The following is a 54,278-nucleotide window of genomic DNA, read 5'->3' on the forward strand; positions in this document are numbered from 1 at the left end:
GCCAGCGTGACCTGGATTGCACGGAATTTGAGTCAGACCCCCTTTTGCACGCCGGTCCACACCATAACCACCACCGGCCCCATTCCGCCCTTGCCGGTAGCACCCCGGCAGAGGCATATGGGCACATCGGCGCATCAGGTCATGGGGGGCATGCCCCCCATGACCTGATGCCCAAACTCGCGGCATGACGACATCGGCTTGAGCTTAACTTCGCCGCAAATCTGTCCAGGAAGGCGGGGCCACCTCACAGCACCATGGCGATGTGCCAATCGTGCTTGCGCGCAAAGGCCAGGATCCGCTCGGCCGAGCGCGTGCCGGCCACGCCGCTTGCCATATCGAAATCGAGCGCGGGGTCGATCACGGCGGCAGTCTGTGCAGGTTGCCGATACGCTCAAGGCGATCGGCAATGCGCGCCGGCTCATGCTGCCGTGCAAGCTGGTCGAGCATGGCGAGATGACGGTCGGCGATCTCGCCCGCGAGGTTGGGCTGTCGCAATCGGCCTCCTCGAAGCACTTCGCCCGCATCCGGGCGAAGGCCTCGTGACCTACCGGCGCGAGAGCCAGGCGTTGTGGTACGCGCTGGCCGATGCGCTGCGGTCGATGCCGGCGCCCACTTGGTCGACGTTCGCGGCGCTGACGAGCACGCGCGCGAGCGCATTCCCGGCGCGCTGGACATTCCCCTCGACCGCATCGGCGATATGCCGTGCGATGGTCGCCCGGTCGTTTTCCACTGCAAGTCGGGGATGCGCACCGCCGCCCATGCGGTGCAGCTCGGGGCGGCCACAGGCGGGAGCCCGGCCTATATCCTTGCCGGCGTCCTGCTCGGCATGTTCGTTGCGCCCGGATTCCTGGGCCTGGCGGCATTCGTCGGCGCCGGCCTGCTATTTTCGGGGATCACGGGATGGTGCGGCATGGCCAGCCTGCTGCGCATCATGCCGTGGAACCGGCAAGCGGCTGGCCGGGGGTGATCGATGGATAGCGCCACGATCCTGGAAGCCTTGTGTCGGGGGGCATGATCGGCGCGATCCTCGGCTTGGTCGGGGGTGGCGGGTCGATCCTTGCCGTTCCGCTGTTGATCTATGTCGTGGGGGTGGGATCGCCGCACGCCGCGATCGGCACGGCGGCCGTGGCCGTTATGGTCAATGCCCTGGCCAGCCTGATCGGCCATGCCCGTGCAGGCCGGGTGAAATGGCGGTGCGCCAGCGTCTTTGCTCTGTTGGGCATGATCCTGCGTTGCGGGCCTGAGACCAGCGCCGCCCGGATCAGCTTTCCAGTTCCACGTCCCAATAGAGCCAGTCGCGCCAGCTTTCGTGCAGGTGATTGGGCGGGAAAGCGCGGCCCTTTTCCTGCAATTGCCAGGTGGTGGGGCGGATCGGCTCTTCCATCAAGCGCATGTGCGCCTGGGCCGGGGTGCGGCCGCCCTTGGCCATGTTGCACGGGGCGCAGGCCGTGGTGACGTTTTCCCAGGTGGTGCGTCCGCCCAGACGGCGCGGCACCACGTGGTCGAACGTCAGGTGCTCGCCGCTGCCGCAATACTGGCAGACGAAGCGATCGCGCAGGAACAGGTTGAAGCGGGTGAAGGCGGGAAACTCGCTGGGCTTCACATATTGCCGCAGCGCGATCACCGAAGGGATCTTCATGTCCAGCGACGGGCTGTGCACCGCGCGGTCATAAGTGGCGATGATGTCCACCCGTTCGAGGAACACCGCCTTGATCGCGGTCTGCCAAGGCCACAGACTGAGCGGATAATAGCTGAGCGGGGTGTAGTCGGCATTCAGCACCAGCGCCGGGCAATTGTCGAGATGGCGGTTGGATGCCAGCAAACGCGGTGTGGCGGCGCTATCGCCGCTATGGGGCCTGGCCGCAGCCGCCCGTTCGATCAGCGCCTGGTGAAGCATGCTCCGCTCGCGCTCCTGTGCCACATCGGCTTCCGCCTCGCTCGGGGCGAGGCATGAAGGACAGGCATGACCGCTTCATGACGCATGCACACAACGAACACCTTTGCGCGCTTCCGGTCAAGGCCCGACTGCCGCAGGGGAGGGGCAGCCGGGCTTTATCCACAGCTTGGCGTTACCGCGCGAAGGCGGTGACCAGATCATAGAGATAGGCGCGACCGGTCAGCAGCGACTTGACCTCGATGCGCTCGTTCAGGCCGTGCACGCCGTTGCCGTCCGGGTTGCCCCACAGGCCGGGCACGCCGTAGGTCGGGATACCCACCGCTTCAAGGAAGATGCCGTCGGTTGCCCCGGTGGACATGTCGGGCACCACCGGCACGCCGGGGAAGTACTGTGCCGAAAGCTTTTCCATCGGGCCGATGATCCTGGGATCGAGCGCGGGCGCCTTGGCCAGCGGGCGCTGCGGCGGCACCAGGCTGACAGTCACGCCGGGGTCGGCCACGACCTTTTGCAGCGCGGCCTGGATTTCCTCCACCGAATGGCCGGGGAAGATGCGGCAGTTGACATTGGCCCCGGCGCGCTGCGGCAGGGCGTTGTTGGCATGGCCGCCATCGAGCAGCGTGGCAACGCAGGTGGTGCGCAGCTTGGAGTGATAGGTGCGATCGGTGTTGACCAGCTTTTCCGCCTCGGCAAAGGCCGGGCTGCCGATCGGGTTGGCGGCCAGCGCCTGCATGGCCTGGCCCATGGCGCCGCCACGCGCGGCACCTGCCTTGGCGAAATAGGTGCGCGTGGTGTCGCTCAGTTCGGCAGGGAAATCGTAATCGCGCAAGCGGCCCAGCGCATCGGCCAGCTCGTAGATCGCGTTGTCGCGCACGGGAATGGAGCTGTGGCCGCCGGGGTTGCGGGTTTCGAAGCGATAGTTCTGTACTGCCTTTTCACCCACCTGGATCGACTGGTTGACGAGGTGGCCGCCTTCGGACAGCCCCTTGCCGTCGGTCTTGCCGCCGCCGCCTTCGTTGAGGGCGAATTCCGCGTCGATCAACGCGCGTTTGTTCTGGGCCAGCCATTGCGCGCCGTTGAAGGCCCAGGTGGTTTCCTCGCCGCAGGTCAGCGCTAGCTTGACCGTGCGCTTGAGCGGCTTGGCGGCCTTGAGGCGCACCATGGTGTCCACCCAGATCGCCGCCATCGCCTTGTCGTCGGCGGTGCCGCGCCCATAGAAATAGCCGCCTTCCTCGATCAGCGTGAAGGGATCGCGCTCCCAGTCGGCCCGCTTGGCTTCCACCACGTCGAGATGGGCGAGCAGCAGGATCGGCTTGGCGGTCTTCGAGGTGCCGGGCAGAACGGTGACAAGGCCGCCGTCCTTGGGGTGCTCGGGCGTGGAAAACAGCGTGATCTGGCTATCGGGATAGCCCGCAGCCTTGAGATGCGCGGCCATGCGTTCGGCCGCCAGGGTGCACGAACCGGTGCTGACTGTGGTGTTGGTTTCCACCAGTTCCTTGTAGATCGCGCGGAACTGGGTTTCGCCGGTATCGGGTGCGGCGAGGGCCGGCGTGGCCAGCAGGGCCAGCGTCAGGGAGGTGGCCGTCAAAAGAGAGGATCGCATCATCAAAAGCCCCACTGTTTTCTGGGTGCAAACTGCGATGAAGCGTGTGGGCGCGCAAGTGTCGTCTTCCGTCTCGCCCCCTGTGCAAAACCTGGCCAATCCGCTTGGGTTTTGCCGGCAAAGTGCCTATGTGCAAAACTATGGCCAGCACCAACGAAAATACCCCGAACACCAATTCCTATGGCGCCGACTCGATCAAGGTCTTGAAGGGCCTTGATGCGGTGCGCAAGCGCCCCGGCATGTACATCGGCGACACCGACGATGGCTCGGGCCTGCACCACATGGTGTTTGAAGTGTCGGACAACGCGATCGACGAGGCGTTGGCTGGTCATTGCGACCTGGTGCTGATCGAACTCAATCCCGATGGCTCGGTCTCGGTCGAGGATAACGGGCGCGGCATTCCCACCGATATCCATGCCGAGGAAGGCGTCTCGGCCGCCGAAGTGATCATGACCCAGCTCCACGCGGGCGGGAAGTTCGAGAACACGTCCGACGACAACGCCTACAAGGTTTCGGGCGGCCTGCACGGCGTGGGCGTGTCGGTGGTCAACGCGCTGTCGGAATGGCTGGAACTGACCATCTGGCGCGAGGGCAAGGAACACTGGATGAAGTTTGCCCACGGCGATGCCGTGGCGCCGCTGAAAGTGACCGGGGACGCGCCACTTGCTCCCAATGGGCAGCCCAAGAAGGGCACGCGCGTGACCTTCTCGGCCAGCCACGACACGTTCAAGAACGTGACCGAGTTCGATTTCGACAAGCTGGAACACCGCTACCGCGAACTCGCCTTCCTCAATTCGGGTGTGCGCATCCTGTTGCGTGACAAGCGCCATGAAGAGGTCAAGGAGCACGATCTCTATTACGAAGGTGGCATTGCCGCTTTCGTGAAGTACCTCGATCGCAACAAGCAGGCGCTGATCCCCGAGCCCATCGCGATTTCGGCGATGCGCGACGGCATCGGCATCGATGTCGCGCTGGAATGGAACGACAGCTACTACGAAAACGTGCTGTGTTTCACCAACAACATCCCGCAGCGCGATGGCGGCACGCACCTGGCCGCATTCCGCGCCGCGCTGACCCGTACGCTCAACGGCTATGCCGATCGGTCCGGCCTGCTCAAGAAGGAAAAGGTCTCCCTTTCGGGCGACGACATGCGCGAAGGGCTGACCGCGATCGTTTCGGTCAAGCTGCCCGATCCGAAGTTTTCCAGCCAGACAAAGGACAAGCTGGTTTCTTCCGAAGTGCGCCAGCCGCTCGAAAGCCTGATGGCCGACAAGATGAGCGAATGGCTGGAGGAAAACCCGGCCCATGCCAAGGCGGTGATCGCCAAGGTGATCGACGCCGCCGCCGCGCGCGAAGCAGCCCGCCGCGCCCGCGAACTGACCCGCCGCAAAGGCGCGATGGATATTGCCAGCCTGCCCGGCAAGCTGGCCGACTGCCAGGAACGTGACGCCAGCAAGTGCGAACTGTTCCTGGTCGAAGGCGATTCGGCCGGTGGCAGCGCCAAGCAGGGCCGCGACCGCAAGACCCAGGCGATCCTGCCCCTGCGTGGCAAGATCCTCAACGTGGAGCGAGCGCGGTTCGACCGCATCATTTCCTCGCGCGAAGTGGGCACCCTGATCCAGGCCATGGGCACGGGCATCCGCGACGAATTCAACCTGGAAAAGCTGCGCTATCACAAGATCGTGATCATGACCGACGCCGACGTCGACGGCGCGCATATCCGCACCCTGCTGCTCACGTTCTTCCACCGCCAGATGCCCGACATCATCCGCGCGGGGCACCTGTTCATCGCCCAGCCGCCGCTCTACAAGGTCGCCAAGGGCCGCAGCGAGGTCTACCTCAAGGACAACGCCGCGCTCGATCGCTATCTGGTCGAGGCGGGCCTTGCCGGCCGCGTGCTGGAAACGCCGGGCGGCGCGCGTGGCAGCCAGGAATTGACCGAACTGGTCGAACACGCCCTGCGCCTGCGCAACCTGATGGGCTTCGTGCCGCGCCGCTACAACCCGGATATCGTGGAAGCGCTGGCGCTGGCCGGGGCGCTCGATCCCGACCTTTCGGCCGAGGCGCGCACGGCTGCGCTCGCCCGCGCCGCCGCGTGGCTCGATCGCGGCGATCCCGAAGCGCAGTGGAATGCGCAGATCAGCGAGGATGGCGGCTATCACATCCAGCGCGCCTGGCGTGGCGTGACCGATCATCACATGATCGAGGCCGGCTTCCTGACCAGCGCCGAAGCGCGCAAGCTGGCCCGCCTCGCGGCTGAACATGCCGAAGTCTATACCGGCGTGGCCCGCTTGGTGCGCGCCAGCGCCGCCGCGCCGGAAGCCGAGACCCAGCCGACCGCCGATGGCGAAGACGCGCCCGCCGCCCGGGCTGAAAGCAAGGACGGCGGCATCACCCGCCCGTCGCAATTGCTCGAAGCGGTCATGGCCAATGGCCGCAAGGGAATGTCGATCCAGCGCTACAAGGGGCTGGGCGAGATGAACGCGGAACAGCTCTGGGAAACCACGCTCGATCCCGAAGTCCGCTCGCTGCTCCAGGTCAAGGTGGAAGACGCCGACGTGACCGACGAGATATTCACCCGCCTGATGGGCGACGTGGTCGAACCGCGCCGCGACTTCATCCAGGAAAACGCCCTCAACGTGGCCAACCTGGACGTCTGAGGCGATGAGCACGCAGACCATCCCCTGGGACCAGGCCGCCACGATGATCGATCTGGAAGGCCGCACGCCGATCATCGGCACGATCCGCGACTGTGCGCTGCACTTCTCGCTCTACAAGCCACACGCCCGCGAAAACGCGCGCGTGCTGCTGACCGTGCCGATCCACCGCGAGGGCCGCAAGACCCGCACCTGGCTGCTCGATCCGCCCGAAATCGCCGAACTGGCGGACCGCCTGGCGCGCGAGACGCAGTAAGACCAGCGCTGCGCCTGGTCCCGGATCAAGTCCAGGGCCAGGCACAAGTCCTACCGGCTCACGCCGCCGGCATCTGCTGGCTGGCGCAGTGGAAGCCGCCGCCGCCCACCAGCACGGCATCGCCCATCACGCCCACGGTGGCGCGACCGGGGAACAGGGCGCCGATCGCTTCCACCCCGGCTTGGTCGTGAACCGAGCCGAAGATCGGCACGACCACCAGATGGCTGGTGATCACGAAATTCATGTAGCTGGCCGGCTGGATCGTGCCGCCCCATGTGATGCGGCCGGGCGAAGGGACTTCGACCACCTCCACGCCGAAGTCGCGGGCGCGGGCGGCCGCGTCGGCATAGATCGCCGCGTTGGGATCGTCCGGCCCGGTGGCGCGGGGCAGGGCGAGGCGGTTGGGGCCAACGAAGCGGGCGAGGTTGTCGACGTGGCCATCGGTGTGGTCGTTGATCAGCCCGTCGCCCAGCCACAGCACGCGATCATAGCCGAGGTCTCGCTTCAGGCGCAGCTCCAGGTCGGCGCGCGAGAGGTGCGGATTGCGGTTGGGATTGAGCAGGCACTGCTCGGTCGTGGCGACCAGGCCGGTGCCATCGCCATCGAGCGCGCCGCCTTCCAGCACCCAGTCGGCCTTGCTGGCAGCCAGGCCCGCACTGGCGGCCAGATCGGCGCCGATCTCCTGGTCTCCGGGCATCAGGTACTTGCCGCCCCAGCCGTTGAAGCCGAACAGTTGCGCGCGGCGCCCGCCCGCCCCATCGGACACCACGAGCGGGCCAGTATCGCGCAGCCACACGTCGCCATAGACGCGCTCCTCGATCGTGACGGCGGCGCTGGCCAGCCGCTCGGCGCGCATGCGGTTGGCCGCATCGCGCACCACCAGGCGCACGGGCTGGCCGGTCTCGGCCACAGCGCTGGCAAACTGGGCGATCTGCTCCTGGGCGCGGTCGATCACGCCCGACCATTCGTCGGCCAGATGGGGAAAGCCCACCCACAGCCAGTCCTGCGGGGCGAATTCGGGCGGCATCAGGCCGCCCGTGAACGTGGTGTCGGTCATGCGTTGTGCTTACTTGCTCTTGGTGACGGTGGCGCGGCTGGCATCGCGGATGGCGCGGAATTCGTCGCCCTGATGCCAGTTGGGCCAGGTCGTGCCGGTCGCCAGCGCGCGGCCGAGGCGGTAGTACAGCTCCACTTCCTGGGCCATGCCGGTCATGTCCCAGCTATCGGAATATTCGTCCGAAGGCTGGTGATAGTGATGCTCGACATAGTCTTCGGTGGCCGCTTCGCCGGCCTTGGTGCCGCCATTGACCAGATCGGTGCCCCGGCCCACGGCGAACATCGGCACGCCGCGCTTGGCCAGGCTGAAGTGGTCGGAGCGGTAATAGTGGCCGCGCTCGGGATGGTCTTCGGGCGTTTCGGTCAGGTGCATCTGCGTTTCCACGCGGCGCAGGATCGCGGTGAGGTCGGACTTGTCGCCACCGGTCACCTGCACGTCGCGCGTCGGGCCGATCAGCGAGAGCGCGTCCATGTTCACTCCGCCCACGGTGCGGGCCAGCGGATAGACCGGATGCTGGGCATAGAATTCCGAACCCAGCAGGCCCGATTCCTCCAGCGTCCAGGCGGCAAAGACCTGGGTGCGCGGCGTGGGGCCGGCGCGGCGGTTCATGTCGGCCAGCGCCACCAGCGCGCCCACACCGCTGGCATTGTCGATCGCGCCGTTGCAGATGTCGTCACCGGTGGCATCGGGCTTGCAGTGGCCCAAGTGATCCCAGTGGCCCGAATAGAGCACATATTCGTTGGCTCGGCTGGTGCCGGGGATCACCCCGATGACGTTGTGCGAGGTGCTGTGCGTCACCGTGTTGTCGAACGACAGGCTGGCCTTGGCGCCCAGCGGCACGGCGTGGAAGCCCTTCTGCTTGGCCGCGGCGGACAGTGCGGCAAAATCCTTGCCGGCGGCCTGGAAGATCGCCTCGGCCACCGGGCGGCGGATCCAGCCGTTGGCTTCGGTCTGGTCGAAGCCCTTGTTGGCGCTGGCCACGAAATTGCCGGTGCCGCCGCTCGATTCCAGCACGTTCCAGCCATAGGCGGCCGGGAAGGTGTCGTGCACGATCAGCGCTGCCTTGGCGCCATGGCGTGCGGCTTCGGCATACTTGTAGGGCCAGCGGCCATACCAGGTCATGCGGCGGCCCTTGAACAGGCCCTGCTCGTCGGCGTTCTCGTAATCCGGGTCGTTGACCAGGATCACCGCGATCTTGCCCTTCATGTCGACGCCGGCATAATCGTCCCAGCCCAGTTCGGGCGCAGTGATGCCATAGCCGACGAATACCAGCTCGCTGGCATCGATCGCGGTGTGCTGCGCCTCGCGATAGGAGCCGACCACGAAATCGGCGCCGGGCTTGAACGACAGGCTGCCCACGGTCAGCGGGCTGATGTTCTTGGCCGCGATGGTCACCATCGGCACGGGTTGCAGCCATTGCCCCTTGTTGCCGGGCTTGAGGCCGGCCGCCTTGAAGCGGGTGATGATCGCATCGAGCACGGCCTGCTCCTTCGGCCCGCTCGGCGCGCGGCCTTCCAGTTCATCCGATGCCAGGGTCTTGATCGCTTCGCGCATCAGCGGCACCGGCACTGCGGGAACGGGTGCTGCAAGGACAGGGGCAGCCACGGCAGTGGCCAGCAGGGCGGCAGCCGCGCGGGCGGCAAAGGAAACACGCATGGGGGCAAATCCCTTTTTGCAAACATCCCGCGCCATGGGGGGGCGCGCGGGCCTCATGCCGGCTACTTGGCAGAGGCGGCCCGCTGCGGCAAGACGGCCAGCCCCAAGGATGAGAGGAACTGGCGTGCGGCATGGAATCGACTGGGCAGAAGGGCTTGCCCTGGCGCGGCACCACACCACGTTCCTGGCCCGCGCGCTTGATCGCCAACCCGATCTGGCTGCCTTGCTGGCGCAGGGCAGGATGGATGAGGCGCTGGCCTGGGCCCGCCAGGCCGGCAGCGGCGTGAGCGATGTCGGCGTGGCCTTGCGGCGCGAACGCCTGGCGCTCGCCCTCGCGCTGGCGGTGGGCGATCTGGCCGGCGCGCTGCCTCTGATGCGGGTGGTGCAGGAACTGTCCGGCTTTGCCGATCGCGCGCTCGATGCCGCGATTGCTGCCGCGATGGCCCGCCGCGCGCCCGATGCCGAGCCGGTGGGCTTTTCCGCCATCGCGCTCGGCAAGCACGGCGCGCAGGAACTCAACTATTCGTCCGACATCGATCCCATCCTGCTCTACGATCCCGAGGTGCTGCCCCGCCGCGCGCGCGACGAGCCGGGCGAAGCGGCGCAGCGCGTGGCGCGGGGCGTGGTGGAACTGCTCTCCACGATCACCGACGAAGGCTATGTCTTCCGCATCGACCTGCGCCTGCGCCCGGCCTCGGAAGTCAGCCCGCTGGCGATCCCCTTCGAAGGGGCGATCACCCATTATGAATCGAGCGCCCTGGCGTGGGAGCGGGCAGCCTATATCCGCGCCCGCGCCGCGTCTGGCGATGTGGCGCGCGGGCAGGCCTTCCTCGATACGATCCGCCCGTTCGTGTGGCGGCGCAGCCTGGATTTCGGCGCGATTGCCGAGATCGGGCGGCTGACGGCGCGCATCCGCGATCACTATGCCGCCGGACAGCAGGTGGGGCCGGGCTATGATCTCAAGCGCGGGCGCGGCGGCATTCGCGAAGTGGAATTCTTTGCCCAGACGCACCAGTTGATCCACGGCGGGCGCAACCCGGCGCTGCGCCTGCGCGGTACCCGCGCCGCGCTCGATGCCCTGGCCGAGGCCGGGATCATCGCCGAGGACGATGCGCTGGTGATGGGGCAGAGCTATGACCGGCTGCGCGTGCTGGAACACCGCTTGCAGATGGTGGCGGATCAGCAGACCCATGCCCTGCCGGTGCAGGAAGCCGCGCTCGCCGGTGTCGCGCGGCTGTGCGGCCATGCCGATGGCGCTGCGCTGATCAAGGAAGTGCAGGGCATTTCGCAGGCCGTGGCCCAGCGCTTCGATGCGCTGCTGGCGATCATCTCGCCCACCGGCGCGGTGGCGGTGGACAACCGCAGCCTGGCCGACGACCTTGCCGCGCTGGGCTTTGCCGATGCGCCAGCCGTGGCGCGCCGGGTGGAAGCGTGGGACAGCGGCGCCTTTCGCGCCCTGCGCAGCGACGAGGCGCGGGCTGCCTTTGCCCGCGTGCGGCCGCACCTGCTCCAGGCCCTGGCCGAGGCGCCCGATCCCGATCATGCCCTGGCGCGCTGGGAACGGCTGCTGGCCGCCCTGCCTTCGGCGATCAACGTGTTCCGCCTGCTGGAGGCGCGTCCGGGCCTGATGGCGGTGGTCATGCGCGTGCTCGCCCATGCGCCGACGCTTGCCGAAGACCTGGCGCGCCGGGCCGATCTCCTCGACACGCTGATCGATCATTCCGCCTTTGCCCTGCCCGGCACGGTGGACGAAATCCGGGCCGAACTGGCGCGTGGCGAAGTGGGCGACGATTACCAGCGCCTGCTCGATGCGGTGCGGCGCAAGGTGGGCGAACTGCGCTTTGCCCTGGGCGTGCAACTGGTCGAAGGGCTGCATCCCCCGCTCGCTGTCGCCGCCGCGCTCAGCCGCGTGGCCGAAGCGGCGATTGCCGTGCTGGGCAGCGCGACCGAGGCGGAATTCGCCCGCGTTCATGGTCATGTGCCCGATGCCCGTCTGGTCGTGCTCGGCCTGGGGCGGCTGGGCGGCGGGGCGCTGACCCATGCTTCGGATCTCGACCTGGTGTTCCTGTTCGGCGGGCCGGAGGATGCCTATGCCCGCGAATCCGATGGCGGGCGGCCGATCGGCGGCACGCTCTATTTCAATCGCCTGGCCCAGCGCGTGATCGCCGCGCTGTCGGTGCCGACAGCCGCTGGCGCGCTTTACGAGGTCGATACCCGCCTGCGCCCTTCCGGCGCGCAAGGGCCGATCGCGGTCAGCCTCGACAGCTTCGAGCGCTATCAGCGCGAGGATGCCTGGACGTGGGAGCACATGGCCCTGTGCCGCGCCCGTCCGCTGTTCGGCCGCGCAGATGATCGCGCCGCGCTGGCGGCGATCGTGGCGCGCGTGCTGCACCACCCGCGCGAGGCCGGCGCGCTGCGCACCGACGTCCTGGCGATGCGCGAGGAAATGGCGCGGCACAAGCCCGCGAAAGGCCCGCTCGATGTCAAGCTGGCGCGCGGTGGCCTGGTCGACCTCGAATTCCTCGCGCATTTCCTGCAACTGCGCGATCATGTGGCGCTGGAGCCCGATCTGGGCGCGGCGGTGCTTGCGCTTGAGGCGGCCGGGCTCCTGCCGCCCGGCCTGCGCGCGGCGCACGATCTGCTTGCCGGTCTGCTCGTGGTGGTGCGGCTGGTTGCCCCTGATGGCATGTTTCCGCCGCCCGCTAGCCGTGCCATCGTGGCGCGCGCCTGTGGCCAGGCAAGCTGGGACGCCCTGCTTGACGCCGTGGCCGGGGCGCGCCACCGCATCGCCGCAGCCTGGCAACAGGTTTTCGGCCAATCCCTGGAGACGTAACGCATGAGCACTTTCCCCGGCGTGGGCGATCCCTTGCCCGACCTGCCGCTCACCGCGCCCGATGGCAGCGTGGTCAAGCCGTCCGACTTTGCCGGCCGCAAGCTGGTGCTGTTCTTCTATCCCAAGGATGACACGCCGGGCTGCACCACCGAGAACAAGGACTTTTCGGCACTCGCTGACGAGTTTGCCGCGGCCGGCACGGCGCTGCTGGGCGTGAGCAAGGACCCGCCCAAGAAGCATGAGAAGTTCATCGCCAAGCATGGCCTTGCCGCGCCGCTTGCCAGCGATGCCGAGGAAGGCGGCCTGTCCGACGCGCTGGGGATCTGGACGGAAAAGTCGATGTATGGCCGCACCTACATGGGCATGGAGCGCACCACGTATCTGGTCGGCACCGATGGCCGCATCGCCCAGGTGTGGAACAAGGTGAAGGTCAAGGAGCACGCCGCGCAGGTTCTCGCCGCCGTCCAGGCGCTGTAACGCGCCGCGCATGACTGCATCCCTTCCCTCCGTGGCGGCCGCGATTCGCGCCGCCATGTTGACTGCCGATCCGCAGGACAAGGCCATGGCCACCCGCGCGGTGGTGCGTGACTGGCGCGCCGGGCGCCTGGCCTTCGCTTTCGACGTGGTCATGCCCGATGTGCCGGCGCGCCCCGCTCTGCCCGAACTGCTGCCGCCCAACCGCATGCCCAAGCGCGGGCGCGGCGGGTCGGAGCGGGGGCGGATCGCGCTGATCCATGCCTTGTGCCACATTGAATTCGTGGCGATCGACCTCGCGCTCGATGCCGCTGGCCGCTTCGGGGCAGAGCGCGGGGCAGATTTCGTTACCGACTGGCTGGGCGTGGCGGCGGACGAGGCGATGCATTTCGGCCTTCTCGCCCGGCGGCTGCGCAGCCTGGGCAGCCACTATGGCGCCATGCCCGCGCACGACGGCCTGTGGGATGCCGCGCGCGAAACAGCGCACGATGTCGCCGCGCGGCTGGCAGTGGTGCCGATGGTGCTGGAAGCGCGTGGCCTCGACGTGACGCCGCAGACCATTGCCCGGTTCGTGGCGGCGGAAGACCACACCACGGCGCGAATCCTGCAACGAATCGTTGACGATGAAGTGCGCCACGTCCGCTTTGGCACAACCCATTTCGCCCAGGTCTGTGCAGAGCGTGGTAAACAGGCCCCGCAGTTTTGGAATATGCTGGTTACGCAACACTTCCGAGGCAGCGTTAAGCCGCCGTTCAACGACTCGGCGCGTCGTTCTGCCGGTCTGTCGTGTGAGATGATGGCGGCTCTTGCGTGAAGGGCGCACCCGCCGCTACCCCACGGCCACGAGATCGGCGGGGGGTATCCACCAATCTCTGAACAACGCCCGGCCGGCGCAGCGGTTCCTAACCGACAGGCTGGCAGGGCAGGGTTCGCTGGGGGTCAGCATCGAATGGATGCCGCAGACGCCATGGCCAGTCAGGCCAGACGTTGGCGAGCATCTGCCGAAAAGAGGTTGTACGGGTCGCAATGAAAAACACCTTTTCTACCGGTCTGGCTGCCCTGGGCACCATTCTTGCTCTGGGCATCGCCTCTCCGGCTCTCGCCAACAGCGCCGCCTCGGCCGATATCGCAGCCCCGCTGCGCAACGCCGAAGCTGCCAAGGCCGGCATGACCGCGCCGGCCGGTGACGAGGAATTCTCCAAGCTCTTTGCAAGCTGGGAAGCGCTCGATGGCGGCAAGGGCACCTCGTCCCAAGCGCCGCTGGTGCGCCCCGCCAGCGTTTCGATCCCCACTCTGATGCCGGTCACCAGCAGCCGCCCGATGAGCAGCGGCTTTGGCCTGCGCACCCATCCGATCTACGGCGGCCTGCGCGCCCACAAGGGCGTCGATCTGCCCGCGCCCACCGGCACGCCGATCCGCGCCAGCGCCGATGGCGTGGTCGGCAAGGCAGAGCGCTTTGGCGGCTATGGCCTCTATGTGCAGCTCGAACACGGCGGCAACCTGGAAACCCGCTATGGCCACATGTCGCGCATCGCGGTTGCCGAAGGGCAGCACGTGCACAAGGGCGACGTGATCGGCTATGTCGGCTCGACCGGGCACTCGACCGGCCCGCACCTCCATTATGAAGTCCGCGTTGCCGGCGAAGCGGTCAATCCGCTGCCCTACATGCAGCGCGATGCCAACCTGGCCCAGCTCGCCAGCGCGGCCGATGCCTCGCAGATCCGCGCCTACAACGCGCCGGACGCAGAAGGCGACGGCGACGAATAAGCGTCTGTTTCAGCGATAACGCATCGGAGAGGATGCGGAAGAAGGCGGCCCGCAACGGCCGCCTTTTTCTGTGCGCGGCTTCTTCCCCGCAACAAAAAAGGGCCGCGCGGGCGGCCCCTTTCCGTTTGTATGGCTGTGAAGTGACGCTCAGCCTAAAAGCTTCTTGATCGCGGCGCGCACGTCGTCGGCCAGGTCCGGGCGTTCCAGCGCCAGGGCGATCGTCGCCTCGACGAAGCCGGCCTTGCTGCCGCAGTCAAAGCGACGGCCGGCAAAGGTCACCGCGTGGAACGGCTGGGTGCCGATCATGCGGGCCATGGCGTCGGTGAGCTGGATTTCGCCGCCGGCCCCCTTTTCCTGGTTTTCCAGCGTGCGCATCACTTCGGGTTGCAGGATGTAGCGGCCCGAGATGATCAGGTTCGACGGTGCTTCCTCGCGCTTGGGCTTTTCCACCAGGCCGGTCACTTCGGTCAGGCTGCCCGAAATCTTGGCGCCCGGCGCGATCACGCCATAGCTCGACACTTCTTCTTCCGGCACTTCCAGCACCGAGATCAGGTTGCCGCCCACTTCGTTGTAGGCTTCGACCATCTGCTTCATGCAGCCCGGCGCACCGACCATCAGTTCATCGGGCAGGAAGATCGCAAAGGGTTCATCCCCCACCACTTCGCGGGCGCACCACACGGCGTGGCCCAGGCCCATTGCCACCTGCTGGCGCACGGTGACCAGGTTGCCCGGCTTGATGCGGGTATCGTCCAGCACCGACAGATCCTTGCCACGGCTGGCCATGGTGGTTTCCAGCTCGAACGCGGTGTCGAAATGCTCGACGATCGAGGTCTTGCCGCGCCCTGTCACGAAGATCAGTTCCTCGATGCCGGCTTCGCGCGCTTCGTCCACGGCATACTGGATCAGCGGGCGATCGACGATCGGCAGCATTTCCTTGGGCACGGCCTTGGTCGCGGGCAGGAAGCGGGTGCCGAGACCGGCAACGGGAAAGACGGCCTTGCGGATCGGCTTGGGGCGGCTGGTGGTTGGATCGCTCATCTCGGTATCTTTCCCATTGTCCTGTTACAGCGAAGTTAAGCAGCCTGCCTTGGCGATGACAAGTTCCACGCACGGTGCGGCGTGCAAAAAATGCTGCAACGCAATATCCACTGGGCAATATCCGCGGGGCAATATTCACCGCGTTGCGCCTCTTGCCGCCGCTGGCCCCTTGCCCTGCATCGCAAACCGGCTAAACCGCCGCGATGGACAAGATCATCATTCGCGGCGGCAAGCGTCTTTCCGGTACGGTCCCGGTTTCGGGGGCCAAGAACGCGGCGCTTACCCTGCTGCCCTGCGCGCTGCTTACCGATGAAGCGGTCACGTTGCGCAATCTGCCGCGCCTGGCCGATATCGACGGTTTCCAGCATCTGATGAACCAGTTCGGCGTATCGACCGCGATCGCCGGCGCCCGGCCCGAGGATTTCGGCCGGGTGATGACGCTCCAGGCCACGCGACTCACCTCCACGGTCGCGCCCTATGACCTGGTGCGCAAGATGCGCGCCTCGATCCTCGTGCTCGGCCCGCTGCTGGCCCGGGCGGGAGAGGCCACCGTGTCGCTCCCCGGCGGCTGCGCGATCGGCAACCGCCCGATCGACCTGCATCTCAAGGCACTGGAAGCCTTTGGCGCGCATATCGAACTGGCCGCCGGCTATGTCCGCGCGATTGCGCCTGATGGCGGCCTGCCCGGCGGGCGCTACAGCTTCCCGGTCGTTTCGGTCGGCGCCACGGAAAACGCGCTGATGGCGGCCGTGTTGGCCAAAGGCAAGTCCACGCTGCACAACGCCGCGCGCGAGCCGGAAATCGTCGACTTGTGCAACCTGCTCGTGGCGATGGGTGCCGAGATCGAAGGCATCGGCACGTCGGACATCACCATTCACGGCGTGGAGCGCCTGCATGGCGCCACCTACATGGTCATGCCCGATCGCATCGAGGCTGGCTCCTATGCCTGTGCCGCCGCGATCACCGGCGGTGAAGTGACGCTACAGGGCGCGCGGATCGAGGACATGGAAACCACTGTCCAGGCGCTGCGCGATGCCGGTGTCTCGGTAGAGCCCGTGCGTGGTGGCCTGCACATTGCCGCCGATGGCGATCTGCGGCCGGTGACGATTTCCACCGCGCCCTATCCCGGCTTTGCCACCGATATGCAGGCCCAGCTCATGGCGATGCTCTGCCTGGCCAAGGGCTCGAGCATGCTCACCGAAACCATTTTCGAGAACCGCTACATGCACGTGCCCGAATTGAACCGCATGGGCGCGCGCATCGAAACCTCGGGCCGCACCGCCGTGGTGCATGGGGTGGACAAGCTTTCGGGCGCCGAAGTCATGGCCACCGACCTGCGCGCCTCGATGAGCCTGGTGATCGCCGGCCTTGCCGCTGAAGGCGAAACCCAGGTCCACCGCCTCTACCACCTCGATCGTGGTTATGAGCGGCTGGAAGAAAAGCTCGCCCTGCTCGGCGCCGATGTGGAGCGCGTCGGCAGCGACTGAGCGCTACACACCGATCGCAACGGAAAAGGGCCGCGTGGGCATATGCCCCGCGGCCCTTTTCTGTGAATCGGCTCGGCGTCTCAGGCTTGGGTCGGTTCGCGGCGCTTGCGACCCAGGATCAGCCCACCCAGGCCCAGCGCGAGCAGGGCCAGCGTGCCCGGCTCGGGCACATCGGTGCCGCCCGTGCTGCTGCTCGAGGTGGAGGAGGACGGCACCTGCGGATCGCTCGGCACGACATAGCTGCCGCTATAGGTGCCGATGTGCATTTCGCCGTCCTGGACCAGGCTGCCGAACACGGCCGAGCCCTGGATATAGTTGTAGGTGTGCGCGGCGGCCTTGGGCGCCAACACCGAACCGCCCCAGGCAGTGGTCAGCGTCAGGTCGGTGGCGTCGGTAAAGTTCCAGATCACATGCTGGCCCAGGTTGGCCGTGCCGCCCAGGAAATTGTCGTTCAGGTTGATCGTGCTGCCGCTGACATTGACGATCACCGTATCGGCGCCGTTGGTGTTGAACTGAATCTCGCCGATCTTGTCGAGGTCTGCCGCCGTGATCGAGAACACCGCCACGCCGCTGCTGTTGGGCTGGGCATTGAATGTGCCCCGGTTGCCGCTGATCGACAGCGTGCTGTTCGCGGTCTGCTGCGAAAGCTGGTAGGAAAGGCCGGTCATGCTGGTCGACATCAGGCTGCCGTCCTGCTTCAGGTTGCTCACGAACGCCGGATCGCTCGTCCCCAGGTTGGACTGCACGATGTTGGAATTGACGTTGGTGTTGGCAATCGTGCCGCCCACCTGCACCGTCTGCGTGGCGCCGTTGAGATTGAACCCGCTCGACACGCTGCCGCCCACGATCGCGCCCGAACCATTGTTGAGGTTCTTGATCCCGCCGGTCACGTCACCGACCACGACCAGCCCGGCGCCGGTGTAACTCGACGCCGGCAGCGTGGCGATCTGGTAGTTCGACGAATTGCCGGTGAGGTTGCCGCCCACGAAGGTGCGCCCTTCCACTTCCGAAGACGAGGTCAGGTCACCCAGCACGATGAGGTTGTAGACCTTGAGCGCGTCGATCCCCACGGGCGTGGTCGCGGCCATGGCGTTCCATGGCAAGGCCAGGGCGGCCAGAACGGCAGTGGCAGTGGTCATCCGGGAGCGGGCGGACATGATCGGCTGGTTTCCTGTCGCGGGCACGCCGGCATGGCGGACGCGCGCCTCTCCTGCGCGCGCAACGCACCGTAATGCAACCGGCAATTGCTGATCGTGCCTGGTTGGGACAGGTTTTTGACAATCCTTAACGATGCCGGCCTTAACGATGCCGGCCTTAACGATGCCGGTGGCGGCAGTGGGGGCAGTGCCCGCTTTCTGCCGCCATGGCGGGTTAACCGCCGGCGCGCGCGCTCAGGATATCGACCTGGGCGCGGATCGGCGTGATGTCATAGCCGCCGGCCGCCGCCTTGGCCGCGATCTCGAACGGATTGGCGCCATTGGCAGCCTGGGCCAGCGCCCACAGCAGCGTCGATCGCGTGCCGGAACGGCAATAGGCCAGCACCGGCGCATCGCCGACCTGGGCCAGCGCCTGTTGCAGGGCTTCCACCTGCGGCATCGAAAAGCCGGCATGGGTTACGGGAATGGCGACATAGGCGATCCCGGCGGCCTGCGCCGCAGCGGCGATCTCGGCGCCCGGAGTCTGGTCGTCGGACTCGTCCTCCGGACGGTTGTTGACGATCAGCGCCACGCCCAGGGCCTTGGCCGTGGCCACGTCGGCAACGGTGATCTGCGGGCTGGCCAGGAACTGGCTGTCGATCTGGCGGAACTGGGACATGGCAAGACCTTGTTGTGGGAAGGATGGGGGTAAAGGGCGGGCAACCGGACGATCAGGGCGCGGAGCGCTTGCGCCGGCCGGCGATGTTGAGCAGTTCGACGAACACCGAAAAGCCCATCGCGGCATAGATATAGCCCTTGGGAATGTGCACGCCAAAGCCATCGGCGAGCAGCACCAGGCCGATCATCACCAGGAATGCCAGTGCCAGCATCACCAGCGAGGGATTGCGCTCGATGAAGCGCGCCAGCGGGTCGGCCGCGAGCATCATCAGCGAGACGGTGGTGATCACCGCCGCGATCATGATCGGGATCTGGTCGGTCATGCCCACCGCCGTCAGGATCGAGTCGATCGAGAACACCAGGTCCAGCGCGATGATCTGCGCGATCGTGGTGCCGAAGTTGGCCACGACTGCCTTGCCCGCGCCGGCATGGCCTTTTTGATCGAGCTGTTCGCCACTCGGTTCGGGGTCGAGGGTGTGGTGGATTTCCTTGGTCGCCTTCCACAGCAGGAACAGCCCGCCGGCCACCAGAATCAGGTCACGGCCCGAGAACGCGGTCTCGAACGTGGGTTCGCCATGGGCGCCCGGCGCGCCGGTGAGGCCAAGGTCGAACAGCGGCGCCTGCAAAGTCACGATCCAGCCGATCAGCGACAGCAGCCCCAGCCGCAGCACGAGCGCCAGCGCCAGTCCGATGCGCCGGGCGCGCGCCTGCTGGTGCTCGGGCAGCTTGTTGGAAAGGATCGCGATGAACACCAGGTTGTCGATGCCGAGCACGATTTCCAGCAGCACCAGGGTGATGAAGGCTGCCCAAGTCTGCGGGTCGGAGAGAAGAGCGACAAGGTCCATGTGCGCGCTTGTGCCGGATCGTTCAGGCCCCGGCAAGGCGATTGCCGGCACAAAGCGCGGCACTTATGTCACGAATTGTGGCTGCAACCGATATTTTGCGATTGAATCGCGTATGCCCGTCGATTCCGTTCGCGCATCGCCTTTTTTTTCGTTATAGTCTTTCGCGCAATGGAGAGGGCCGGCCCTAAAGCCCGGCACGTTGTCCTTGTCGTGCCTCTGGTCTCCGCGTCCGGCCAGTGGCGCCAGGAAATTTGGGGCGGATTGTAAGGTTAATTGGGTTTTATGGGTTTTGACAGAGGGCGGCGTGGTCGCGGACGCGACAAGCGCGACGGTTTCGGCGACGACGGCGGTTTCGATCCCTACGGCGGTGGCGGCGGTTTTGGCGGCGGCTACGATCGCGGTGGCTTCGGCGGTGGTGACCGCGGTGGCTTCGGCGGTGGCAATCGCGGCGGCTTCGGCGGCGGCGACCGCGGTGGTTTTGGCGGCGGTGATCGCGGCGGCTTCGGCGGCGGCAATCGCGGCGGTGGCGGCGGCTTCGGCGGCCCGCGCGGCGGTGGCATGCCTGCCCAGGTGGTTGGCACCGGCAAGGGCGTCGTCAAGTTCTTCAACGGCCAGAAGGGCTTCGGCTTCATTCAGCGTGAAGACGGCGGTGAAGACGTGTTCGTCCACATCAGCGCCGTGGAACGCGCCGGCCTCGAAGGCCTGGCCGAAGGCCAGACGCTCGAGTTCAACCTGGTCGATCGCGGTGGCAAGATCTCTGCCGCCGACCTCCAGGTCGTTGGCGACGTGATCCCCGTGGCGGCCAAGCCGGCTGCCCCGCAGCGCCAGCTCACCGGTGAGAAGGCCACCGGCACGGTCAAGTTCTTCAACAGCATGAAGGGCTTTGGCTTCATCACCCGCGACGACGGCCAGCCCGACGCTTTCGTGCACATCAGCGCGGTGGAGCGTTCCGGCCTGCGCGAGCTGAACGAAGGCGACAAGCTGGAGTTCGATCTCGAAGTTGATCGACGAGGCAAGCACTCGGCGGTCAACCTGGTGCCGCGCCAGGATTGATCCCGGCCGCATAGCCCCTTGGGTCTGCTTGACCCCAGGGGCCTTGCATCACCACATACGCGTGCAAATGGCGGTCCGCTGGGCCGCCATTTGTCGTTTTGCAGCCTTTCCCGTTCCGAACACCTTTTCCTTGGAATCCACAGGAGCACTGCCCATGTCCATCACCCCGCTCATGCCCGTCTATCCCCGGTGTGGCGTGCGTCCGGTGCGCGGCGAACACTGCCACCTGATTTCCGAAGACGGCACCCGCTATCTCGATTTCGCCAGCGGCATCGCGGTCAACCTGCTGGGCCACTCGCACCCGCACCTGATCGGCGCGATCCAGCGCCAGGCCGAAACGCTGATGCACGTGTCCAACCTCTATGGCAGCCCGCAGGGCGAAGCCCTGGCGCAGCGCCTGGTGGACCTGACTTTCGCCGACACGGTGTTCTTCACCAATTCCGGCGCGGAAGCGGTGGAATGCGCGATCAAGACGGCGCGTGCCTATCACCAGTATCACGGCCAGGCGCCCGAACGCTTCGAGATCATCACCTATCGCAATGCCTTCCACGGCCGCACGATGGGCACGATCAGCGCATCGGACCAGGAAAAGATGCACAAGGGCTTCCTGCCGATCCTGCCCGGCTTCCACTATGTCGATTTCGACGATCTGGAAGCGACCAGGGCGCTGATCGGCCCGCACACCGCCGGCATCCTGGTCGAACCGATCCAGGGCGAAGGCGGCATTCGCGAAGGCAGCGAGGCTTTCATCAAGGGCCTGCGCGCGCTGTGCGACGAGCACGGCCTGATGCTGATCTTCGACGAAGTGCAGTGCGGCGTTGCCCGCAGCGGCACGATGTTCGCCTATGAGCAGTATGGCGTGGCGCCGGATATCATGGCGATCGCCAAGGGCATCGGCGGCGGCTTCCCGCTGGGCGCCTGCCTGGCCACCGAACAGGCGGCGCGCGGTATGGTGTTCGGCACCCACGGCAGCACGTATGGCGGCAACCCGCTGGCCATGGCCGCCGGCAATGCCGTGCTCGACGTGGTCGCCACGCCCGAATTCCTGGCCCAGGTGCGCGCCACGGGCGATCGCCTCAAGGCGCGGCTCGAACAGTTCATCGGCAACTATCCCGATCTGTTCGAACTGGTGCGCGGCAAGGGCCTGATGCTGGGCGTGAAGTGCAAGATGGAACCGCGTCCGTTCGTGGCCCACATGCGCGACAATCACCAGTTGCTCGCGGTTTCGGCCGGCGACATGACGTTCCGCGTCCTGCCGCCGCTGGTGATCGACGACAGCCACATCGATGAATTCATGGACAAGCTTTCGGCCGCCGCGGCCAGCTATGTTCCTCCGGCTCCTGCGGCGTGAGACGACCGGCGATGACCAGGCATTTCCTCAATCTTTCCGATGCCGGCGGCGATGCCGTCGCCGCGATGCTCAACGACGCGCTCGATCGCAAGGCGGCCCGCGCCGCCTGGCCCAAGGGCAAGGCCGATGCCGACGCCCCGCTGGCCGGGCACGTGCTGGCGATGGTGTTCGAGAAGAATTCCACCCGCACCCGCGTCTCGTTCGACGTGGCGATGCGCCAGCTTGGCGGCTCGGCGCTGATTCTCGATGCCGGCACCACGCAGTTGGGCCGGGGCGAGACGATTGCCGACACTGCGCGCGTGCTCAGCCGCATGGCCGACGCGATCATGCTGCGCACCGACGATCACGCCAAGGTCGAGGAACTGGCCCACTATGCCAGCGTTCCTGTCATCAATGGCCTTACCGACCTGTCTCATCCCTGCCAGATCATGGCCGATCTCCTGACCGTGATCGAGCATGGCAAGGCCCTGCCTGGGCTGGAAGTGGCCTGGCTGGGCGATGGCAACAACGTGCTGCATTCGATCGTGGAAGCCGCCGGCCTGATGAAGTTCAACGTCCGCATCGGCGTGCCCGAAGGCTATGACTGCGATGCGGGCTTCGTCGCCCGCGCGCAGGCGCAAGGTGCGCGTATCACCATCACGCGCGATGCGGCAGAGGCGGTTGCGGGGGCAGACATCGTCGTCACCGACACTTGGATCTCGATGGGCCAGGCCCATGCCGAGGCCAAGCTGGCCGCCATGGCGCCGTTCCAGGTGAACGAGGCGCTGATGGCCCAGGCCAAGGGCGATGCGCTGTTCCTGCATTGCCTGCCCGCCCACCGCAACGAAGAGGTTACCGATGCGGTGATCGATGGCCCGCGTTCGGTGGTGTGGGACGAGGCCGAAAACCGCATCCATGCGCAGAAATCCGTGCTGCGCTGGGCCTTTGGCCAGATCTGACACTCCCATTTCCGATACCGAAAGAGTCCATGACCGAACAAGCCGAAACCGGATTTGACCAAGTGCTGCAATTCACCGTTCCCGCGCGCGATGCGCGGGGGCGGGTGGTGCGGCTCGGGCCTGTGCTCGACACCGTGCTCTCGGCGCATGCCTATCCCGCGCCGATCCGCAATCTGCTGGCCGAGGCGCTGGCCCTGACCGCGCTGCTCGGCGCCCTGCTCAAGGACGACGACGGCCAGCTCACCATGCAGGCCCAGACCCAGGACGGCGTGGTCGATCTGCTGGTCTGCGACTATCGCGGTGGCGAGCTGCGCGGCTATGTCCGCCACGATCGCGCGCGGCTCGATGAACTGGGGCCGCATCCCTCGCTCCACGCCCTGTTCGGCGACGGCTATCTGGCGATCACGTTTGACCTCGCCAGCAGCGACCAGCGCTACCAGGGTATCGTGCCGCTGGAAGGGGATAGCCTGGCACGCGCCTGCGAGAGTTATTTCTTCCAGTCGGAACAGGTGCCCACCCTGATTCGCGTCGGCGTGCATCACGACAATGGCCGCACGGTTGCCGGTGCCCTGCTCGTGCAGCACCTGCCCGATGGCGAGGAAGGGCGCGAGCGCCTGCACGCCCGGCTCGATCATCCCGAATGGGAGCATGTTGCCGCGCTGGCCGGCTCGCTCAGCGAAGAGGAGCTGACCGATCCGGCGCTTGGGCTGGAAAGCCTGGTCTGGCGGCTGTTCCACGAGGAAACCGAAGTGCGCGTGGCACGCGGCACGAGCCTGTCGCGCGGCTGCCGCTGCACGGCGGAGCACTACCGCGACCTGCTCGCCCGCTTCGGGGCCGCCGAGCGCGCGGAAATGGCCAACGAGGATGGGCTGATCGTGGTCGATTGCGCGTTCTGCTCGAAAGAGTTTCCGCTCCGTTTCGATTGACAACTATTTTCGCGGTGCAAGGCTTCAATCGCGGCAGCGTTGCTCTATATTGCTTCCAGTTGCCGCAGGGCCTGCGGCAGCGATGGAGGGTTGATGATGACGGTCCGTGCTGCACTGCGCCGCGCCAGCGCCGCAGCCATCCTGTTTTCGGCACTGGCCTGGGCCCCCGCCGCCGATGCCGAACGCGGCGGCATGACCCTGGCCATGCTGGACCGCATCGCACCGGGCCAATGGCAGGTCCGCACCCGCGAAACCGGTGGCTTCGACGGCCGTTTGTGCCTGGCGGAAGGACGCCCCCTGCTGCAATTGCGCCATCCCGGCCAGTCCTGTCGCCAGTTCGTCGTGCAGGATGAGCCCGACGCGGTTTCGGTCAGCTATACCTGCGGGCCGGCCGGATCGGGCCTGACCCGCATTCGCTTCGAGAACGAGCAGCTTCTCCAGATCGAGGCGCAGGGCATTGCCCGTGGCTTGCCCTTCGCGTTCAACGCCGAAGCCCGCCGCATGGGCAGTTGCAGCCACTGACACGGTCCTGCGGGGCTTGCCTGCGCGCGGCGAGGGGGCTAGCCCCAAGACCATGAACGAACCTGTCTTGTCTTCATCGCGGGATGCGGCTGATGCGCCGCTTGCCGTTGTCCTGCTGTCCGGCGGGCTGGATTCCATGGTCTGCGCCGCGCTGGCGCAAGAGCAGGGCTTTCGCGTCCTCGCCCTGACGATCGATTACAACCAGCGCCACCGCGTGGAACTGGAAGCGGCCAAGGTCATTGCCGCGCGGCTCCAGGTGGAGCGGCACGTGATTCTGCCGCTCGATCTGCGCCAGTTCGGCGGATCGGCGCTGACCGCCGCGATCGACGTGCCCAAGGACGGGCTGACCGACGATGTCCCGATCACCTATGTGCCGGCGCGCAACCTGGTGTTCCTGTCGCTGGCGCTGGCCTGGGCAGAAGCGGCCGGGGCGAATGCCTTGTTCATCGGGGTGAACGCGCTCGACTATTCCGGCTATCCCGATTGCCGCCCCGAATTCATCCATGGGTTCGAGGGGCTGGCGCGGGTGGCCACCAAGGTTGGCAGCCAGGGCGGCACGGTGACGGTCCACGCCCCGTTGCAGCATCTCAAGAAATCGGAAATCGCGCAGGAAGCGGCGCGGCTTGGCCTCGATGCCGGGGAAAGCTGGTCCTGCTACGATCCGCTGCCCGATGGGCGGGCCTGCGGTGAATGCGATAGCTGCCGCCTCCGCAAGGCCGGCTTTGCCGAAGCCGGGTTGACCGACGGGACGCGCTACGGCGCCTGACCTGCGGTTTCACGCAGTCAACAAAAAGGGGATGCACCGGGTGGCCGGTGCATCCCCTTTTTCGTGAACGCATTTCGTTACTGGCGGACGAACACGCCGCAGGCAAGGCGAGCACCGCTGTTGCCGCTGGGATCGGTCTTGTAGTCATCGGGCGCAGCGTGGATGATCAGCGCGGTGCCATCGGCGTCGAACAGCGCCGGGCCGGTCATGTCCGCACCACCGCGCAGCGCGAAGTCGAGCGCGCCGGTTCCATCGGGGCCGACGGTCAGGTTGGTGAGGTCGCCCAGATGCGAGCCGGCCGGGTTTTCCGCGCCGTGCTGGTGACCATCGGGATTGAGGTGGCCGCCGGCGGTGGTGAAGCCGGGCGCATCGCACTTGCCCACGGTGTGCAGGTGAATGCCGTGTACGCCCGGCGGCAGGCCCTTGGCATCGACATGGACGCGGAAGCCATCCGGCCCCTGCAACAGTTCGGCCGTGCCGGCGCTGGCGCCGCTGGCCAGCATCAGCGTGGCATTGGCCACGACCTGCGCCTTGGGCGCCGGGGTGCTGTGCATGCCCTGCATGCCGCTTTCGCCGCAGGCGGCAAGCGCCAGCGGCAGCGCGCAGGCAAGGGTCAGCCGGGGAAAGGCTTGGGTCAGGCGGTGGGATGAAAGCAGGGCAGGCATCGCGGGATCTCCTCAGCTTGGCAAGGCAGGCGCGCGCATGGCCAGAGAGAGAGGAAGCGTGGGCCGGCGCGCTTCTGGAAACGGGCATTCATGATGCGGACAACGAAAAAGGGACCGGATTGCTCCGGTCCCTCGTTCGTTTTGGGTTTTCGTAACCCGGCCCCGGATTGCCGGGGCCGTGCCACTTAGTTGCCCGAACCCGGACCGTAGGTGATTTCCACGCGACGGTTCTGGAGTTCGCGAACGCCGTCGGCGGTCGGAACGCGCGGGTTGGCTTCACCGAACGCCTGGCTGGTGATCGACGACGCCGGGATGCCGTGCGAGGTCAGGTAAGCCTGGACCGATTCGTTACGACGTGCGGACAGGCCAAGGTTGTACTTGGGCGAGCCCGAACGGTCGGTGTAGCCGGCCAGCATGATCGGAACAGTCTGGCAATTGCCGTACTGGGTGATCGCGTTGTCCAGGATGGTGGCCGCTTCCGGCGTGATGTCCGACTTGTTCCAGTCGAAGAACACGATGTACGGGCCCTTGTTGCACACCGGCGGCGGAGGCGGCGGCGGCGGGGGCGGCGGGGGAGGCGGCGGCGGGGGCGGCGGCGGCGGCGGGGGCGGCGGCGGAGCCGGCTCTTCACCACCGAAGTTGTAGGTCAGCGTGCCCAGGATCGAGTGCGAGCGCCAGCGGGTCGAGAAGTCCGAACCGGCGAATTCGCCGCTGGTGCCAACCAGGTTGACGTCGCTGACGTTGAAGAAGCGATACTTCAGACCCACGTCAACGTGCTTGCTGAGCGGAGCGCGCACACCGGCGATGACCTGCCAAGCGAACTTGGTCTGCGAGTCATCGACGCCACCCAGGTCGGCGGCGAACACGTTGTACTTCACCTTGGCAACACCGGCACCACCGCCGATGAAGCCCTGAAGGCCATCGTCATCGCCGAAGTCGAGCAGGCCGTTGACCATGAAGCTCAGGGCGCTGCCGTGGCCGGCAAGCGTACCCGAGTCACGGGTGTATTCGGTGCCCGAGGTGTTGTCGCGCAGCTTGTCGGCGCGAGCGCGGCGATAGCTGGCTTCGGTTTCGAGGCGGAAGCCACCGAAATCGTAACCAACGATGGCGCCGAAATCGTAGCCGGTCTTGCTGTCATAAGTGGCAGCATTGCTGGTGCCAGCCACGGCAACGTCGGCATCTTCGACCAGCATTGCGCCGCCGTCGCCTTCCACATACCAGCTCTTGCTCTTGGCAAGCGCGGGCGTCGCCAGTGCGCTTGATGCCAAGGCAACGCCCAGGATCAGTTTCCGCATTAAGTTTCCCCTTTTTTGCGAGATCATGCCACGTCGTGGCGGTTGTCTACCGGTTCTGTTATGTTCATGCAAGCGGACACACGCGTGAACTGTTGCCTAAAGGCCACTGTAACAGTTGCCATTGCAGCAATTTCCCGGTTGAAACCACCCTCATGTGCCCCCTCCAATGCGGCAGGCCAAAGGCGGTTCCCGGAAGAGTCGCAAAAAATGCCGGTGAGGCGGATTTTTTCAGCGACGTGTGGTGAAACGCCACAAAGCGGTGCGCCGGCGTGGTGCCAATCTGGCGCGCGGCATCGGTGCCACTCTGGCGCGTCACTGTGGTGTGCGATGCGCCGAGATGGCTGGCGCATTCTTGTGCACTGCACTAGGAACGGCGCGTCGAGCGGCGTCTTTGGCGCCATTGCCCCGGGGGAACCGAACACTCATGTTGCGCCGCCTTTACGATTGGACCATGGCCAAGGCTGCCCATCCGCAGGCATCGTGGTGGCTGTTCCTGTTCGCGTTCATGGAGGCGAGCTTCTTTCCCATCCCCCCGCATCCGTTGCTCGGGCTGATGTGCCTGGCCCAGCCCAAGAAGGCGGTGCGCTATGCCGCCTTCGCCACGGCGGGTTCGGTGCTGGGCGGTCTGCTCGGCTATGCGATCGGCCATTTCCTCTATGATAGCGTGGGTACACAACTGCTTGCGTTGCTGCACCTGACCGCCAGCTTCCCCAAGGCGGCGTGCTATCTGCGCGAATACGGCGTCGAGATCATCGTGATCAAGGGCGCCACGCCGATCCCGTTCAAGCTGCTGACGATCACCGCCGGGTTCATCGGCATGCCGCTGGTGCCGTTCTTCCTGGCCAGCGTGCTGTCGCGCTCGATCAGCTTCATGATCGTGGGCGTGCTGTTCCGCCTGTTCGGGGCACCGATCAAGCGCTTCATCGACAAGTACCTCGGCCTGGTCACCGCCGGCTTCGTCATCCTGGTGGTCGCCGGCTTCGCAGCCGCAACCATGCTGGGCGGTGGCGGCGGCAAGAACGCCGCCATGGAACGCTGCGAGAAGGCAATCCTCACCCAGCCGTAAACGCCGTTGCGGTTAGGCCACTGGCTTGACTGCGCGGCGCAACGTGCCAAGCTTGTGGCCTCAAATCTTCAGGCTTTCACGGGGCCTGACCGCTTTGCGTCGGGCCAGGCCCCCTTTTGGCACGGAGGGATGGCATGGCGCGTGGAGAAGCGAATACTGGGCGAATTGACAGCGATTTCTTGAGCCAACTGGCCGGCTATGGCCTGACCACGATCGAAGTGCATTATTACATGCCCGATCACCCGGCGCTGCTCCAGATGTTTGCGTTCCAGCAATATGATCTTGCCCCACGCTTTCCGCGCCTGGGCGGTTTCCTCGATCACTGGCGGCGGGAGATCGATGCCGCGCTCCATTCGGTGCGCATCGCCCACCGTCACCTGATCGGCCCGCAGGAATACCGCGCGGTCAATGGCGTGATCACGATCAATTGAGCCGGCCCGTCCGCTCGTCAGGTCAACCCGTTCCGTCGATACGCGGCAGGCGCCGGGCTTCTATCCCGGCATAGAAGTGCGCGACGCTGCGTTGCAGCTCGTAGCGCGCCATTTTCATGGTGGCGAAACGTTCGGGTATCGGAAGCATGCCGGCTTCGGTCATGTCCAGCCCCTGCGTGACGGCCTGGTCCAGCGCGGGTTCCAGCCAGTCGAGCCAGTCGCGGGTCTGGGCAATGGCGGCCGTGCCGGTGGGATCGAACGGGCCATGCCCGGGCACGAGCTGGCGATGGGGCAGGGCGAGCAGCGCGTCTAGGCTCTGGCGCCAGGCGGCCAGATCGGCATCGGGCGTGGCCGGGGCGCGATCGTGGAACACGAGGTCACCGGCCAGCAGCGTCCCGCTGGCTTCGTCCACCAGGACCAGATCGCCATCAGAATGGCCGTGCAGCGCCAAGGCGGTCAGCCGCCGGCCGCCGACCTCGATCGGGCCGGGCACGACGGTGGCGGCGGGCAGGGCGACGGCGGTGCCGCGCATCCAGTCGGCCAGGATGCGGTACATCGCATCGGCAAAGCCATTGCCGTCGCGCTCCAGTTCGCGGCGCGTGGCCGGCAGAGCGGCGACGATGGCCGGATCGAACGCCGCCGTGCCCAGCGCGTGATCGGGGTGGAGGTGGCTGAGGAACACGCGGCGCACCGGGCCGTGGCACAGCTTTTCCGCCAGCGCGGCCAGCCCCTGGGCATAGCGCAGCGACGGCCCGCAATCGAACAGCACCGCCCCGCCTTCCGGGCAGGCGAGAATGGCGGCATTGGCGATGGCGCCGCCATTGCCAAAGGCGATCGCCTCGTCCGCGCCGCGCACCAGCCACAGGCCCGGCCCGATCGCCTGAGGATCATAGGCATAGCGGCCGGCAAAGGTTTCCGCGTTGGCGGCCATGGGGGCGATGGCAGGCGCGGTGGCGAGCAGGCCGAGCGCGGCGCGGCGGGACAGGATCATGGCGCCAGGGTTCCGTCAAAGGTGCGGCCGTTGCTGTCGGCCATGTGGACCTGGACCGGCCCGCCCAGCCCTGGCGGCAAGAGCAGGGTGAAGGCGGGATCTTCCGACACCGAGCCATTGATCGTCATCGTGCCCAACGCCTGGCCTGCCGCGCCGCGCAGGCGCAAGCTCTCGATATTGTAGGCGGCGATATTGTCGACATAGCCGGTGTCCATCGGGTGGCGCACGGTCACGCGCAGGCGGGTCTGGTCTGCCTGCGGCCAGAGGCGCCCGCGCATTTCGCCCAGATGCTGGGCCCAATCGCCTTTCACCCGGCTGACCGGCGGGGCCGAACAACCGCCACCGGCGGCGTCGACCCAGCGCCCGGCAACGTGCCAGATGCCATCGGCGGTCAGCACCAGGGCGCGCACCGGGGTGCGCTGGTCCAGCTTGATACGCAGCGAGACGTAAGCCAGCGCGCCTTCCGGCTGGTAGTCGATCGCCACCGGCAGCGGGTTGAGATCCATCAGCACGACGATGCGCTGCACTTTGGGCAGGGCACGCGCATCGACAGTGACGGGAAAGACGTGCTGGTTTTCCGTCACATCGGGCATGGTGACGATCACCGCCGGATCGAACCGGACCGGCGCCTTGCCCAGCAGCCAGGCGGCATGGTTGGCCCACATCGGCGATCCAAGTGGATCGGCCGGTGTGGCCTGGCCCTGGCCCGGGCTGCACAGCGCGAGCAGGGCTGCCAGCAGAAGGGACGCGCGACGTGTCATACCAAGGCACCATTTGCCCTGGCCGATACCCTTCCTACAATTGCACCATGGACCAAGACCGGGCGGGCCGTGTGCCCGACCCAATGGGCAGGAGAGGATCACCGCAATGCGCCGCCGCGCCCTTCTTGCAGGCCTGATGCTGGCGCTCGCCCCGCCGGCCCTGGCGCAGGCGGCGCCGCCGTTCGATGCGCAGGGCTACCGCAACGCGGCGTTTCGCGCGCCGGTCGATCGCGATCCGGCGCCGGCCACGGCGATGGCCCTGGCCGATGCGCGACGCCTGGCACCAGGCGCGGCCCTGTTCGTCGATGTCTTGCCGGCCGAAGGCGCGCATCGCGATCCGGCCAGCGGGCGCTGGACGCTGGCGGCGCCGCACGCGACGATTCCCGGTGCGCTATGGTTTCCCGAAACCGGCCGGGCTCCACCCGATCCCCTGCTGTGGGGGGCCTTGCTGGCGCGGGCAATGGCGTTTCGTCAGGCCCACCCTGCCGCGCCCATCGTGCTGTTCTGCCGGGCCGATTGCTGGATGAGCTGGAACGCGGCGCGGCGCCTGGCGCTGGCAGGGGTGCCCGGCGTGCGCTGGCTGGCCGAAGGCATCGAAGGCTGGCACGATGCCGGCGGCGCGCTGGTGCCGGCCACGCCCGTGGCCGTGCCTGACGCGGAAAAAGTCGACCACACCCCCTGATGACAGGAGCAAGACCATGGCCACGTTGATCGTCAGCTATCCCAAGCACGAAGGCGCGCGGTTCGATGCCGCGTACTACACCGCCACGCATATTCCGTTGGTGGAGCGCCTGTGGACCGCGCACGGCTTTACCGGCGCCGAAGTCCTGCTGCCCGCCGGGGACCAGCCGTGGGCAGCCGCCGTGCTGCTGCGCTTTGCCAGCCAGGCGGCGGTCGATGCCGCGCTGGCCAGCCCGGACACGCCGCAGATCATGGGCGATGTCGGCAATTTCACCGACATTGCCCCGGTGATCTATCGCGCCGGAGATTGAAGGGGGCGATTGAGCCGGGAAGCCGTCACGGCGCGCGGTAGACCACCTTGCCGCCGACCATGGTGAGCAGCACGCGGGTTTGCGCGATGGCATCGGGATCGCCGGCAAAGATGTTGCGGTCGATCCAGATGAGATCGGCAAACTTGCCGCGCTCCAGGCTGCCGACCTGACCTTCGGCGCGCAGCGACCAGGCCGCGTTGATCGTGGCGGCGCGCACCGTCTGTGCCACGGTCAGCGGCGGTCCGCCGGGCAGCGGCTGGCTGTATTCCGGCCCGGCCGAAGGATCGTTGCGCCGGGTCACCCCCACCTTGAGGGCGAACCATTCGTTGAGCGGATCGACCGGCCAGTCGCTGCCGAACGTGATCCGCGCGCCCGCCTTGGCCAGCAGGCCCGAAGGCTCCATGAAGGCATAGCGTTTCGGGCCGAGGAAATCCTTGGCGCCGGCCACCGTGTCGGCCGCCAGCTTGCCCCATTGCAGCGACAGCACCGGGGTGACGCCCAGCGCCTTGTAGCGCGGGAAATCGGCCGGATCGACGATCTCGTCATGGGCCACGGCGGGGCGCACGTCGCGGGCGGGATGGCTCTTGCGCAAGGCTGCCACGGCATCGAGCGCGATGCGGACCGCGCCATCGCCATCGGCGTGCATGTGGGGATCGAACCCCAGCGCGGTGATGCGATCGAGCAGCGGGGCGAGCACCGGCGGCGGGAAATAGGGGGCAGGCCCCTTGTTGGTGCCGGGTTGCCAGTCGGGCTTTTCCGCAGTGCCATGGTTTTCCAGATAGGGCGCCAGCATCACCCCGGTGAAGGCCGGGGCGGTGATCACCCCGTCCATGTAGAGCTTGATCGTGCGCACCATGATCGTGGGCTGCACTTGCGCCGCGCCCTGGTCATAGGTGCGGCGCCATTCGACGATGCGCAACAGCGCCGGTTCCGGGGCGGGGCCTTCCTCGGGGGCGATGTGGGGGGCGAAATGGCCGCGCGCGGTCAATTCTCCAGCCTTGGACAAGACCGAGAAAGCGCGGATCGATTCGAGCGGGGCATCGGCATCGAGGAACGTGGTCACGCCCTGCGCCGCCATGGCCGCCAGCGCCGCGCGCGCGGCCACCACGTCGTCTTCCGGCGTGGGCGCGGGCACGTGCTTGCGCACCAGGTCTTGCGCGGCATCTTCCAGCAGGCCGGTGGGCGCGCCCGTGGCATCGTGGTGGATGCCGCCCCCCACCGGATCGGGCGTCTTGGCGTCGATCCCGGCCAAGGCCAGGCCGCGGCTGTTGACCAGCGCCGAATGGCCGAACGAGGAAAACACTGCCACCGGGCGCGTCGTGGGCAGGGCATCGAGCATGGCCTTGGTCATCTCGATGCCGAGAGGCTGCATCTCCTGTTGGAACCAGTGCACTGCGATCAGCCACTTGCCGTCATGGCCCGCTCCTTCCTTGGCCGCGCAGGCGCTGAGCGCGGCCTGGAATTCGGGCACGGTCAGCCGCTTGTATTGCAGATCGCAGGCCAGCAGGCCCGATCCGCCTTCCAGCGGGTGCATGTGCGCGTCGACCAGACCCGGCATGACCACGCCGCCTTTCAGGTCGATCGTCTGGGTCGCCGGGCCGGTGAAGGCCTTGGCCCCCGCGTCCCCGCCCACATAGACGATGCGTCCATCCTTGATCGCCAGCGCCTGGGCCACGCTGTCGTGCGCGTCGATGGTGTGGATCTGGCCGTGGAGCAGCACGGTATCGGCGGCCGGGGCCGTTGCGGCGTTGGCAGCCGTGGCGATCAGCGATGAACCGGTCAGCAGGGCCAGAGGGCGAAGGAAAGGCATGAGGCACCTCGCGGAAGGCGCGGCGCCCCCTGCGCCGCCCCATCTGTGATCTAAGCAGACAAGGCGGGGGTAGGCAACAAAATCAGTCATTGTGCGCGGCCACGTTGGCCGAACATCCTAGTTACTGCGATGCCGCAAAAACCAGGAGTTATATATGCATACTATCAAAATCGGCCACACTGGGCACCCACTTGCCAGCTTTGCTGACTATGATGGCTACGTTGAAGTCACACCAAAACATGGCGGGACCGTGATGGGCGTAGATGGCCGTCTAAGTGTCTGGGGAGAACCTTGGCTCGTTTATTGGCGTGGTGGAACCCAGAAATCCTTGCGCGACTGGACACAGATTATCGTTACTAGGTTGCACGATCAAAGCAATGTAATTTCGGGCCAAATCTGCCGGAATCTTGGTGTCAAAGCAGAACGTGATGGCGTCTCGTTCTACGTCTGGCCAGATCGCTAGGCGGTGTGGATGCATTGGAATACCTGGGTATGCGCAACAGGCGTAGTGCTGCCCGATCCCAACAAAGCTGGACCCCGGATCAAGTCCGGGGTGACGAAGAAAGTGCTTATGTTTTAATTATTCACGTCACCCCGGACTTGATCCGGGGTTCAGCTTGATACCATGCGCCGTGGCTGCCGTTTGCCCGCCGACTTCCGATCCCTGCCAATTCGGCTTTTCGCCAAGCTGCTGAATTTGTTCACAGGACCCAATCTTGCGGCGCTCCTAAAAGGAGAAGTGCATATCAGCGCGCCTTTTCCGCTTCGGCCAGGGCGGCGCGGGCAATCGGCTCCATCACGGCATAGCCGGCCGCATTGGGGTGGACCCCGTCACTCGACAGGCCCGGCTTCATCGCGCCTTCGGGCGTGGCCATGGCGCCATAGTAATCGGCATAGGCCAGGCCGCGCGTGCGGGCGAGATCCTTGAGCCAGGCGTTGAGGGCGGCGATCTGCGCGGCCGGCTTCATCTCGCTGCGCCAGTTGAAGCCGCCGGCGGGCAACACGCTGCCCAGCACCACGGCAATGCCGTTGGCCTTGGCCAGATCGACCATGGCCATGACATTGGCGGCATATTCATCCGGGCTGGTCGGGCCGGTGTTGCCGGCCACGTCGTTGGTGCCGCACATGATGTGGACCACGCGCGGGCGCAGGCGCACCACGTCCTGATAGAAGCGCAGCAGGATCTGCGGGCTGGTCTGCCCGGCAATGCCGCGATCGACAATGCCGCCGGCAAACAGGCCCGGCGCGGTCGTCAGCCACCATTCGGTGATCGAATCGCCGATGAACACGGCGCGCACCGGCTGGGGCACCTGGCGGTCCGCCTTCTGGTAGCGGCACAGGTTGCCCCAGTCATAGCCACCGACGCGGCTGGGCGTGCAGGGCTCGGGCACCATGGCCGTCGGCCCGGTGGGGGTGACCGCCACCTGCACGGCGCCGACCGGTGATGCGGCCTGCCCGGCCTGCGCTGCCCAGGCGGGCGCTGCGGCCAGCGCCAGGGCGCCGGCCAGGACCACAAAGCGCGCGCGCATCAGATAATGCCCACCGCCTTGCCGGCGCGTTCAAACATGCCGATGATCGTCTGCACCTGCTCGGCGCTGTGCGCGGCGCAGAGCGAGCAGCGCAGCAGAGTCATGCCGGCCGGCGTTGCCGGCGGGCGCGCCAGGTTCACATAGAGCCCTTCGTGCAGCAGCGCTTCCCACATCGCCGCGCCGCGTTCCAGATCGGGCATGATCACCGAAATGATCGCGCTTTGCGGGGTTTCCGTGCCCAGCTTGAAGCCACGGCTGGTCAACCCGGCGTGCAGCGTCTTGGAATTTTCCCACAAGTGCGCGCGCTTGTCGGCCGCATGCATCAGCTTGCGGATCGAGGTGCTGGCGGTGTGCACCACGCTGGGCGGCAGCGAGGCGGTGAACACGTAAGGGCGGCAGACCAGGCGCAGGATCTCGAACTTGGGATGGTTCGAGACGCAGAAGCCGCCGACCGTGCCGACCGACTTGGAGAACGTGCCGATCACGAAATCGACCTGGTCGAGCACACCCTGGTCTTCGGCCACGCCGCGCCCGTTGGGGCCGATGAAGCCCATCGAGTGGGCTTCGTCCACCAGCACCATGGCGCCGTGGGCCTTGGCAATCGCGATCATCTCCTTGAGCGGGGCAATGTCGCCCAGCATCGAATAGACGCCTTCGAGCACGACCAGCTTGCCCGCGCCTTCGGGAATGCGCTTGAGGCGCTTTTCCATCGCCTCGATATCGTTGTGCTTGAACGGCACGACTTCAGCGTCGCCCATCTTGCAGCCGTCCCAGATCGAGGCGTGGCTGTCGATGTCGAGCACGATGTAGTCGCCCTTGCCGGCCATCGTGGAAATGATGCCCAGGTTCGCCTGGTAGCCGGTGGAAAACACCATGGCATGGTCCATGCCATAGAAATCCTTGAGCGCGTCTTCCACGGCGCGGTGCCCGGCATAGGTGCCATTGAGCACGCGGCTGCCGGTGGTGCCCGAACCGAATTCGTCGAGCGCCTGCTTGCCCGCCGCGATCACGTCCGGATCGAACGTCATGCCCATGTAGTTGTATGTGCCCAGCAGGATCGTCTCGCGCCCGTTGCACACCGCGACGGTGGGCGAGATCACCTTTTCCATCACCAGGTTGAACGGATCGGTGACGCCGGTGGAGAGCAGCGCGCGGCGTTGTTCGATCAGGCCGTCGAACTTGGAAAACAGGTCGGTCATGAGCGCAGCTTACCCTTGCAGCTTGGTCACGGCGTCGATCAACTGGCCGTAGGTTTCGATCTCGGCCTGCTGGTTCATGCTGATGATGATGTCGAATTCGTCCTCGATCGCGGCGACGAAATCCATCACCGTCAGGCTGTCCCACTCCAGGTCGCCGGCAAAGGTGGTGGCCTCGGTGATCGCCACGCCCTTCTTGTTGAACGGCTCGATCAGCTCGGCGATCTTGGCGGCAGTGGCGGCGCGGTCCATCGTATCTCTATCTCCGTGGGGCAGGGCTTGCGCCTCTGCCAGAACATTGCGGCGGAAAAGCGGCTTGTCGCCTGCCCTGTCAAGTAAGAACCTCTAGCCTGAACGGGCGATGATGGGGATTTCATGCGCGGTTGCTGTCGCGCCTAGACCAGCTTCATCACCGCCTGCATGAACGGGCCGATCGAGACCGGCTTGGCCAGATAGCCCTCGGCGCCTGCTTCGCGGATGCGTTCCTCGTCGCCCTTGCCGGCATAGGCGGTGACGGCGAGCACGGGAATCTGGCGCAGCACGGGATCGGCTTTCAGCGCCTCGATCAGCTCCAGGCCCGAGATATTGGGCAACTGGATATCCATGATCACCAGGCCGGGCACGAACTGGCGCGCGCGGTCGAGTGCCTCGCGCCCGTCAGCTACCGGTTCCACGGTAAAGCCGTTGGCCACCAGCAGGTCGCAGAACAGCTTGCGGTTGAGGTCGTTGTCCTCGACAACCAGAATTCTTTTTGCCACGGAACACCTCTATAACACGCGCCGGTGCGGCCGCGTAGCCCTTGCTCTATTGACCGCGAAAGGCTCTGACAATCATCCGCGAACCTTCGTCCCCCGTCCCCGATCCACAGGATCTGGCGCTGGCCGCGCTCGGCTGGGTGCTGGGTGACGGGCAGCGTGCCGAACGCTTCCTGGCGCTCAGCGGATTGACCCCCGAAACCCTGCGCGGCGGCCTGTCCGATCCGGCGGGGCAGAACGCGGTGCTGGGCGGGGTGCTGGATTTCCTGCTGTCTTACGAGCCCGATCTTGTTGCCGCAGCCGACGCGCTCGATATAAGCCCCCAGGCCTTGGCCGCCGCACGGGAGAAACTGACATGACCCGCCCGCTGGTGATCAGCGATTGCGATGAAGTGCTGCTGCACATGGTCGCGCCCTTCCAGGCCTGGCTCAAAGCCCATCACGACATCGATTTCGTGATGGAAAGCAACGATTTCGGCAAGGCCATGCGCTATGTCCACGATGGCAGGGCGGTGGAGTCGCGCGAAATCTGGCGCCTGCTCGACCTGTTTTTCGACACGCAGATGCACACGCAGCCGGCGATTGCCGGCGCGGTGGATGCGGTGGGCGCCCTGGCGGACCGGGCCGATTTCGTGATTCTCACCAATTTGGGTGACAGCTATCGCGCGGCGCGCACCGCCCAGCTCGAAGGCGTGGGGATCAAGGCGCGGGTCTTTACCAACCAGGGGCCGAAAGGCCCGGCGCTCAAAGCCATTCTCGACGAATATCGCCCGACCCGCGCGGTATTCATCGACGATCTGCCCCAGCACCACCATTCCGCCGCGCAACTGACGCCCGAGGTGTTTCGCCTGCACTTGTGCGGCGAACCCCTGCTCGCCCCGCACATCGATTGCGCGCACAAGGCGGGCCATGCCCATGCGCGGATCGACACCTGGGACCATGCCCTGCCGTGGTTGCTGGCCCGGCTGGACGAGGCCGCCTGATTCTTTCGCTTCCCTGGAGTTTTACGGATGACTGTTTCGATCGACGCCCGCCTTGCCGAACTGGGCCTGGACCTGCCGCAGGCGGCAGCGCCGGTGGCGGCCTATGTCCCCACCGTGCTGGCCGGCGGGCTGCTGCATGTCTCCGGGCAATTGCCGTTCATCGATGGCAAGCTGGTGACCGGGCGCCTGGGCGAGGACGTGTCGCTGGAGCAGGGCGCAGCCGCCGCCAAGGCTTGCGCGCTGATGCTGCTGGCGCAGGCCAAGGCGGCGCTGGGCTCGCTCGACCGGATCGAGCAGGTGGTCAAGCTGGGCGCCTTCATCAATTCGACCGGCGATTTCACCGATCAGCCCAAGGTGGCCAATGGCGCGTCTGAACTGATGCAGGCGGTGTTTGGCGATGCCGGGCGCCATGCCCGCAGCGCGGTGGGCGTGCCGGTGCTGCCGTTGGGCGCGGCGGTGGAAATCGATGCTGTCTTTGCTGTTCGCGCTCATTGATCGCTTCCTCCTGCCGGCGCGGGCGGCGTCCCGCGCCGGTTGGTTGCGTGAAGTGATCTACGCGCATCGCGGGCTGCATGGCCCCGGTGTGCCTGAAAACTCACTCGCCGCTGCTGACGCCGCGATCGCGCGCGGCTTTGGCATCGAATGTGATGTGCAGCGCAGCCGCGATGGCCAGGCGATCGTGTTTCACGACTGGACGCTCGATCGCCTGACCGGCCATGCCGGCAGCGTGGGCGAAATGACCGCCGCCGAACTGGGCGGCATCGGCCTGCTCGACGAACAGGGGCAGGCGGTCGCGGGCGAAGCGATCCCCGGCTTGCGCCAGTTGCTCGACCGCATCGATGGGCGCGTGCCCTTGCTGATCGAAGTGAAATCGCGCGCCGGGCTGCGCATCGCGCCGTTGTGCCTGGCGGTGCGCCGCCTGCTCGAGGGCTATCGCGGGCCCGTGGCGGTGATGAGCTTCGACCCGCGTGTGCCGGCCTGGTTCCGGCGCTATTCGCCCCATGTGGTCCATGGTCTGGTGGTGACCGAGGCCGGGCGCCGCACCCTGCTGGCCCGCCTCAAGAGGCATCTTGCGCTGTGGCGCGCGCGCCCCCAGTTTCTCGCCTATGACATTGCCGACATTGCCAATCCCGTGGTGCGGCTGGCGCGTCGTCGCGGCGTGCCGGTGCTGACGTGGACCGTGCGCACGCCGCACGACGCGGAGCGGGCCGCCGCCCATGCCGACGCACCGATTGCCGAAGGGCCGGTGCTGCTCGCTGCGCCCACGCCGTGAGGCTGGCTGCGCCATGGCGCTGACGGCGCGGGTCGAGCGTGCGGTCGGCGCGCTGGCGGCCGAGGACTGGGACCGCCTGGCCGGGCCGGACGATCCGTTTACCAGCCATGCTTTCCTGGCCCTGCTGGAGGAATCGGGCAGCGTCGGCGGGCGCAGCGGCTGGACGCCGTTGCCGCTGGTGATCGATGATGCCGCCGGCCGCCCGGCAGCGGCGCTGCCGGCCTATCTCAAGCAGCACAGCCAGGGCGAATATGTGTTCGACCATGCCTGGGCCGATGCCTGGCAGCGCGCCGGCGGGGACTATTATCCCAAGCTCCAGATCAGCGTGCCGTTCACCCCGGCAAGTGGCCCGCGCCTGCTGTGCGGCGACCGGCCCGATCTGGCGCTGCCACTGCTGCGCGCGGCCGAAGCGGTGGTGGACCAGAACGGCCTGTCTTCTGCCCATGCCACGTTCCTGGTGCCCGAAGAGCTGCCGGTGTTCGAGGAGGCGGGCTGGCTGCTGCGCGCCGACCTGCAATTCCACTGGGAAAACCGGGGCTATGCCGGTTTCGACGATTTTCTGGGCGCGCTGTCTTCGGCCAAGCGCAAGAACCTGCGCAAGGAACGCGCGGCGGCGCAGGCCGGGGTGGAGATCGTGGCCCTGACCGGCAGCGCCATCCGCCCGGAGCATTGGGATGCTTTCTGGGTGTTCTACCAGGATACCGGCGCGCGCAAGTGGGGGAGGCCCTATCTCACCCGTGCCGCGTTCGACCTGATCGGGCAGCGCATGGCCGACAAGGTTCTGCTGGTGCTGGCGCTCGACCAGGGCGAGCCGGTGGCCGGCGCGCTCAACTTCATCGGCCGCGACACGCTCTATGGCCGCTATTGGGGCGCGGTGGTGGACAAGCCGTTCCTGCACTTCGAGCTGTGCTATTACCAGGCGATCGACGCGGCCATCGCCATGGGCCTGCGCCGCGTGGAGGCCGGCGCACAAGGGCAGCACAAGCTGGCGCGCGGCTATGAGCCGGTGCAGACCTGGTCGGCGCACTATATCGCCGACGCCGGATTTCGCGCGGCGGTGGCCGATTTCCTCGAGCGCGAACGCGAAGGCATCGCCCAGGGCCAGTTGGAACTGGCCGGGCACACCCCGTTCCGCAAAGGGTAGCGCGGGCAACGGTCCCTTTTGGCGCAACAATCGCTCGTGCCGCTGGCAAACCACCGCTAAGTCTGCGTCCGAGCAACCTTAGGGACGGGGTTATCGGATAAATGTTTGGGATTCTTTTGATCGGGGCCGTGTTCTTTCCATTTATCGCGATGCCGCTGTTGTGGCGACGCATGAAAAGGGTGCGTGATGGTGCCTATCGCAATCGCGATGACGCTTGGAGCGAGCAGCCTTGGGAGGAAAAGGTTTCGTCCGAAGGCAACCTGGACCTTGTGAAATCGAGCGCAGTCGACGGCAATCTGATCGATTTGGGCAACAGGGCGCGGGAACCCCGCTGGCCTATCGATAACCCCTGAGGCACCGCAGAAATCCCATTTGACTGCGATCAGGCGGCGCGGCGGGCGGCGCTGCGCAGCCATTCGCGGGCGCGGCGCTGGGCTTCGGCGATTTCGCGTGCGGTCATTTCCTCGGCGACATCGGCGCGGGCGCGGGCGGCGTCGTCATGCCCGGCCACGGCGGCCAGGTTGAACCACTTGTGCGCCTCGACCAGATCGCAATCGGCGCCATAGCTGCCGGTGGAAAACGCCACGCCGAGATCGAAATAGGCATGGCTTTCGCCCTGCGCGGCGGCGGCAAGACACGCGGCGATCAGGCTGTCGGCACGCTCTGCGGCGGTGTGCCCCATGGCACTGGCATGATGCGGTGCGGACGGCACCGGCGCGATCCTTGGCTGCGTGTGCGGCATGGCTTCATTTCCCCCTGCGAATCCGCCGTACCCACCAGGGCCGGCTGGGCAAAAGCTGGCCAAGTAAGGTCAACAAACCGTTAAGCATGAATCGCGAGATCGCGCGTCGTGCGCACGGCCCTGCGCGCAAAGCCCGATGCCGCTGTTTCACAACGGTTCAGGGGCAATGCGCCAAGGTGTTGAGGAAGTGCTTGTGCGCCCTTTCCTGCCTGCCTATAGGCGCGGCAAGCCGGGGGCTGGTCGCGCCGAATGCGGCGCGGTACGGCCTCGGGGTCGGAAGGCGCAACACGGAGGGCCGGATGGCTGGGGTTCTGGGTGACGAAATTGACGTGTTGGCAAAGGCCCGTCGGGCCATGCCGGGTGATTACGTTCCGAGTGACGACGAACCCTACATGAGCGAGCCCCAGCTCGATTATTTTCGCCGCCTCCTGCTCGAATGGAAGAAGTCCATCCTTTCCGCCTCGGCCGGCACGCTTTCGGCCTTGCAGGATGGCCCCTTGCGTGAACCCGATCTCAACGACCGCGCATCGAGCGAAACCGACTGGGGCATCGAACTGCGCACCCGCGACCGCCAGCGCAAGCTGATCGCCAAGATCGATTCGGCCATGCGCCGCATCGACGAGGGCGAATACGGCTTTTGCGAAGTGACCGGCGAACCGATTGGCCTGGGCCGCCTGATCGCCCGCCCGATCGCAACGATGACGGTGGAAGCGCAGGAAGCCCATGAACGCCGCGAAAAGATTTCGCGCGACATGTGACGGTCAGCCCCCATGCGCCGCCTGGCGAATGGGGGCTCTGCGGCAGGGCAACAGGGGCATCGTCTGCATGGTCCGGTAAACGCCGGGACAGCGCCGTTGCCCCGTGTAGCCGGGCTTTTTCCGGCGCCCTTGGTTGATTTTAAGGATTTCTTTGCCGTTATCGTTTACAGCAGCGGTACGGATAGCTGCGCATGAAGGACTGGTTCGGCGCAAGCCGCTTGCGGCCGATGCCATCCTTGCTGGAAACGGAACCTGACGGTGACTGATATCGACCATCGGCAATTGGGGCGTGACAGCCTTTTCCTGATGGCCGACCTGCGCCTCGATGGCCAGGACGGCGAGCATCGCGTGCGCGTGCGCAATCTCTCGGCCGGCGGGATGATGGCCGAAGGCGCGCTGCGCGTGATGCGCGGCACCCGGTTGCAGGCCAACCTGCGCCATATCGGCTGGGTCGAAGGGGTCGTGGCCTGGGTGCAGGACACGCGGTTCGGCATTGCCTTTGTCGAGCAGATCGATCCCAAGCTGGCGCGTGAGCCGGTGGCCACGCAGCCGGCCGACGATTACGCCCCGCGCTATGTGCGCCCACCGCTGAGCCAGCCGGAAGCCAAGCGCCTGCGCAAGCTTTGAGGCCGGGCGGCGGCCGATTTCGCCCGATCTTTACTGGCCTGCCACGATCGATCTGCTAGGCAAGGTGGCATGGCTTATCGGTTCTGCCATTCGCGCCGCGCGCTCGTGGCGCTGATTCCCGGCCTTGTGCTTGCCCTGGCCAGTTGCGGCGCCGATCGGCGCGGCGCGCTGCCGGTGGCGCTGGCCGGAGACGAAACCGCGTTCCAGACCGCAGCGACGCGGCCATCGCCGGCGGCGCAGGTCTTGCGTGCGGCGACCGTCGAAGGGCTGGTGGGCTTCGATGCCCAGGGGCGCGTGGTGCCGGCGATTGCCGAACGCTGGATCGTGACCGACGACGGGCTGAGCTACATCTTCCGCTTGCGCGATGGCACCTGGCCCGATGGCACGCCGATCGACGCACCCAGCGTCGCGGCGGCGCTGCGTCGTGCCCGCGCTGCGCTCGCCGGCACTGCGCTGGGCCTGGACCTGGCGCCGATCGACGAGATCCGGGTGATGACCGATCGCGTGGTGGAAGTGGACCTGTCCGCCCCGCTGCCCGATCTGCTGACTCTGCTGGCCCAGCCCGAATTGGGCCTGCCGCGCACCCGGCTGGGTTCCGGTCCGCTCGGCCTGCGCCGCGAAGGGCTGGTGGCTTCGCTATCCCCGATCCCGCCCGAGAAGCGCGGCATGCCGGCACAGGACGGATTCTCGCGCAGCGTGCGCCCGTTGCATGTGGAAGTGGAAAGCATGGCGATCGCCGCCAAGCGCTTCAACGACGGGCTGGTCGACGTGGCGCTGGGCGGCACGATCGATTCGCTGCCGCTCGCCGGCACCACGATGCTCTCGCGCGGGAACGTGCAGCTCGATCCGGTGATGGGGCTGTTCGGCTTGCAGGTGCTGCGCGCGCAGGGCTTCCTGGCCGATCCGCTGCGGCGCGAGGCGCTCGCCCTGGCGATCGACCGCGACGGGCTGGTGGGCGCTTTCGGCATCGGCGGCTGGAGCGGTACGACTCGCCTGGTCTCGCCCGAAGTGCCCGACAGCGACGGCTCTGTGGGGGAGCGCTGGAGCGATAGCACGCTGGACCAGCGCCGCGCCCTGGCGCGCCAGCGGGTGCTGGCGTGGATGGCGGCCGGAGAGGGCGCGCCCCGCCTGCGCGTGGCTGCGCCCGATGGCCCCGGCTCACGCCTGGCCCTGGCCCGCATCGGGGCGGATTTCGCCAGCATCGGGGTGCAGATCGAGCGCGTGGACGAAGGCCAGCCGGCCGACCTGCGCCTGGTTGATACCGTGGCGCGCTATACGCGCGCGGCCTGGTTCCTCAATCAACTGGCCTGCCCGGTGAGCCCTGCCGGATGCAGTGCGGCAGGCGATGCGCTGGCCGCGCAGGCACGCACCGAGCGCGATCCGCAGGCGCGCATGGCGCTGCTTGCCCAGGCCGAGCGCGCGGTCACCGCCGCAAACGGGTTCATCCCCATCGCGCGGCCCTTGCGCTGGTCGCTGGTGCGCAGCGGCGTGACCGGATTTTCCCCCAATCCATGGGGTTGGCACCCGCTTCCGCCGCTTACCGTCGTACCAAAGTAGCCGCATTTTCGATGAAATCGCCCCATTGCGGGCGATTTTTCGCATTTGGTCATGGCGGGGAAAGGAACAAGGCGCTAAGGGGCAGGCACTGAGAGATGGTATATCGGGCTTCGCGTGGTGAGGCCATGGCATCGTCATCAGGCCTTTGGACCCTTCCCGCAATTGCCCCCCCGCCGGTCTTGCCCCCGTTGCAGCCCGGCCCAGACCCATTGAGTTTCATGCCCTTTTCCTTGCTTCCCGACGCCGTTGCCCAATCCCTTGCCGCCCGCGGCTATGCCGAGCCGACTCCGGTCCAGGCCGCTGTGCTCCAGGACGAGGCCGTTGGCCGCGATCTCCTGGTTTCCGCCCAGACCGGATCGGGCAAGACGGTTGCGTTCGGCGTGGCCATGGCCGCCGATCTGCTGAACGATGGCGTGCCGCCGGCCGGTGCACCGCTGGCGCTCGCCATTGCTCCCACCCGCGAACTGGCGCTCCAGGTCAGCCGCGAACTCGCCTGGCTCTATGAAAAAGCCGGGCTGCGCATCGCCACCTGCGTCGGCGGGATGGACCCGTCGAAGGAACGTCGCCAGCTCAACCACGGCGCGCATATCGTGGTGGGCACGCCCGGCCGCCTGCGCGACCATCTCGAACGCGGCGCGCTCGACCTGTCGAGCCTGCGCTTCGTGGTGCTCGACGAAGCCGACGAAATGCTCGACATGGGCTTTCGCGAAGACTTGGAAGAGCTGCTCGACGCCACCCCGGCCGAGCGCCGCACCCTGCTGTTTTCCGCCACCATGCCGCGCCCGATCGCGGCGCTGGCCAAGCAGTATCAGCGCGATGCGCTGCGCATCTCGACGATCGACGAGCGCCAGGGCCATGGCGACATCAGCTATCAGGCGGTTGCCGTTTCGCCCAACGACATCGAGAACGCGGTGATCAACCTGCTGCGCTTCCACGAGGCGGAAACGGCCATGCTGTTTTGCGCGACCCGCGACAATGTTCGCCGGCTGCACGCCACGCTGCTGGAACGCGGCTTTGCCGCCGTGGCGCTGTCGGGCGAGCACAGCCAGAACGAGCGCAACCAGGCGATCCAGGCGCTGCGCGATGGGCGCGCGCGCATCTGCGTGGCCACCGACGTGGCGGCGCGCGGAATCGACATTCCCTCGCTCAGCCTGGTGATCCACGTGGAAGTGCCGCGTGACGCCGAAACCCTGCAACACCGCTCGGGCCGCACCGGCCGCGCCGGTCGCAAGGGCACGGCGGTGCTGGTGGTGCCCTATCCGCGCCGCCGCCGCCTGGAAGAAATGCTGCGCCGCGCGCGGATCGAGGCGGAATGGATGCCGGCCCCCGGCGCAGCCCAGATCCGCGAGCGCGACCGCGAGCGCCTGCTGGAAAAGCTGCTCGCCCCGGTCGATGCCGACGACGTGCTGGAAGACGATGCCGCTCTGGCCGACACGCTGATGGAGCGCATGGAAGTGCGCGATATCGCGCTGGCGCTGGTGCGCAGCTATCGCTCGGCCATGCCGCAGCCCGAAGACCTGATCGACCTGTCCACCGAGGAAGGCCGCAAGGCCACGCGCCGCACCGGTTTCGACGATGTGGCGTGGTTCCGCATGGACATCGGCCGCCGCCAGAACGCCGATCCGCGCTGGCTGCTGCCGCTGCTGTGCCGCCGTGGCCATATCACCCGCAACGAGATCGGCGCGATCCGCATCGGCCCGGCCGAAACCTATTTCCAGGTGCCCAAGGCGATGGAAGAGCGTTTCCGCGCCGCGCTGCAACGCACCGCACGCGAAGGGGCCGAGGACGAAACCGGCATCCGCATCGAACCGAGCGAACCGCCGCGCGAAATGGCCCGCACCAATCGTCGCCAGGGCAATGGCCCGAACCGGCCGCGCGAAGGCTTCCCCCCGCGTGGCAATGGTCCGCGTTCCGATGGCCCACGCCCGCACCGCAAAGGCCCGCCGCGCCGCCGCGAAGACTGATCGCGCAAGGCTCTCCCCCGCCATGGCGGGGGAGATGCGCCGGGCCGCACTTTACCCCGCGCGCTCGTCCTGCCGTTCCAGCGGCTGAGCGCGCAGCATGCTGGCCAGCGCCTCGGCATCGGCACAGGTCGCTTCGCCCGCCAGCCGAGCCTGCAAGGCGCGATAATGCGTCAGCACCGCGTGGCCCAGCGCGCTGATCCTGGCGCCGCCGCCATGGGCACTGCCGGGAAAAGTTTCGACCAGTGGCCCGTGCCAGCAGCGGTTCATCACATCCACCAGTTGCCAGGCGCGGCGATAGCTCATGCCCATGGCCCGCCCGGCTGCCGAGATCGAGCCTTCGCGCGCAATGGCATCGAGCAGGTCGGCCTTGCCCGGCCCCATGGCGATGGCATCGCCGCAATAGAGCTGAAGCTTGATCTTGATCTGCGCAGGTTTGGTCATGGTTGGAATCTAGGCGGCGTGGACAAATTCCGCAACGCCACGGTTGCCCTGTAAAAGGCCCTGGTGAGGCGCGAGGACGCAGGAGGAGTGGGCCTCCTTCAAGGACGAGCAACGCTGCCAGGGCCTTTTACAGGGCAACCCCTGCGGGGCTGGACCAAAAACCGCCATTTCAGCGTCGGCTCGTCGCGCAATATTCCCGATATTGCGCTTCCTCGCCTCCTTGAACTGGCGGTTTTTGCCTCCAGCCGTGGCGCTGCGGAATTTGTCCACGCCGCCTAGGGCGGCCACAGCGGTCGCTCAAGCGCCATCGGCGGTTGCCGCCATCTTGACCACGATCGATGATGGCATTTGCGAAACAAACAGTTATCATCGCGGCGCAAACCGGGAGAGAGCGATGCGGGCTGCTTGGACTGTTCTTGCCATGGGCACGGCGCTGGGCCTTGTCGCGAATGTCAGGGCTGCAACACCGGCGGCGATCGAGGCGAAAGGCGCGCAGGGCGATGTGGCATTGACCATCTATAAGGACATGGCCCTGGTCGAGGATGTGCGCCGGATCGATTTGCCCAAGGGGGTGAGCCGCCAGGAGTTTCCCGATGTCTCGGCGCAGATCCGGCCAGAGACCGTCACGATTGCCGCGCCCGGCGCTGCCGTGGTGGAACAGAACTTCGATTACGACCTGCTCACCCCGGACGCCTTGCTCAACAAGTCTGTCGGGCAGGATGTGAGCGTGGTGCGCGAAGGCGCGGATGGCAAGGAAGTGGTGACGACCGCGCATGTCCTGGCCAACAACCAGGGCGCCGTGGTGCAGGTAGGCAGCCGGATCGAGGTGCTGAGCGAGATGCCGGGCCGGGTGGTCTATTCCGGCTTGCCGGCGGGGCTGCGCGCAAGGCCGACGCTGTCGGTCACGCTGGATTCGGCAAGCAGCGGCGCGCGCAACGTGGGCCTGCGCTATCTCTCGCGCGGGTTTGGCTGGAAGGCCGATTACGTCGCGCTGTTCGATGAAAGCGCGGGCAAGCTGGATGTGCAGGGCTGGGTCACGCTGACCAACACCACCGGCACCGGCTTTCCCGATGCCCGCGTGATGCTGGTGGCGGGCCAACCGGCTGGCGACGATGGTGATGGCGATGGCGAAGCCATGGTCTATCCCCCGTCACGATCGCGCCCGATGGGCAATCGCATGGGCACCGGCGGAGACGACGGACGCGAGACGCTGGGCGATTTTCACGTCTATCCGCTGGCCGGTCGCACCACGGTGGCCAATGCCCAGACCAAGCAGGTCAGTTTCCTCAACGCCACGGGCGTGCCGGCGCGCAAGGTCTATCAATATCGCAACCCATGGCAGCACAGCGCGGAAGAGGGCGAAAGCGTCGATACCGTGCTGGCGTTCACGTCCGCGCGGGACGGCGGGCTGGGCGATGCGCTGCCTGCCGGCACGATCCGCGTCTACATGCGCGATGCGCGCGGCAATCCGCAGTTCGTGGGGGAAAGCCCGCTGCCGCACACCCCGATGGGATCGGACCTGGCGCTGAAAACCGGCACGGCGTTCGACGTGAAAGTGCAGCCCAGCGTGGAAAAGCGCGAGCGCGTCACCGCTGCGGAATGGGAGCGGACGGGCCAATGGCGCATCACCCGCAATGCCGATGGCCCGGTCACGTACACGATCGAAGAGCACCCGGTCTATTGGCGCACGCAGATGGCCTGGAAAGTGACCAACGCCCGCGCCGTGCCGGTGGAGGTGGACGTAGTGCAGGACGGGCTGGACAATGGCTGGCACGACACGCGCGTGTCGGCCGAAAGCCTGCCGGGCCGCCAGGTGTCGCTCGACAGCCGGACTTGGCGCGTGAAAGTTCCGGCGCGTGGCGCGGTGACGCTGACCGCCACGATCGACACCCGCTATTGAGCCGCGCTGCCGTGCGCACGCTGATTGTCGCCCTGGCGCTGTGGCCCGCGCTGGCGCTGGCGCAGCAGGCGGTGACATCACCTGCGCCCGCGCACGTTTCGGTGACGATCTATCGCGAGCCAGGGCGACAGCCGGATGCAGAATTCGATCGAGACTGGCTGCGTGGGTATGCGCTCGTCACCGAAACGCGCGAGGTGGACCTGCCCGCCGGCCCTGCCACCGTGGGGTTTGCCGGGGTGGCGGCAGGCATGCTGGCGGAAACGGCCCTGGTGCGCGGACTGCCATCGGGCGTGGCCGAACAGAACCTGGACGCAGACCTGATTGGCGCGCGCAATCTCTATGCGCGCAGCTTTGGCCGTCCGGTGCTGCTGCGCCGCGTCGATCGGCGCACCGGCGCTGTGGTCGAAGAGCAGGGCGTCATACGCTCCGGCCCCGATGGCGCTGCTGTGATCCAGACGCGCGAGGGCTTTCGCAGTGCGCGCTGCGCCTGGCCCGATGAATATGTCAGCTATGGTGAGCTTCCGCCGGGCTTGGTCGCCAAGCCGACCCTGTCGGTGCAGACCACCGCAGCGATGGCGACGCACGCCCGCCTGACGCTGAGCTATCTCGCCTGGGGATTCGACTGGCGGGCCGATTATGTGCTGACCATGCGCCGCGATGGCCGTCATCTCGATCTGGCGGCCTGGGTCACTCTGGCCAGCAGCGACGATACCGCCTTCGTCGGGGCAGACGCGGCCGTGGTTGCGGGCAGGCCGGACAAGGCGCAGCGCAGTTGGGAGGATCGCAGCGACGGCGATCAGGAATTGTCGTTCCAGTGCGAAACCGCCCCTCCTCCTCCGCCACCACCACCTCCGCCGCCGCCAGCAGCCTATGCGCCACCCCCGCTGTTCATGGCCGCGCCGCCGGTTGCAGCGATGGCCGACATCGTCGTGACCGGGCAGCGGCGCATGCCGGTCCTGGCGCGGCAGGAAGCCCTGGGCGATTTCAAGCTCTATCGCCTGCCGGTTCCCACCACCATCGCCTCGCGCGGGCAAAAGCAGGTGGCCCTGGCCGAGCGGCGCGGCGTGAAGGTGCAGCCGTTTGCCAAGGGCACGCTGACCCTCCGCCGCCGCGAGAACCAGTCGCTTCGCCAAGTCCTGCGGCTGCACAACCGCAAAGCCGACGGCCTGGGCCTGGCACTGCCGGCCGGCCATGTCGTGGTGCTGGAACCCCACGGCCCCACCAGCCTGCCGGTGGGCGAAGGCCGCATGGACGACAAGGCGGAAGGCGAGGAGATCGAGATCGAACTGGGCATGGCCACCGCGCTGAGCCTGAGCGAAACGGTGGCCGCGCAGGACAAGCGCGGCTTGTGGCGCGATCACACCGCCACCCTCACCAACCGCCGCAACCAGGCGATGCAAGTGGAACTGGCCATCCCGGTGTCGGCAGACCAGCGCCTGAGCCGCTCCTCCCGCGCGCTTACGCGCAAGAACGGCCAACCGCTGTGGCGGGTGACGGTGCCCGCCCATGGCACCGCACGCTTGGTTTTCCGGCTGGAACAGGCGGGGTAAAACCCCGTTGACCTTCCCGCGCAAATCCCGCAAAGGCGCGCTTCCCCGCATGGGGGCGGTTAGCTCAGTTGGTAGAGCATCTCGTTTACACCGAGAGGGTCGGCGGTTCGAGCCCGTCACCGCCCACCAGGACCACGCTCCAGAGCGTTCCCCGACATCCTTGAAAATCCAGCAAATCCGGGCTAAAATCGGTCTTGTCAGGTCCACTGCGTCTCCGCAGATGTCACCACGGCTCACCCATTTGGGGGCCTTTCTGGGGGCAGCGCGAAGGCCCCCTGAAAAAGGCCCCCACGCCATGCCGCTCACCGATGTTGCGATCAGAAACGCCAAGCCCCGCCCAAAATCCTACAAGCTGAGTGATGGGGGCGGGCTCTACCTCCAAGTGGAGCCATCGGGCGGCAAACTCTGGCGACAGAAATATCGTTTCGAGGATCGCGAGAAGAAGCTGGCGATCGGGTCCTACCCAGCGATTACACTCAGCGAGGCGCGCAAGCGTCGCGATCAGGCCCGCGCCCAGCTATCGGCCGGCCTCGATCCCGCCCGCGAAAAGCAGCTTGCCAAGTATCGCGCCAAGGCGGCAGCGTGCAACACGTTTGGCGAGGTGGCCAAGGAGTTCATCGCCAAGCGCGAGCGCGAAGGCATGTCGAAATCGACCGTCGAGAAGAGCGGCTATTACATTTCTCGCCTGGGGCTTAGCATCACGCGTCTGCCGGTGGCCGACATCACCACCCCGGAAATCCTCGAAGCGCTGCGCCGCATCGAGGCCAAGGGCAACTATGAGACTGCCCGCCGGGTCTTGCAACTCACCGGGCGTGTCTTCCGCTACGCGGTGGCGACGGCGCGGCTAAAGGACGATCCGACTCGCGATCTTCGCGGTGCCCTGACCGCACCCCAGCCCAAGCATTACGGCGCAATCATCGACCCGAAGCGTACGGGCGAACTGCTCCGCGCAATCGAGGGGTATGAGGGTCAGGAGCTGACCAAGCTGGCCATGCAACTCTCACCGCATGTCTTCGTGCGACCTGGCGAACTGCGGCATGCCGAATGGTCGGAGGTCGATCTCGAAGCTGCGGTGTGGACCATACCGATCGAGAAGATGAAAATGCGACGGCCTCACCACGTTCCGCTGTCCAAGCAGTCGGTGCAGATCCTGCGGCTGGTTCATGCGATCACCGGGCCTTCGGGCTATGTCTTTCCGTCTATCCGCTCGCCGCAACGTCCGATGAGCGAGAATACGGTCAATGCTGGCTTGCGGCGTCTTGGCTTCACTGGCGACGAGATGACGGCACATGGCTTCCGCGCGACTGCCAGTACGCTCCTCAACGAATCCGGCAAATGGTCGGTTGATGCTATCGAACGTGCGTTGGCCCATGGCGATTCCGACAAGGTCCGCGCCGCCTATCATCGCGGGACGCACTGGAAGGAACGCGTGGAAATGGCGCAGTGGTGGTCGGATTACCTCGACACCCTGCGCAATGGTGCCGAGATTGTGCGGTTCCCGGCGCAAACGGGGTCATGAACCGGGATAGTCGCATTTCATCCACGCCCAGCGAAGGGCTTAGGCGCCGGACAGGCAGCGTCGCTTGAACGCATCGTCTCAGGCCGTCTCGGCCTGACCGCGCTCTCCTTCCGCTGCGCTCCAGCCGAGCCGGCGGTGCCGTCTCGTCGGCATGGCCGGGACGATCGCTGACTTTTGGCCCGGCCATGCTGACCGGTCCTGTCGGTCCGCCTGTGGCTGCCCTGCAATTGTCGCCGCGCTTTGGGTGCGCGGCGGCGTCTGCCTCGGCTCCAGGGTGACGGGGGGCGTCACGGCCCTGTAGCCCCGCCGCGACGGGGTGCAACCCGGCCCGCTGCGCGGCTCCAGGTGCTCCACGCTGTTGCGCCCTGCGGTGCACCCCGCCGCCTGATGCGGGGCTTTTGGTCCGCTCCTGCCGCCCCCCGCCACCCCGGCGCCGGGCCATGGCGGTTTAAGGAGCTTGAAGATCATGAGCACCGTGAACACGCGTGAACGCCAGTCCCTCTATGCCGAGGTGACTTCCCGGATCATTGCTGAACTGGAGGAAGGGCGCCTGCCTTGGGTGCAGCCATGGGACGCCAGCCGCTGTCCCTGCACGCTGCCCCACAATGCCGGCTCTGGCCGGACCTATTCCGGGATCAATGTTCTCATTCTCTGGACCTCTGCCATCGAGCAGGGCTTTTCCTCGCAGCGCTGGTTGACCTATCGCCAGGCCGAAGCGGCCGGGGGCCATGTCCGGCGCGGCGAGAAGGGCACGGTGGTCTGCTATGCCGATCGCTTCACCCCGCGCGAGGAAGCCGCCAAGGCCAGGGACGAAGATCGCGATCCGCGCACGGTGGCCTTTCTCAAGCGCTTTACCGTTTTCAATCTCGACCAGTGCGAGGGCTTGCCCGACGGGATGGTGCAGCCTGTGGCACCGATTGCGCCCGAACTGGCCATTGCTGGCGCCGATCGCGTGATCCAGGGCAGCGGGGTGACCTTCCGCATCGGTGGCGGAGAAGCGTTCTATTCGCCCAGCCATGACGTGGTGCAAGTGCCGCCTCAAGCTGCCTTCCTCGAGCCGATCAACTGGTTCCGCACGGCCCTGCACGAACTTGGCCATGCCACCGGCCACAAGAGCCGGCTGGACCGTGACCAGACCGGCGAGTTCGGTTCCGCGTCCTACGCCAAAGAGGAATTGGTGGCGGAAATGGCCAGTGCCTTTGCCTGTGCTGCGCTGGGCATTGTCCCGACGGTGCGGCACTCTGATTACGTCGGAGCATGGCTCGAAGTGCTGCGCGCCGACGAGAAAGCGATCTTCCGCGCGGCCAGTGCAGCGAGCAAGGCGGCCGACTTTCTGCTGGCCTGGGGGGAGGACCGGTCATGAACCAGCCTCTCCCGCCCGAATGGGGCACGCCTGTCCTGCCGACCATGTCGCCGCGCACATTCTGGCGGCGGGGGCAGCGCGGTCTGCGCCGGATGACCAGGCGCCAGCGAGCGATCTTTGGGGCCGTGCGCTTCGAGGGCGCAAGCTATGCCGAGCTGGCGCAGCGCCATGGCATCAGCATGGAGGCGGTGCAGGCCGAGCTCGCCAAGGCCCTCTCCACGCTGACCCGCGCGGTCTATGGGCACTGGTGGCAGCGCTGGTGGCCGTGGTGAAAAATTCAGGCTGCCCGATGGCTCGCCATCGGGCGGCACCGTTGTGTGGGTCCCATCAGGTGAAGTCGTCAACGGAGTAGAACATCGGGTTCTGCAGCCACTGGTCGAGCGAGCTGCGACGCCAGCCCACGCAGCGCGTGGCGATGCGCGACTGCTTGGGAAAGGTCCCATTCTGGACCTTGCGATAGAGCGTCGCGCGCGAGAGCCCGGTTTCCTTGAGCACCTGGGGCAAACGCACGAACGAATTGGGAGAGCTGGTATTCATGGCACATCCTTCCTGTTTCATGGGTTGGATTGGCCGGCCACGAGTAGAATTGGGGCGTTGCGGGAAAAGCGCAACCACCTGAGAATCCGGGAAATGCGGCATCTGCCGCGAGCATGCTGCCCGGTACACCGAAGCGCACCGGTACGACCTCGCACGAACACCAAAAAAATTTGCGCGCAGGGGCAGCGCTGCTGGCAAAACCACCAAGGTCAGCGGCATCACGCAATCAACTGCTCGCAACCGATATTGCCGCGCGAATCAGCCTGGCGCGGCGATACCGATCAGGACGGCGCCCGGCGCAGTCTCCGTCGGCCGTGTCCGGTCACCTCGGCGACGTGGTCCACCAGCGCGGTGATGATGTCGCGAACCTCCCCAGCGGCAAAGCCTCCCGTGTCCGGCTTGATACCGTGCGCGCGGCTGAGGTCGTTCCATTTCCAATAGGGCGAGAGCAAGTTCATCAGCCGCTCGGTCTCCATGTCTCCGCAACCAAAGCCAGTGGCATTGGCGTAGGCCAGGGAACGGTCAACGTGGAGGCCGATGTATTTGGCGCACCACGCGTCTGGGAAACCCACGTCGAGCAGGTGCGACGACATCGCCAGCTGCGCGACGATGCCGGCGGAGTAGAACAGATAGGCAGCGTCATCGGCCATGGGAGAGGTCAGCGATCCCATGAACTCGCCTGCACGCTGGTAGCGATCCAGGCTGAGTGCGCGGCCTTCGCGGGTGCGCAGGAGCCGAACGGGCCGCGCATCGTAGCGTCGCCATAGCGCGCCGAGTTCAGAATTCTCGCTCGGCAAAGTGATGATGGCAGCGCCCAGCGCGGGGGCGCCAACGTGGGATGAAGTAGCAGGAACGATCGTGTCCATATATACCTCCGGTCCGCGTCAGAAGCGGGGAGCGGAAGGCCTCAGGTCATCACGCGGACTGACCCCGAGCTCCCGCACGCTTGCGCGCGGGAGCCGCCGGAGCTGGTAACATGTCAGTAACATGCGCCGCCGTCTTTAACCCGAAGGTCTGGACATGCACGGCGACACCCCGGAAAACCGCGTTTTCCGAGTTGGCTTTACTGACGGGATTACCAGTCCCGGCGCTGCCCTTTGCGCAGCGCGGACCCACGATACCAGACGCGAATCCGCGCGCCAAGTTTTTGCGTGAATTATGGAAAAGTGGGGTGCCCGCCTTCAGCTCTTGGGCGAGCATGTTCAAACGACTGCGGCAGGGTAGCACTTCGTGAAGGCGCCGGGCGGGTAGCGGCCTTCAGCCTTGCGCGTCTCGCTGACCCCATCGCGCAACGCATTGGCGATCATCGCTACGAATTGAGGGGAGGCCTGCGGTCCGCAGTTGCACCGGCAGTCACAAGACGTGTCGCGTAACCTGTGACTGCCGGTACAGCAAAAGCTTTAGCAGATCGCGCGCGTCTGTGAATTGGTTTCCTCCTAAGAGGTTATACCTGGAAGATATTTGCCTAGCTATTTACGAGAGCAATCCATTTT

General features: G+C 66.5%; 56 protein-coding genes, 1 tRNA gene and 1 pseudogene. 37 read left to right on the forward strand and 21 right to left on the reverse strand.

Translation table 11 applies throughout. The features are described from left to right. The first annotated feature begins 372 nt into the window (after positions 1–372). The 3 genes and pseudogenes from IE191_RS16315 to IE191_RS16325 all read left to right on the forward strand — a co-directional run. On the forward strand, positions 373–543 hold the full coding sequence (locus IE191_RS16315; RefSeq protein WP_444544245.1) for an ArsR family transcriptional regulator: 171 nt from the start codon (positions 373–375) through the stop codon (positions 541–543). Between the two features lie 70 nt (positions 544–613). Next, entirely contained in the window at positions 614–967 is a 354-nt protein-coding gene (locus tag IE191_RS16320; protein WP_308432927.1) for a rhodanese family protein, read from the forward strand. Between the two features lie 3 nt (positions 968–970). After that, a pseudogene (locus tag IE191_RS16325) lies at positions 971–1,227 on the forward strand (TSUP family transporter); the annotation flags it as partial. 34 nt (positions 1,228–1,261) lie between these two features. Here IE191_RS16325 and IE191_RS16330 read toward each other — a convergent pair. Both IE191_RS16330 and IE191_RS16335 read right to left on the reverse strand, forming a co-directional pair. Beyond that, positions 1,262–1,897, reverse strand: coding sequence for an HNH endonuclease (locus IE191_RS16330; RefSeq protein ID WP_191325455.1), 636 nt, complete (start codon positions 1,895–1,897; stop codon positions 1,262–1,264). A gap of 172 nt (positions 1,898–2,069) precedes the next feature. Next, complete coding sequence (locus tag IE191_RS16335; RefSeq protein WP_191325456.1) at positions 2,070–3,497, reverse strand: M20/M25/M40 family metallo-hydrolase; 1,428 nt, start codon at positions 3,495–3,497, stop codon at positions 2,070–2,072. A 140-nt stretch (positions 3,498–3,637) separates the two neighbouring features. Here IE191_RS16335 and gyrB point away from each other — a divergent pair, with 140 nt between their 5' ends. Together gyrB and IE191_RS16345 are read left to right on the forward strand one after the other, a co-directional pair. Beyond that, entirely contained in the window at positions 3,638–6,157 is a 2,520-nt protein-coding gene (gene gyrB, locus IE191_RS16340) for a DNA topoisomerase (ATP-hydrolyzing) subunit B (RefSeq protein WP_191325457.1), read from the forward strand. Positions 6,158–6,161: 4 nt separating this feature from the next. Continuing rightward, on the forward strand, positions 6,162–6,410 hold the full coding sequence (locus IE191_RS16345; protein WP_191325458.1) for a hypothetical protein: 249 nt from the start codon (positions 6,162–6,164) through the stop codon (positions 6,408–6,410). A 58-nt stretch (positions 6,411–6,468) separates the two neighbouring features. Here IE191_RS16345 and IE191_RS16350 read toward each other — a convergent pair whose 3' ends face one another. Both IE191_RS16350 and IE191_RS16355 read right to left on the reverse strand, forming a co-directional pair. Then, complete coding sequence (locus IE191_RS16350) at positions 6,469–7,467, reverse strand: agmatine deiminase family protein (RefSeq protein ID WP_229815516.1); 999 nt, start codon at positions 7,465–7,467, stop codon at positions 6,469–6,471. Between the two features lie 9 nt (positions 7,468–7,476). After that, on the reverse strand, positions 7,477–9,123 hold the full coding sequence (locus tag IE191_RS16355) for a M28 family peptidase (protein WP_191325459.1): 1,647 nt from the start codon (positions 9,121–9,123) through the stop codon (positions 7,477–7,479). Between the two features lie 109 nt (positions 9,124–9,232). Here IE191_RS16355 and glnE point away from each other — a divergent pair, with 109 nt between their 5' ends. From glnE to IE191_RS16375, 4 genes are all read left to right on the forward strand, one after another. Further along, a complete protein-coding gene (gene glnE / locus IE191_RS16360) occupies positions 9,233–11,956 on the forward strand; it encodes a bifunctional [glutamate--ammonia ligase]-adenylyl-L-tyrosine phosphorylase/[glutamate--ammonia-ligase] adenylyltransferase (protein ID WP_191325460.1) in 2,724 nt (907 codons plus the stop codon). A 3-nt stretch (positions 11,957–11,959) separates the two neighbouring features. After that, positions 11,960–12,433 (forward strand): peroxiredoxin, encoded by a 474-nt coding sequence (locus IE191_RS16365; protein ID WP_191325461.1) that lies wholly within the window; start codon positions 11,960–11,962, stop codon positions 12,431–12,433. Positions 12,434–12,443: 10 nt separating this feature from the next. Next, the gene (locus tag IE191_RS16370; RefSeq protein WP_191325462.1) at positions 12,444–13,244 is read left to right on the forward strand and encodes a ferritin-like domain-containing protein; all 801 of its coding nucleotides are present in this window, start codon (positions 12,444–12,446) and stop codon (positions 13,242–13,244) included. A 212-nt stretch (positions 13,245–13,456) separates the two neighbouring features. Beyond that, positions 13,457–14,197 (forward strand): M23 family metallopeptidase, encoded by a 741-nt coding sequence (locus tag IE191_RS16375; RefSeq protein ID WP_191325463.1) that lies wholly within the window; start codon positions 13,457–13,459, stop codon positions 14,195–14,197. A gap of 147 nt (positions 14,198–14,344) precedes the next feature. On the opposite strand, the gene galU is transcribed toward IE191_RS16375, so the two are convergent. Continuing rightward, positions 14,345–15,235 (reverse strand): UTP--glucose-1-phosphate uridylyltransferase GalU, encoded by an 891-nt coding sequence (gene galU, locus IE191_RS16380; RefSeq protein ID WP_191325464.1) that lies wholly within the window; start codon positions 15,233–15,235, stop codon positions 14,345–14,347. A 203-nt stretch (positions 15,236–15,438) separates the two neighbouring features. Between galU and murA the strand changes: the two genes are divergently transcribed. Further along, positions 15,439–16,722: a UDP-N-acetylglucosamine 1-carboxyvinyltransferase gene (gene murA, locus IE191_RS16385; RefSeq protein WP_191325465.1), complete on the forward strand. Its 1,284-nt coding sequence runs from the start codon at positions 15,439–15,441 to the stop codon at positions 16,720–16,722. Positions 16,723–16,802: 80 nt separating this feature from the next. Here murA and IE191_RS16390 read toward each other — a convergent pair whose 3' ends face one another. The 3 genes from IE191_RS16390 to IE191_RS16400 all read right to left on the reverse strand — a co-directional run bounded on the left by IE191_RS16390 (position 16,803) and on the right by IE191_RS16400 (position 19,381). Continuing rightward, on the reverse strand, positions 16,803–17,879 hold the full coding sequence (locus IE191_RS16390) for a choice-of-anchor A family protein (protein ID WP_229815518.1): 1,077 nt from the start codon (positions 17,877–17,879) through the stop codon (positions 16,803–16,805). A 214-nt stretch (positions 17,880–18,093) separates the two neighbouring features. Further along, positions 18,094–18,537, reverse strand: a complete 444-nt coding sequence (locus IE191_RS16395) for a protein tyrosine phosphatase family protein (RefSeq protein ID WP_191325466.1) — start codon at positions 18,535–18,537, stop codon at positions 18,094–18,096. Positions 18,538–18,589: 52 nt separating this feature from the next. Further along, positions 18,590–19,381, reverse strand: a complete 792-nt coding sequence (locus IE191_RS16400; RefSeq protein WP_191325467.1) for a TerC family protein — start codon at positions 19,379–19,381, stop codon at positions 18,590–18,592. Between the two features lie 282 nt (positions 19,382–19,663). Here IE191_RS16400 and IE191_RS21320 point away from each other — a divergent pair, with 282 nt between their 5' ends. The 6 genes from IE191_RS21320 (at position 19,664) to queC (ending at position 24,937) form a co-directional block, all read left to right on the forward strand. After that, positions 19,664–20,434 carry a cold-shock protein gene (locus tag IE191_RS21320; RefSeq protein ID WP_191325468.1) on the forward strand — a complete coding sequence of 257 codons (771 nt, stop codon included), beginning with the start codon at positions 19,664–19,666 and terminating at the stop codon, positions 20,432–20,434. A gap of 154 nt (positions 20,435–20,588) precedes the next feature. After that, a complete protein-coding gene (locus IE191_RS16410) occupies positions 20,589–21,785 on the forward strand; it encodes an aspartate aminotransferase family protein (RefSeq protein WP_191325469.1) in 1,197 nt (398 codons plus the stop codon). Positions 21,786–21,796: 11 nt separating this feature from the next. Beyond that, entirely contained in the window at positions 21,797–22,723 is a 927-nt protein-coding gene (argF, locus tag IE191_RS16415) for an ornithine carbamoyltransferase (protein WP_191325470.1), read from the forward strand. A gap of 29 nt (positions 22,724–22,752) precedes the next feature. After that, positions 22,753–23,649: an Hsp33 family molecular chaperone HslO gene (gene hslO, locus IE191_RS16420; protein ID WP_191325471.1), complete on the forward strand. Its 897-nt coding sequence runs from the start codon at positions 22,753–22,755 to the stop codon at positions 23,647–23,649. A gap of 96 nt (positions 23,650–23,745) precedes the next feature. Beyond that, on the forward strand, positions 23,746–24,171 hold the full coding sequence (locus IE191_RS16425) for a DUF3617 domain-containing protein (protein WP_229815519.1): 426 nt from the start codon (positions 23,746–23,748) through the stop codon (positions 24,169–24,171). Between the two features lie 52 nt (positions 24,172–24,223). Beyond that, the gene (gene queC, locus IE191_RS16430) at positions 24,224–24,937 is read left to right on the forward strand and encodes a 7-cyano-7-deazaguanine synthase QueC (RefSeq protein ID WP_191325472.1); all 714 of its coding nucleotides are present in this window, start codon (positions 24,224–24,226) and stop codon (positions 24,935–24,937) included. A gap of 77 nt (positions 24,938–25,014) precedes the next feature. Here the strand turns inward: queC and IE191_RS16435 are convergent, their stop codons facing one another. Next, a complete protein-coding gene (locus tag IE191_RS16435) occupies positions 25,015–25,602 on the reverse strand; it encodes a superoxide dismutase family protein (RefSeq protein ID WP_191325473.1) in 588 nt (195 codons plus the stop codon). A 185-nt stretch (positions 25,603–25,787) separates the two neighbouring features. Then, on the reverse strand, positions 25,788–26,897 hold the full coding sequence (locus IE191_RS16440) for an OmpA family protein (protein ID WP_191325474.1): 1,110 nt from the start codon (positions 26,895–26,897) through the stop codon (positions 25,788–25,790). A 424-nt stretch (positions 26,898–27,321) separates the two neighbouring features. Here IE191_RS16440 and IE191_RS16445 point away from each other — a divergent pair, with 424 nt between their 5' ends. Both IE191_RS16445 and IE191_RS16450 read left to right on the forward strand, forming a co-directional pair. After that, complete coding sequence (locus tag IE191_RS16445) at positions 27,322–27,963, forward strand: YqaA family protein (RefSeq protein WP_191325475.1); 642 nt, start codon at positions 27,322–27,324, stop codon at positions 27,961–27,963. A gap of 134 nt (positions 27,964–28,097) precedes the next feature. Beyond that, on the forward strand, positions 28,098–28,394 hold the full coding sequence (locus tag IE191_RS16450; RefSeq protein ID WP_191325476.1) for an usg protein: 297 nt from the start codon (positions 28,098–28,100) through the stop codon (positions 28,392–28,394). 22 nt (positions 28,395–28,416) lie between these two features. Here the strand turns inward: IE191_RS16450 and IE191_RS16455 are convergent, their stop codons facing one another. Both IE191_RS16455 and IE191_RS16460 read right to left on the reverse strand, forming a co-directional pair. Beyond that, on the reverse strand, positions 28,417–29,385 hold the full coding sequence (locus tag IE191_RS16455; protein WP_191325477.1) for a quinoprotein relay system zinc metallohydrolase 1: 969 nt from the start codon (positions 29,383–29,385) through the stop codon (positions 28,417–28,419). Next, positions 29,382–30,146, reverse strand: coding sequence for a quinoprotein dehydrogenase-associated SoxYZ-like carrier (locus IE191_RS16460; RefSeq protein WP_191325478.1), 765 nt, complete (start codon positions 30,144–30,146; stop codon positions 29,382–29,384). Before IE191_RS16460 ends, IE191_RS16455 begins: the two co-directional genes overlap by 4 nt. Positions 30,147–30,252: 106 nt before the next feature. Here IE191_RS16460 and IE191_RS16465 point away from each other — a divergent pair, with 106 nt between their 5' ends. Both IE191_RS16465 and IE191_RS16470 read left to right on the forward strand, forming a co-directional pair. Then, positions 30,253–30,828: a rhodanese-like domain-containing protein gene (locus IE191_RS16465; protein ID WP_191325479.1), complete on the forward strand. Its 576-nt coding sequence runs from the start codon at positions 30,253–30,255 to the stop codon at positions 30,826–30,828. A gap of 16 nt (positions 30,829–30,844) precedes the next feature. Further along, positions 30,845–31,138, forward strand: coding sequence for an EthD family reductase (locus IE191_RS16470; RefSeq protein WP_191325480.1), 294 nt, complete (start codon positions 30,845–30,847; stop codon positions 31,136–31,138). Between the two features lie 25 nt (positions 31,139–31,163). Here the strand turns inward: IE191_RS16470 and IE191_RS16475 are convergent, their stop codons facing one another. Continuing rightward, on the reverse strand, positions 31,164–32,948 hold the full coding sequence (locus IE191_RS16475) for an amidohydrolase (RefSeq protein WP_191325481.1): 1,785 nt from the start codon (positions 32,946–32,948) through the stop codon (positions 31,164–31,166). A gap of 154 nt (positions 32,949–33,102) precedes the next feature. Here IE191_RS16475 and IE191_RS16480 point away from each other — a divergent pair, with 154 nt between their 5' ends. Beyond that, positions 33,103–33,411, forward strand: a complete 309-nt coding sequence (locus tag IE191_RS16480) for a hypothetical protein (RefSeq protein ID WP_191325482.1) — start codon at positions 33,103–33,105, stop codon at positions 33,409–33,411. Between the two features lie 283 nt (positions 33,412–33,694). Here the strand turns inward: IE191_RS16480 and IE191_RS16485 are convergent, their stop codons facing one another. From IE191_RS16485 to IE191_RS16500, 4 genes are all read right to left on the reverse strand, one after another. Beyond that, a complete protein-coding gene (locus IE191_RS16485; RefSeq protein ID WP_191325483.1) occupies positions 33,695–34,477 on the reverse strand; it encodes an SGNH/GDSL hydrolase family protein in 783 nt (260 codons plus the stop codon). Beyond that, entirely contained in the window at positions 34,477–35,676 is a 1,200-nt protein-coding gene (gene spt, locus IE191_RS16490; RefSeq protein WP_191325484.1) for a serine palmitoyltransferase, read from the reverse strand. The genes IE191_RS16485 and spt overlap by 1 nt, the downstream gene beginning before the upstream one ends. Positions 35,677–35,685: 9 nt before the next feature. Then, positions 35,686–35,925: an acyl carrier protein gene (locus IE191_RS16495; RefSeq protein WP_191325485.1), complete on the reverse strand. Its 240-nt coding sequence runs from the start codon at positions 35,923–35,925 to the stop codon at positions 35,686–35,688. A gap of 143 nt (positions 35,926–36,068) precedes the next feature. After that, positions 36,069–36,431 (reverse strand): response regulator, encoded by a 363-nt coding sequence (locus IE191_RS16500; RefSeq protein WP_168556037.1) that lies wholly within the window; start codon positions 36,429–36,431, stop codon positions 36,069–36,071. A 113-nt stretch (positions 36,432–36,544) separates the two neighbouring features. On the opposite strand from IE191_RS16500, the gene IE191_RS16505 reads away from it, so the two are divergent. The 6 genes from IE191_RS16505 (at position 36,545) to IE191_RS16530 (ending at position 40,180) form a co-directional block, all read left to right on the forward strand. Beyond that, a complete protein-coding gene (locus IE191_RS16505; protein ID WP_191325536.1) occupies positions 36,545–36,787 on the forward strand; it encodes a DUF3572 domain-containing protein in 243 nt (80 codons plus the stop codon). Continuing rightward, the gene (locus IE191_RS16510) at positions 36,784–37,410 is read left to right on the forward strand and encodes an HAD family hydrolase (protein ID WP_191325486.1); all 627 of its coding nucleotides are present in this window, start codon (positions 36,784–36,786) and stop codon (positions 37,408–37,410) included. The genes IE191_RS16505 and IE191_RS16510 overlap by 4 nt, the downstream gene beginning before the upstream one ends. A gap of 27 nt (positions 37,411–37,437) precedes the next feature. Continuing rightward, positions 37,438–37,905 carry a RidA family protein gene (locus IE191_RS16515; RefSeq protein ID WP_191325487.1) on the forward strand — a complete coding sequence of 156 codons (468 nt, stop codon included), beginning with the start codon at positions 37,438–37,440 and terminating at the stop codon, positions 37,903–37,905. Beyond that, positions 37,877–38,683, forward strand: a complete 807-nt coding sequence (locus IE191_RS16520) for a glycerophosphodiester phosphodiesterase family protein (RefSeq protein WP_191325488.1) — start codon at positions 37,877–37,879, stop codon at positions 38,681–38,683. The genes IE191_RS16515 and IE191_RS16520 overlap by 29 nt, the downstream gene beginning before the upstream one ends. A 13-nt stretch (positions 38,684–38,696) precedes the next feature. Next, entirely contained in the window at positions 38,697–39,827 is a 1,131-nt protein-coding gene (locus tag IE191_RS16525) for a GNAT family N-acetyltransferase (protein ID WP_191325489.1), read from the forward strand. A 101-nt stretch (positions 39,828–39,928) separates the two neighbouring features. Next, positions 39,929–40,180, forward strand: a complete 252-nt coding sequence (locus IE191_RS16530) for a hypothetical protein (RefSeq protein WP_191325490.1) — start codon at positions 39,929–39,931, stop codon at positions 40,178–40,180. A gap of 29 nt (positions 40,181–40,209) precedes the next feature. Here the strand turns inward: IE191_RS16530 and IE191_RS16535 are convergent, their stop codons facing one another. Further along, the gene (locus IE191_RS16535) at positions 40,210–40,509 is read right to left on the reverse strand and encodes a hypothetical protein (RefSeq protein WP_191325537.1); all 300 of its coding nucleotides are present in this window, start codon (positions 40,507–40,509) and stop codon (positions 40,210–40,212) included. A gap of 359 nt (positions 40,510–40,868) precedes the next feature. Between IE191_RS16535 and dksA the strand changes: the two genes are divergently transcribed. The 4 genes from dksA (at position 40,869) to IE191_RS16555 (ending at position 45,475) form a co-directional block, all read left to right on the forward strand. Next, the gene (dksA, locus tag IE191_RS16540) at positions 40,869–41,327 is read left to right on the forward strand and encodes an RNA polymerase-binding protein DksA (protein ID WP_110762856.1); all 459 of its coding nucleotides are present in this window, start codon (positions 40,869–40,871) and stop codon (positions 41,325–41,327) included. 258 nt (positions 41,328–41,585) lie between these two features. Continuing rightward, positions 41,586–41,954, forward strand: coding sequence for a PilZ domain-containing protein (locus IE191_RS16545; RefSeq protein ID WP_191325491.1), 369 nt, complete (start codon positions 41,586–41,588; stop codon positions 41,952–41,954). A gap of 69 nt (positions 41,955–42,023) precedes the next feature. Next, a complete protein-coding gene (locus IE191_RS16550) occupies positions 42,024–43,511 on the forward strand; it encodes an ABC transporter substrate-binding protein (RefSeq protein ID WP_191325492.1) in 1,488 nt (495 codons plus the stop codon). 218 nt (positions 43,512–43,729) lie between these two features. Then, entirely contained in the window at positions 43,730–45,475 is a 1,746-nt protein-coding gene (locus IE191_RS16555; RefSeq protein ID WP_191325493.1) for a DEAD/DEAH box helicase, read from the forward strand. A 51-nt stretch (positions 45,476–45,526) separates the two neighbouring features. Here IE191_RS16555 and IE191_RS16560 read toward each other — a convergent pair whose 3' ends face one another. Continuing rightward, positions 45,527–45,916, reverse strand: a complete 390-nt coding sequence (locus IE191_RS16560; protein WP_191325494.1) for a winged helix-turn-helix domain-containing protein — start codon at positions 45,914–45,916, stop codon at positions 45,527–45,529. Between the two features lie 394 nt (positions 45,917–46,310). Here IE191_RS16560 and IE191_RS16565 point away from each other — a divergent pair, with 394 nt between their 5' ends. The 6 genes from IE191_RS16565 to IE191_RS16590 all read left to right on the forward strand — a co-directional run bounded on the left by IE191_RS16565 (position 46,311) and on the right by IE191_RS16590 (position 52,520). Further along, positions 46,311–47,816 carry a DUF4139 domain-containing protein gene (locus IE191_RS16565; RefSeq protein WP_229815521.1) on the forward strand — a complete coding sequence of 502 codons (1,506 nt, stop codon included), beginning with the start codon at positions 46,311–46,313 and terminating at the stop codon, positions 47,814–47,816. 11 nt (positions 47,817–47,827) lie between these two features. Beyond that, positions 47,828–49,366, forward strand: a complete 1,539-nt coding sequence (locus tag IE191_RS16570) for a DUF4139 domain-containing protein (RefSeq protein ID WP_191325495.1) — start codon at positions 47,828–47,830, stop codon at positions 49,364–49,366. Between the two features lie 53 nt (positions 49,367–49,419). After that, positions 49,420–49,495 (forward strand) — tRNA-Val (locus tag IE191_RS16575). Between the two features lie 166 nt (positions 49,496–49,661). Next, the gene (locus IE191_RS16580; protein WP_191325496.1) at positions 49,662–50,885 is read left to right on the forward strand and encodes a tyrosine-type recombinase/integrase; all 1,224 of its coding nucleotides are present in this window, start codon (positions 49,662–49,664) and stop codon (positions 50,883–50,885) included. Between the two features lie 466 nt (positions 50,886–51,351). Further along, positions 51,352–52,248, forward strand: coding sequence for an ArdC family protein (locus tag IE191_RS16585; RefSeq protein WP_191325497.1), 897 nt, complete (start codon positions 51,352–51,354; stop codon positions 52,246–52,248). Then, positions 52,245–52,520 carry a sigma-70 region 4 domain-containing protein gene (locus tag IE191_RS16590; RefSeq protein WP_191325498.1) on the forward strand — a complete coding sequence of 92 codons (276 nt, stop codon included), beginning with the start codon at positions 52,245–52,247 and terminating at the stop codon, positions 52,518–52,520. Before IE191_RS16585 ends, IE191_RS16590 begins: the two co-directional genes overlap by 4 nt. A 55-nt stretch (positions 52,521–52,575) precedes the next feature. Here the strand turns inward: IE191_RS16590 and IE191_RS16595 are convergent, their stop codons facing one another. Next, the gene (locus tag IE191_RS16595) at positions 52,576–52,785 is read right to left on the reverse strand and encodes a helix-turn-helix transcriptional regulator (RefSeq protein ID WP_191325499.1); all 210 of its coding nucleotides are present in this window, start codon (positions 52,783–52,785) and stop codon (positions 52,576–52,578) included. A 281-nt stretch (positions 52,786–53,066) separates the two neighbouring features. Then, complete coding sequence (locus tag IE191_RS16600; protein WP_191325500.1) at positions 53,067–53,651, reverse strand: hypothetical protein; 585 nt, start codon at positions 53,649–53,651, stop codon at positions 53,067–53,069. Positions 53,652–54,278: the final 627 nt, after the last annotated feature.

Origin of the sequence: Novosphingobium pokkalii (assembly GCF_014652855.1) — a bacterium.
GTDB classification, from domain to species: domain Bacteria; phylum Pseudomonadota; class Alphaproteobacteria; order Sphingomonadales; family Sphingomonadaceae; genus Novosphingobium; species Novosphingobium pokkalii.

Excerpts from the sequence above, each read along its gene's own strand:
- IE191_RS16330 (WP_191325455.1), bottom strand. The coding sequence starts at position 1,897 with ATGCTTCACCAGGCGCTGATCGAACGGGCGGCTGCGGCCAGGCCCCAT.
- IE191_RS16335 (WP_191325456.1), bottom strand. The coding sequence starts at position 3,497 with ATGCGATCCTCTCTTTTGACGGCCACCTCCCTGACGCTGGCCCTGCTG.
- gyrB (WP_191325457.1), top strand. The coding sequence starts at position 3,638 with ATGGCCAGCACCAACGAAAATACCCCGAACACCAATTCCTATGGCGCC.
- IE191_RS16345 (WP_191325458.1), top strand. The coding sequence starts at position 6,162 with ATGAGCACGCAGACCATCCCCTGGGACCAGGCCGCCACGATGATCGAT.
- IE191_RS16350 (WP_229815516.1), bottom strand. The coding sequence starts at position 7,467 with ATGACCGACACCACGTTCACGGGCGGCCTGATGCCGCCCGAATTCGCC.
- IE191_RS16355 (WP_191325459.1), bottom strand. The coding sequence starts at position 9,123 with ATGCGTGTTTCCTTTGCCGCCCGCGCGGCTGCCGCCCTGCTGGCCACT.
- glnE (WP_191325460.1), top strand. The coding sequence starts at position 9,233 with ATGAGAGGAACTGGCGTGCGGCATGGAATCGACTGGGCAGAAGGGCTT.
- IE191_RS16365 (WP_191325461.1), top strand. The coding sequence starts at position 11,960 with ATGAGCACTTTCCCCGGCGTGGGCGATCCCTTGCCCGACCTGCCGCTC.
- IE191_RS16370 (WP_191325462.1), top strand. The coding sequence starts at position 12,444 with ATGACTGCATCCCTTCCCTCCGTGGCGGCCGCGATTCGCGCCGCCATG.
- IE191_RS16375 (WP_191325463.1), top strand. The coding sequence starts at position 13,457 with ATGAAAAACACCTTTTCTACCGGTCTGGCTGCCCTGGGCACCATTCTT.
- galU (WP_191325464.1), bottom strand. The coding sequence starts at position 15,235 with ATGAGCGATCCAACCACCAGCCGCCCCAAGCCGATCCGCAAGGCCGTC.
- murA (WP_191325465.1), top strand. The coding sequence starts at position 15,439 with ATGGACAAGATCATCATTCGCGGCGGCAAGCGTCTTTCCGGTACGGTC.
- IE191_RS16390 (WP_229815518.1), bottom strand. The coding sequence starts at position 17,879 with ATGTCCGCCCGCTCCCGGATGACCACTGCCACTGCCGTTCTGGCCGCC.
- IE191_RS16395 (WP_191325466.1), bottom strand. The coding sequence starts at position 18,537 with ATGTCCCAGTTCCGCCAGATCGACAGCCAGTTCCTGGCCAGCCCGCAG.
- IE191_RS16400 (WP_191325467.1), bottom strand. The coding sequence starts at position 19,381 with ATGGACCTTGTCGCTCTTCTCTCCGACCCGCAGACTTGGGCAGCCTTC.
- IE191_RS21320 (WP_191325468.1), top strand. The coding sequence starts at position 19,664 with ATGGGTTTTGACAGAGGGCGGCGTGGTCGCGGACGCGACAAGCGCGAC.
- IE191_RS16410 (WP_191325469.1), top strand. The coding sequence starts at position 20,589 with ATGTCCATCACCCCGCTCATGCCCGTCTATCCCCGGTGTGGCGTGCGT.
- argF (WP_191325470.1), top strand. The coding sequence starts at position 21,797 with ATGACCAGGCATTTCCTCAATCTTTCCGATGCCGGCGGCGATGCCGTC.
- hslO (WP_191325471.1), top strand. The coding sequence starts at position 22,753 with ATGACCGAACAAGCCGAAACCGGATTTGACCAAGTGCTGCAATTCACC.
- IE191_RS16425 (WP_229815519.1), top strand. The coding sequence starts at position 23,746 with ATGACGGTCCGTGCTGCACTGCGCCGCGCCAGCGCCGCAGCCATCCTG.
- queC (WP_191325472.1), top strand. The coding sequence starts at position 24,224 with ATGAACGAACCTGTCTTGTCTTCATCGCGGGATGCGGCTGATGCGCCG.
- IE191_RS16435 (WP_191325473.1), bottom strand. The coding sequence starts at position 25,602 with ATGCCTGCCCTGCTTTCATCCCACCGCCTGACCCAAGCCTTTCCCCGG.
- IE191_RS16440 (WP_191325474.1), bottom strand. The coding sequence starts at position 26,897 with ATGCGGAAACTGATCCTGGGCGTTGCCTTGGCATCAAGCGCACTGGCG.
- IE191_RS16445 (WP_191325475.1), top strand. The coding sequence starts at position 27,322 with ATGTTGCGCCGCCTTTACGATTGGACCATGGCCAAGGCTGCCCATCCG.
- IE191_RS16450 (WP_191325476.1), top strand. The coding sequence starts at position 28,098 with ATGGCGCGTGGAGAAGCGAATACTGGGCGAATTGACAGCGATTTCTTG.
- IE191_RS16455 (WP_191325477.1), bottom strand. The coding sequence starts at position 29,385 with ATGATCCTGTCCCGCCGCGCCGCGCTCGGCCTGCTCGCCACCGCGCCT.
- IE191_RS16460 (WP_191325478.1), bottom strand. The coding sequence starts at position 30,146 with ATGACACGTCGCGCGTCCCTTCTGCTGGCAGCCCTGCTCGCGCTGTGC.
- IE191_RS16465 (WP_191325479.1), top strand. The coding sequence starts at position 30,253 with ATGCGCCGCCGCGCCCTTCTTGCAGGCCTGATGCTGGCGCTCGCCCCG.
- IE191_RS16470 (WP_191325480.1), top strand. The coding sequence starts at position 30,845 with ATGGCCACGTTGATCGTCAGCTATCCCAAGCACGAAGGCGCGCGGTTC.
- IE191_RS16475 (WP_191325481.1), bottom strand. The coding sequence starts at position 32,948 with ATGCCTTTCCTTCGCCCTCTGGCCCTGCTGACCGGTTCATCGCTGATC.
- IE191_RS16480 (WP_191325482.1), top strand. The coding sequence starts at position 33,103 with ATGCATACTATCAAAATCGGCCACACTGGGCACCCACTTGCCAGCTTT.
- IE191_RS16485 (WP_191325483.1), bottom strand. The coding sequence starts at position 34,477 with ATGCGCGCGCGCTTTGTGGTCCTGGCCGGCGCCCTGGCGCTGGCCGCA.
- spt (WP_191325484.1), bottom strand. The coding sequence starts at position 35,676 with ATGACCGACCTGTTTTCCAAGTTCGACGGCCTGATCGAACAACGCCGC.
- IE191_RS16495 (WP_191325485.1), bottom strand. The coding sequence starts at position 35,925 with ATGGACCGCGCCGCCACTGCCGCCAAGATCGCCGAGCTGATCGAGCCG.
- IE191_RS16510 (WP_191325486.1), top strand. The coding sequence starts at position 36,784 with ATGACCCGCCCGCTGGTGATCAGCGATTGCGATGAAGTGCTGCTGCAC.
- IE191_RS16515 (WP_191325487.1), top strand. The coding sequence starts at position 37,438 with ATGACTGTTTCGATCGACGCCCGCCTTGCCGAACTGGGCCTGGACCTG.
- IE191_RS16520 (WP_191325488.1), top strand. The coding sequence starts at position 37,877 with ATGCTGTCTTTGCTGTTCGCGCTCATTGATCGCTTCCTCCTGCCGGCG.
- IE191_RS16525 (WP_191325489.1), top strand. The coding sequence starts at position 38,697 with ATGGCGCTGACGGCGCGGGTCGAGCGTGCGGTCGGCGCGCTGGCGGCC.
- IE191_RS16530 (WP_191325490.1), top strand. The coding sequence starts at position 39,929 with ATGTTTGGGATTCTTTTGATCGGGGCCGTGTTCTTTCCATTTATCGCG.
- IE191_RS16535 (WP_191325537.1), bottom strand. The coding sequence starts at position 40,509 with ATGGGGCACACCGCCGCAGAGCGTGCCGACAGCCTGATCGCCGCGTGT.
- dksA (WP_110762856.1), top strand. The coding sequence starts at position 40,869 with ATGGCTGGGGTTCTGGGTGACGAAATTGACGTGTTGGCAAAGGCCCGT.
- IE191_RS16550 (WP_191325492.1), top strand. The coding sequence starts at position 42,024 with ATGGCTTATCGGTTCTGCCATTCGCGCCGCGCGCTCGTGGCGCTGATT.
- IE191_RS16555 (WP_191325493.1), top strand. The coding sequence starts at position 43,730 with ATGCCCTTTTCCTTGCTTCCCGACGCCGTTGCCCAATCCCTTGCCGCC.
- IE191_RS16560 (WP_191325494.1), bottom strand. The coding sequence starts at position 45,916 with ATGACCAAACCTGCGCAGATCAAGATCAAGCTTCAGCTCTATTGCGGC.
- IE191_RS16565 (WP_229815521.1), top strand. The coding sequence starts at position 46,311 with ATGCGGGCTGCTTGGACTGTTCTTGCCATGGGCACGGCGCTGGGCCTT.
- IE191_RS16580 (WP_191325496.1), top strand. The coding sequence starts at position 49,662 with ATGCCGCTCACCGATGTTGCGATCAGAAACGCCAAGCCCCGCCCAAAA.
- IE191_RS16585 (WP_191325497.1), top strand. The coding sequence starts at position 51,352 with ATGAGCACCGTGAACACGCGTGAACGCCAGTCCCTCTATGCCGAGGTG.
- IE191_RS16590 (WP_191325498.1), top strand. The coding sequence starts at position 52,245 with ATGAACCAGCCTCTCCCGCCCGAATGGGGCACGCCTGTCCTGCCGACC.
- IE191_RS16595 (WP_191325499.1), bottom strand. The coding sequence starts at position 52,785 with ATGAATACCAGCTCTCCCAATTCGTTCGTGCGTTTGCCCCAGGTGCTC.
- IE191_RS16600 (WP_191325500.1), bottom strand. The coding sequence starts at position 53,651 with ATGGACACGATCGTTCCTGCTACTTCATCCCACGTTGGCGCCCCCGCG.